The 55937-nt window shown below is 63.2% G+C and carries 54 protein-coding genes (1 of these 54 cut by a window edge); 28 read left to right on the forward strand and 26 right to left on the reverse strand.

All coding sequences use genetic code 11. From position 1 onward, the window contains the following. The first annotated feature begins 5 nt into the window (after positions 1–5). Complete coding sequence (locus ACQ4W4_RS20780) at positions 6–236, forward strand: hypothetical protein (RefSeq protein WP_436543563.1); 231 nt, start codon at positions 6–8, stop codon at positions 234–236. Here ACQ4W4_RS20780 and ACQ4W4_RS20785 read toward each other — a convergent pair. Next, entirely contained in the window at positions 190–1284 is a 1095-nt protein-coding gene (locus tag ACQ4W4_RS20785; RefSeq protein WP_436543564.1) for a DNA topoisomerase IB, read from the reverse strand. The two genes, ACQ4W4_RS20780 and ACQ4W4_RS20785, sit on opposite strands and share 47 nt — an antisense overlap. 92 nt (positions 1285–1376) lie before the next feature. Here ACQ4W4_RS20785 and ACQ4W4_RS20790 point away from each other — a divergent pair, with 92 nt between their 5' ends. Further along, complete coding sequence (locus ACQ4W4_RS20790; protein ID WP_046685558.1) at positions 1377–1760, forward strand: YkvA family protein; 384 nt, start codon at positions 1377–1379, stop codon at positions 1758–1760. Here ACQ4W4_RS20790 and ACQ4W4_RS20795 read toward each other — a convergent pair. The 4 genes from ACQ4W4_RS20795 to ACQ4W4_RS20810 all read right to left on the reverse strand — a co-directional run bounded on the left by ACQ4W4_RS20795 (position 1757) and on the right by ACQ4W4_RS20810 (position 5794). After that, complete coding sequence (locus ACQ4W4_RS20795) at positions 1757–1930, reverse strand: hypothetical protein (RefSeq protein ID WP_436543565.1); 174 nt, start codon at positions 1928–1930, stop codon at positions 1757–1759. The genes ACQ4W4_RS20790 and ACQ4W4_RS20795 overlap by 4 nt on opposite strands. A gap of 91 nt (positions 1931–2021) precedes the next feature. Beyond that, a complete protein-coding gene (locus ACQ4W4_RS20800; RefSeq protein ID WP_436543566.1) occupies positions 2022–3203 on the reverse strand; it encodes a serine hydrolase domain-containing protein in 1182 nt (393 codons plus the stop codon). Positions 3204–3323: 120 nt separating this feature from the next. Next, positions 3324–4619 (reverse strand): cation:proton antiporter, encoded by a 1296-nt coding sequence (locus tag ACQ4W4_RS20805; RefSeq protein ID WP_436543567.1) that lies wholly within the window; start codon positions 4617–4619, stop codon positions 3324–3326. A gap of 47 nt (positions 4620–4666) precedes the next feature. Then, complete coding sequence (locus ACQ4W4_RS20810; RefSeq protein ID WP_436543568.1) at positions 4667–5794, reverse strand: mechanosensitive ion channel family protein; 1128 nt, start codon at positions 5792–5794, stop codon at positions 4667–4669. A gap of 260 nt (positions 5795–6054) precedes the next feature. On the opposite strand from ACQ4W4_RS20810, the gene ACQ4W4_RS20815 reads away from it, so the two are divergent. The 3 genes from ACQ4W4_RS20815 to ACQ4W4_RS20825 are packed head-to-tail and all read left to right on the forward strand — an operon-like array spanning position 6055 to position 10931. Then, positions 6055–8322, forward strand: coding sequence for an alpha,alpha-trehalose-phosphate synthase (UDP-forming) (locus ACQ4W4_RS20815; RefSeq protein WP_436543569.1), 2268 nt, complete (start codon positions 6055–6057; stop codon positions 8320–8322). Continuing rightward, positions 8322–9086: a trehalose-phosphatase gene (otsB, locus tag ACQ4W4_RS20820; RefSeq protein ID WP_436543570.1), complete on the forward strand. Its 765-nt coding sequence runs from the start codon at positions 8322–8324 to the stop codon at positions 9084–9086. Before ACQ4W4_RS20815 ends, otsB begins: the two co-directional genes overlap by 1 nt. Positions 9087–9089: 3 nt before the next feature. Next, positions 9090–10931 (forward strand): glycoside hydrolase family 15 protein, encoded by a 1842-nt coding sequence (locus ACQ4W4_RS20825; protein ID WP_436543571.1) that lies wholly within the window; start codon positions 9090–9092, stop codon positions 10929–10931. Between the two features lie 220 nt (positions 10932–11151). Here the strand turns inward: ACQ4W4_RS20825 and ACQ4W4_RS20830 are convergent, their stop codons facing one another. From ACQ4W4_RS20830 to ACQ4W4_RS20840, 3 genes are all read right to left on the reverse strand, one after another. Further along, on the reverse strand, positions 11152–12240 hold the full coding sequence (locus tag ACQ4W4_RS20830) for an ImmA/IrrE family metallo-endopeptidase (protein WP_436543572.1): 1089 nt from the start codon (positions 12238–12240) through the stop codon (positions 11152–11154). A 16-nt stretch (positions 12241–12256) separates the two neighbouring features. Continuing rightward, positions 12257–13069, reverse strand: coding sequence for a hypothetical protein (locus ACQ4W4_RS20835; protein ID WP_436543573.1), 813 nt, complete (start codon positions 13067–13069; stop codon positions 12257–12259). Between the two features lie 145 nt (positions 13070–13214). Then, positions 13215–14132: a LysR family transcriptional regulator gene (locus ACQ4W4_RS20840; protein WP_436543574.1), complete on the reverse strand. Its 918-nt coding sequence runs from the start codon at positions 14130–14132 to the stop codon at positions 13215–13217. 119 nt (positions 14133–14251) lie between these two features. On the opposite strand from ACQ4W4_RS20840, the gene mdcA reads away from it, so the two are divergent. The 9 genes from mdcA to mdcH are packed head-to-tail and all read left to right on the forward strand — an operon-like array spanning position 14252 to position 21550. Then, positions 14252–15925 carry a malonate decarboxylase subunit alpha gene (gene mdcA, locus ACQ4W4_RS20845; RefSeq protein WP_436543575.1) on the forward strand — a complete coding sequence of 558 codons (1674 nt, stop codon included), beginning with the start codon at positions 14252–14254 and terminating at the stop codon, positions 15923–15925. Continuing rightward, on the forward strand, positions 15925–16806 hold the full coding sequence (locus ACQ4W4_RS20850) for a triphosphoribosyl-dephospho-CoA synthase (protein WP_436543576.1): 882 nt from the start codon (positions 15925–15927) through the stop codon (positions 16804–16806). Before mdcA ends, ACQ4W4_RS20850 begins: the two co-directional genes overlap by 1 nt. Beyond that, complete coding sequence (locus tag ACQ4W4_RS20855) at positions 16793–17101, forward strand: malonate decarboxylase subunit delta (RefSeq protein WP_436543577.1); 309 nt, start codon at positions 16793–16795, stop codon at positions 17099–17101. The genes ACQ4W4_RS20850 and ACQ4W4_RS20855 overlap by 14 nt, the downstream gene beginning before the upstream one ends. Then, positions 17098–17952: a biotin-independent malonate decarboxylase subunit beta gene (locus ACQ4W4_RS20860; protein WP_436543578.1), complete on the forward strand. Its 855-nt coding sequence runs from the start codon at positions 17098–17100 to the stop codon at positions 17950–17952. Before ACQ4W4_RS20855 ends, ACQ4W4_RS20860 begins: the two co-directional genes overlap by 4 nt. Continuing rightward, positions 17949–18761, forward strand: coding sequence for a biotin-independent malonate decarboxylase subunit gamma (gene mdcE, locus ACQ4W4_RS20865; protein WP_436543579.1), 813 nt, complete (start codon positions 17949–17951; stop codon positions 18759–18761). The genes ACQ4W4_RS20860 and mdcE overlap by 4 nt, the downstream gene beginning before the upstream one ends. A 54-nt stretch (positions 18762–18815) precedes the next feature. Continuing rightward, on the forward strand, positions 18816–19229 hold the full coding sequence (madL, locus tag ACQ4W4_RS20870) for a malonate transporter subunit MadL (protein ID WP_436543580.1): 414 nt from the start codon (positions 18816–18818) through the stop codon (positions 19227–19229). Then, a complete protein-coding gene (gene madM / locus ACQ4W4_RS20875) occupies positions 19222–19986 on the forward strand; it encodes a malonate transporter subunit MadM (protein ID WP_436543581.1) in 765 nt (254 codons plus the stop codon). The genes madL and madM overlap by 8 nt, the downstream gene beginning before the upstream one ends. Next, positions 19986–20615, forward strand: a complete 630-nt coding sequence (locus ACQ4W4_RS20880) for a malonate decarboxylase holo-ACP synthase (RefSeq protein WP_436543582.1) — start codon at positions 19986–19988, stop codon at positions 20613–20615. Before madM ends, ACQ4W4_RS20880 begins: the two co-directional genes overlap by 1 nt. Continuing rightward, on the forward strand, positions 20612–21550 hold the full coding sequence (mdcH, locus tag ACQ4W4_RS20885) for a malonate decarboxylase subunit epsilon (protein ID WP_436543583.1): 939 nt from the start codon (positions 20612–20614) through the stop codon (positions 21548–21550). The genes ACQ4W4_RS20880 and mdcH overlap by 4 nt, the downstream gene beginning before the upstream one ends. Here mdcH and ACQ4W4_RS20890 read toward each other — a convergent pair. Then, a complete protein-coding gene (locus ACQ4W4_RS20890; protein WP_436543584.1) occupies positions 21547–23850 on the reverse strand; it encodes a TonB-dependent receptor in 2304 nt (767 codons plus the stop codon). The genes mdcH and ACQ4W4_RS20890 overlap by 4 nt on opposite strands. Positions 23851–24176: 326 nt before the next feature. Next, the gene (locus ACQ4W4_RS20895; protein ID WP_436543585.1) at positions 24177–25436 is read right to left on the reverse strand and encodes a PepSY-associated TM helix domain-containing protein; all 1260 of its coding nucleotides are present in this window, start codon (positions 25434–25436) and stop codon (positions 24177–24179) included. A 238-nt stretch (positions 25437–25674) separates the two neighbouring features. Here ACQ4W4_RS20895 and ACQ4W4_RS20900 point away from each other — a divergent pair, with 238 nt between their 5' ends. The 5 genes from ACQ4W4_RS20900 to ACQ4W4_RS20920 all read left to right on the forward strand — a co-directional run bounded on the left by ACQ4W4_RS20900 (position 25675) and on the right by ACQ4W4_RS20920 (position 30314). Then, complete coding sequence (locus tag ACQ4W4_RS20900; protein ID WP_436543586.1) at positions 25675–26505, forward strand: alpha/beta fold hydrolase; 831 nt, start codon at positions 25675–25677, stop codon at positions 26503–26505. An 11-nt stretch (positions 26506–26516) separates the two neighbouring features. Continuing rightward, the gene (locus ACQ4W4_RS20905; protein WP_436543587.1) at positions 26517–28052 is read left to right on the forward strand and encodes a hybrid sensor histidine kinase/response regulator; all 1536 of its coding nucleotides are present in this window, start codon (positions 26517–26519) and stop codon (positions 28050–28052) included. 25 nt (positions 28053–28077) lie between these two features. Further along, positions 28078–28599 (forward strand): hypothetical protein, encoded by a 522-nt coding sequence (locus tag ACQ4W4_RS20910; protein WP_436543588.1) that lies wholly within the window; start codon positions 28078–28080, stop codon positions 28597–28599. A 3-nt stretch (positions 28600–28602) separates the two neighbouring features. Next, positions 28603–29547, forward strand: a complete 945-nt coding sequence (locus ACQ4W4_RS20915; RefSeq protein ID WP_436543589.1) for a hypothetical protein — start codon at positions 28603–28605, stop codon at positions 29545–29547. A gap of 68 nt (positions 29548–29615) precedes the next feature. Continuing rightward, entirely contained in the window at positions 29616–30314 is a 699-nt protein-coding gene (locus tag ACQ4W4_RS20920; protein ID WP_436543590.1) for an aspartate/glutamate racemase family protein, read from the forward strand. Positions 30315–30423: 109 nt separating this feature from the next. On the opposite strand, the gene ACQ4W4_RS20925 is transcribed toward ACQ4W4_RS20920, so the two are convergent. The 5 genes from ACQ4W4_RS20925 to ACQ4W4_RS20945 form a co-directional block, all read right to left on the reverse strand. Then, entirely contained in the window at positions 30424–31263 is an 840-nt protein-coding gene (locus ACQ4W4_RS20925) for a DUF3037 domain-containing protein (protein WP_436543591.1), read from the reverse strand. Continuing rightward, the gene (locus ACQ4W4_RS20930; RefSeq protein ID WP_436543592.1) at positions 31260–32000 is read right to left on the reverse strand and encodes a HipA family kinase; all 741 of its coding nucleotides are present in this window, start codon (positions 31998–32000) and stop codon (positions 31260–31262) included. The genes ACQ4W4_RS20925 and ACQ4W4_RS20930 overlap by 4 nt, the downstream gene beginning before the upstream one ends. A 168-nt stretch (positions 32001–32168) precedes the next feature. Continuing rightward, positions 32169–33386, reverse strand: a complete 1218-nt coding sequence (locus ACQ4W4_RS20935; RefSeq protein WP_436543593.1) for an MFS transporter — start codon at positions 33384–33386, stop codon at positions 32169–32171. A gap of 294 nt (positions 33387–33680) precedes the next feature. Continuing rightward, the gene (locus ACQ4W4_RS20940) at positions 33681–34097 is read right to left on the reverse strand and encodes an SRPBCC family protein (protein ID WP_436543594.1); all 417 of its coding nucleotides are present in this window, start codon (positions 34095–34097) and stop codon (positions 33681–33683) included. A gap of 18 nt (positions 34098–34115) precedes the next feature. Next, positions 34116–35132, reverse strand: coding sequence for an aldo/keto reductase (locus ACQ4W4_RS20945; RefSeq protein ID WP_436543595.1), 1017 nt, complete (start codon positions 35130–35132; stop codon positions 34116–34118). A 102-nt stretch (positions 35133–35234) separates the two neighbouring features. Here ACQ4W4_RS20945 and ACQ4W4_RS20950 point away from each other — a divergent pair, with 102 nt between their 5' ends. Then, positions 35235–36137, forward strand: a complete 903-nt coding sequence (locus ACQ4W4_RS20950) for a LysR family transcriptional regulator (RefSeq protein WP_436543596.1) — start codon at positions 35235–35237, stop codon at positions 36135–36137. On the opposite strand, the gene ACQ4W4_RS20955 is transcribed toward ACQ4W4_RS20950, so the two are convergent. The 3 genes from ACQ4W4_RS20955 to ACQ4W4_RS20965 all read right to left on the reverse strand — a co-directional run bounded on the left by ACQ4W4_RS20955 (position 36134) and on the right by ACQ4W4_RS20965 (position 37725). Then, entirely contained in the window at positions 36134–36607 is a 474-nt protein-coding gene (locus ACQ4W4_RS20955; RefSeq protein ID WP_436543597.1) for a DUF6328 family protein, read from the reverse strand. The genes ACQ4W4_RS20950 and ACQ4W4_RS20955 overlap by 4 nt on opposite strands. An 88-nt stretch (positions 36608–36695) precedes the next feature. Continuing rightward, on the reverse strand, positions 36696–37403 hold the full coding sequence (locus tag ACQ4W4_RS20960; RefSeq protein ID WP_436543598.1) for a hypothetical protein: 708 nt from the start codon (positions 37401–37403) through the stop codon (positions 36696–36698). A 109-nt stretch (positions 37404–37512) separates the two neighbouring features. Beyond that, positions 37513–37725 carry a hypothetical protein gene (locus ACQ4W4_RS20965; RefSeq protein ID WP_034751103.1) on the reverse strand — a complete coding sequence of 71 codons (213 nt, stop codon included), beginning with the start codon at positions 37723–37725 and terminating at the stop codon, positions 37513–37515. A gap of 262 nt (positions 37726–37987) precedes the next feature. Here ACQ4W4_RS20965 and ACQ4W4_RS20970 point away from each other — a divergent pair, with 262 nt between their 5' ends. Further along, entirely contained in the window at positions 37988–38407 is a 420-nt protein-coding gene (locus tag ACQ4W4_RS20970) for a YidB family protein (protein ID WP_436543599.1), read from the forward strand. A 51-nt stretch (positions 38408–38458) separates the two neighbouring features. Here the strand turns inward: ACQ4W4_RS20970 and ACQ4W4_RS20975 are convergent, their stop codons facing one another. Next, positions 38459–39484: a LacI family DNA-binding transcriptional regulator gene (locus ACQ4W4_RS20975; RefSeq protein ID WP_436543600.1), complete on the reverse strand. Its 1026-nt coding sequence runs from the start codon at positions 39482–39484 to the stop codon at positions 38459–38461. A gap of 445 nt (positions 39485–39929) precedes the next feature. Here ACQ4W4_RS20975 and ACQ4W4_RS20980 point away from each other — a divergent pair, with 445 nt between their 5' ends. From ACQ4W4_RS20980 to ACQ4W4_RS21000, 5 genes are all read left to right on the forward strand, one after another. Further along, the gene (locus ACQ4W4_RS20980) at positions 39930–41180 is read left to right on the forward strand and encodes an Hsp70 family protein (protein ID WP_436543601.1); all 1251 of its coding nucleotides are present in this window, start codon (positions 39930–39932) and stop codon (positions 41178–41180) included. Between the two features lie 119 nt (positions 41181–41299). Beyond that, positions 41300–41929: a 3'-5' exonuclease gene (locus tag ACQ4W4_RS20985; RefSeq protein ID WP_171985014.1), complete on the forward strand. Its 630-nt coding sequence runs from the start codon at positions 41300–41302 to the stop codon at positions 41927–41929. Positions 41930–42105: 176 nt separating this feature from the next. Beyond that, positions 42106–43494, forward strand: coding sequence for a tetratricopeptide repeat protein (locus ACQ4W4_RS20990; RefSeq protein ID WP_436543602.1), 1389 nt, complete (start codon positions 42106–42108; stop codon positions 43492–43494). A 94-nt stretch (positions 43495–43588) separates the two neighbouring features. Beyond that, positions 43589–44065: a DUF4262 domain-containing protein gene (locus ACQ4W4_RS20995; protein ID WP_436543603.1), complete on the forward strand. Its 477-nt coding sequence runs from the start codon at positions 43589–43591 to the stop codon at positions 44063–44065. Further along, a complete protein-coding gene (locus ACQ4W4_RS21000; protein ID WP_436543604.1) occupies positions 44062–44490 on the forward strand; it encodes a DUF6386 family protein in 429 nt (142 codons plus the stop codon). The genes ACQ4W4_RS20995 and ACQ4W4_RS21000 overlap by 4 nt, the downstream gene beginning before the upstream one ends. A gap of 18 nt (positions 44491–44508) precedes the next feature. On the opposite strand, the gene ACQ4W4_RS21005 is transcribed toward ACQ4W4_RS21000, so the two are convergent. After that, the gene (locus ACQ4W4_RS21005) at positions 44509–46296 is read right to left on the reverse strand and encodes a GGDEF domain-containing protein (RefSeq protein WP_436543644.1); all 1788 of its coding nucleotides are present in this window, start codon (positions 46294–46296) and stop codon (positions 44509–44511) included. A 475-nt stretch (positions 46297–46771) separates the two neighbouring features. Here ACQ4W4_RS21005 and ACQ4W4_RS21010 point away from each other — a divergent pair, with 475 nt between their 5' ends. Beyond that, a complete protein-coding gene (locus ACQ4W4_RS21010) occupies positions 46772–48892 on the forward strand; it encodes a prolyl oligopeptidase family serine peptidase (RefSeq protein WP_436543605.1) in 2121 nt (706 codons plus the stop codon). Positions 48893–48987: 95 nt separating this feature from the next. Here the strand turns inward: ACQ4W4_RS21010 and ACQ4W4_RS21015 are convergent, their stop codons facing one another. From ACQ4W4_RS21015 to ACQ4W4_RS21040, 6 genes are all read right to left on the reverse strand, one after another. After that, positions 48988–49875: an STM4011 family radical SAM protein gene (locus ACQ4W4_RS21015; RefSeq protein WP_436543606.1), complete on the reverse strand. Its 888-nt coding sequence runs from the start codon at positions 49873–49875 to the stop codon at positions 48988–48990. Further along, positions 49869–51248: an STM4012 family radical SAM protein gene (locus tag ACQ4W4_RS21020; RefSeq protein ID WP_436543607.1), complete on the reverse strand. Its 1380-nt coding sequence runs from the start codon at positions 51246–51248 to the stop codon at positions 49869–49871. Before ACQ4W4_RS21020 ends, ACQ4W4_RS21015 begins: the two co-directional genes overlap by 7 nt. Continuing rightward, on the reverse strand, positions 51245–52090 hold the full coding sequence (locus tag ACQ4W4_RS21025) for an STM4013/SEN3800 family hydrolase (RefSeq protein ID WP_436543608.1): 846 nt from the start codon (positions 52088–52090) through the stop codon (positions 51245–51247). Before ACQ4W4_RS21025 ends, ACQ4W4_RS21020 begins: the two co-directional genes overlap by 4 nt. Next, on the reverse strand, positions 52083–53174 hold the full coding sequence (locus tag ACQ4W4_RS21030; RefSeq protein WP_436543645.1) for an STM4014 family protein: 1092 nt from the start codon (positions 53172–53174) through the stop codon (positions 52083–52085). The genes ACQ4W4_RS21025 and ACQ4W4_RS21030 overlap by 8 nt, the downstream gene beginning before the upstream one ends. Before the next feature lie 19 nt (positions 53175–53193). Beyond that, positions 53194–54120: an STM4015 family protein gene (locus ACQ4W4_RS21035; protein WP_436543609.1), complete on the reverse strand. Its 927-nt coding sequence runs from the start codon at positions 54118–54120 to the stop codon at positions 53194–53196. Between the two features lie 91 nt (positions 54121–54211). Further along, positions 54212–54787: a helix-turn-helix domain-containing protein gene (locus tag ACQ4W4_RS21040; RefSeq protein WP_436543610.1), complete on the reverse strand. Its 576-nt coding sequence runs from the start codon at positions 54785–54787 to the stop codon at positions 54212–54214. A 222-nt stretch (positions 54788–55009) separates the two neighbouring features. Here ACQ4W4_RS21040 and kbl point away from each other — a divergent pair, with 222 nt between their 5' ends. Then, positions 55010–55937, forward strand: partial view of a glycine C-acetyltransferase gene (kbl, locus tag ACQ4W4_RS21045; RefSeq protein WP_436543611.1) — the 5' portion only. 299 nt of this gene lie beyond the right edge of the window; 928 of the gene's 1227 nt are visible here — the first part of the coding sequence; its start codon is at positions 55010–55012; its stop codon lies off the right edge, out of view.

Genomic DNA, 55937 nt, shown 5'->3' on the forward strand with positions numbered 1-55937 from the left:
ATGCGATGCAAAAGCCAGACCAGTCCATCCATGTGAACAAGCCGTTCCTGCTGATTTGCCTGTTTACATTCTCGACCCTGGCGGCCACCTGGATGAATACGGGCGAGGAGCACAACAGCGATGCCGCACCGGCCCCCGTTGCCCGCGACGCCGGCCACGGCGCCTTGCCCGTCTGCAGCAGCGATGCTCTCACACTGTCGGCCCAGTGCCGGCGCCAGCCCGCCCGCCAGGCTTGAGCGCACTCTGCAGCCGCTGCTGCAGCAAGGCCAGCACGGCTGCTTCCTCCGGCGCCAGCGCCGGCAGTTCTTCCCGTAATTGCTCCTGCGCCCGCGCGCGCATGCCTGCCAATAACCTGCCATCCAGGTACGATTCCAGCACGGCCGGGTGCACATAGCATTTTCGGCAGATCGTCGGCGTATTGCCCAGCTTTTTCGCCACCGACTCGATCGCCTGCACGATGTTTTTCTTGGCTTGCGCATCGGAATCGACCTGCTCGAACGCCTGCAGGGCCAGCGCGGCCAGCAGGGTGCCGGACCAGGTGCGGAAATCCTTGGCCGTGTAGTCTTCGCCCGTCACGGCGCGCAGGTAATCGTTGACGTCGCCCGAGTCGACGCCATGGCGCGCGCCATCGTCATCGATGTATTGAAACAGTTCCTGCCCCGGCAGTTCGCGCATGCGTCGCAGCACCGTGGCCAGGCGCCGGTCGCTCAGGCGGATATCGTGGCGCACGCCGCTCTTGCCCTTGAAGTGAAAGGCCACGGCGCTGCCGTCGACCTGCACGTGGCGCGTGCGCAGGGTCGTCAGGCCGAAGGATTTGTTCGTGCGCGCGTATTCCTCGTTGCCGATGCGCATCATCGTCAGTTCCAGCAGATGCACGATGGTGGCCAGCACTTTTTCGCGGGGCAAGCCCGGCAGCTGCATGCCGCGCGCGACGGCGGCGCGGATGGCGGGCAGGGCGCGGCCAAAGCTGAGCATGCGCTCATATTTCGCTTCATCGCGCACCTGGCGCCAGCGCGCATGGTAGCGGTATTGCTTGCGGCCCCGCGCGTCGCGTCCCGTTGCCTGCAAATGGCCATTCGCGTGCGGGCAGATCCACACATCCGTCCAGGCCGGTGGAATGGCCAGCGCCTTGATGCGCGTCAAGGCGGCGCTAGCGCGCAGGAACTCGCCGTCCCCGTCGCGGTAGCGGAACTTGCCGGGCTTGCCCAGGCGGGCGATGCCTTTCTGATGGTCGCCCGTATAGCGCAGGCCGGCGGCGTGGGCCGTGGTGGCAGATATTTCCATGATGACAGCTTACCTTGCAGGCCGCCCACCCGGCGCGCCATTATGCTAAGGTGCGCATTCGTAACGCCGTGCGCGGCAGACAGGAGCAGCAGATGTTTGGCAGAAAAAAGAATCTGGAAGAAGACCACGCCCCCCAGGCCGACAAGCAGTATGAAAAGAAATACACGGATGACAGCTTCTGGGACAAGGTCGTCAAGTTCGCCAAGACGGCAGGACGCGAAGTCATCGAAAAAGCCCTGTGGCTGTACTACGCGGCCCAGCAGCCGAACACGCCGCTGTGGGCCAAGACGGCCATCTATGGCGCGCTCGGCTATTTCATTTCGCCCATCGATGCGATTCCCGACATCACGCCCGTGGTCGGCTATGCGGATGACCTGGCCGTGCTGGCGGCGGCCGTCGCCACGGTGGCCACCTACATCACGGCCGAGGTCAAGGAACGGGCCGCCGAGAAACTGCGCGGCTGGTTCGGCGCTTAATTGCCGGGGAGCGCGCCGGGAACGGGCTGGCCCCTGACGGCGTTGCGGTACCTGGCCCTGGCCTCGGCCTTCTTCACCGCCTCGCTGGCGATGTTCTGCGCCTTGATGCGGGCTTTTTCACTCTTGCTGCGCTGCTGCGCCACGTCCTTGTTGCCGATGCGATTGGTCATGCCGGTCTCCTCGTTGAGCGTCAAATCTGACCAGCACAGCATACGTGCTTGCCCGGGAGCTACCGTGCGCCCGCTCACACAAGCGGCATGCCTATCTCGCCGGCGTGCCGCTGCCGCCATGCGCCAGCAGGCGCAGCACCACTTCTTTCTGGAATGAACGAAACTCCTTGTCGGCGCTGACGTTGGCGAAGGCCAGCACGGCCGTCTTGCTGGCGCGGTCGACGCAGACGACGGACGCGGCGCCCGGGTCGCCGCCGCTGTGCGTGGCCAGCGACCGGCCGTCGACGTCGCGCAGCAGCCATACCAGGGCTTGCTGCACGGATGAATCGGCGGGCACGACGGGGGCCGCTTGCGGGGCGAAAAACAGGCGCAGCGTCGCCTCTTGCAGGTAGCGGTGGCCATCGACCCTGCCGCCATTGCTGAAAATGGCCAGGAAGCGGGCAAAGTCCTGCGCCGAGCTGCGCAGCAGGCCGGCCGGCCAATCCGGATAGCCGACGGGCGGCAGCGCTTGCAGGCCCGGCTCCTTGTGCGCGTACGGCTGGGCGACGACGGCGCGCCGCGGCAAGCCGGCCAGGTTCCAGGCCGTGTTGTCCATGCCCAGCGGTTCGAACAGGTGTTCGCGCGTATAGGCGTCGAGGCCATCGGGGTTCAAACGGCCCACCAGATAGCCGAGCAGGGCGATGCCGACATTGCTGTAGCGCCATTCCGTGCCGGGCCGGGCGGCAAACGACACATCCGCGTCATACCAGGCGCCGCCGCGTGACAGGTAACCCTTGACGAAGTCGCGCAGCGGTAATCGCGGGTCGCCCTGGACGGCAAACGCCGTCGTCTTGTCGTACACGGCGTCGGAAATGCCCGAGGTGTGGCTGAGCAAATGGCGAAAGGTGATGGGCACGTCCGGAAACTTCGGATGCATGAGCGGAAAGTCCAGGTAGGCCGCCACCTTGTCGTCGAGCTGGAAGGCGCCCTGTTCCAGCAGCATCATGACGGCCGTGGCCGTGACGAGCTTGCTGACGGACGCGACATGGAACACCGTGTTGGCATCGGCCTTCTTGCCGGCCTGGATGTCGGCCCAGCCATAACCGCGCGCGAAAATGGTCTGTTCGCCGCGCACCACGGCCACGCTCATGCCCGGTGTTTCCGTGCGGGCCAGGCCATCGCGCATGAAGCCGTCAAATTCTGTTTCCCACGCCAGCCTGGCCGGATCGGTGGCGCAGCCCGTTTGCAGCAGGGCCAGTGAGACGCCCAGTCCCAGCACGCTTCTTCGTTTCATTGATTCTCTCTTTTGCCATTTTCAATGATCTTAACAATATTTCCGCCCGCCATAGGGGCAATTGACAAATCATTGCTCTGTAGCAATGACAATGGGCGCAGCGGGTGCTTATTTGGCCAGTTATTTGCGCCAGTAGCGTTCCAGCAGCGGCTTGACCGTCAAGCCGTGCGCAATGATGGAGAGGATGACGACGACGAGGGTGATGTCGGCCAGTTCGCGCGCCAGGCCGCGCGGCAAGCCATGCGCTATGGCATAGCTGAGGTAGTACAGCGAGCCGATGCCGCGCACGCCAAACCAGGCGGCCAGCCCCCGCAGGCGCACGCTGGTGCCGGAAGCCAGCAGGCCGAGCATCACGCTGGCCGGGCGCGCCACCAGCAGCAGGAACAGCGCCACGCTCCACGCCTGCCAGCTCCAGGCGGCGGCCGTGACGGCGCCGCCCAGCAACAGCACCAGGGTCAGTTCGGACAGGCGTTCCAGGTGTTCCTTGAAGACGAGGGCTTCGCCGCTGACGGTCAGCGTCACCTCGCTGTCGTGCGGTTTGGCGGCGGACACGGCATGGGTTTCCTCCGCCTGCAGCAAGCCTTGCCGGTCTTGCGGCGCGCCGGCCAGCCGCAGTTCCGTCTGGCGCAAGGCCACGCCGGCAAAGAACACGGCCAGGAATCCCCACGCGTGCAGCCAGGTGGACACGCCGTAGACGAGGGCGATCAGGCCCAGGGCCGCCAGGTCGTCCAGCATCGCGTGTTTCGGTTCCTTGGCGCGCACCTGCCAGCCCAGCCAGGCCAGCAGCGCGCCGCCGGCCGCGCCCAGGGCGATGGCGGCGCCGCTGGCCCAGCATAGATCGCGCCACAGCCAGGTGGCGCCATGCGGCCCCAGCTCATGCAAGCCAAGCAAGCCCAGACCCAGCATGACGAAAGGAAAGCCGCTGCCATCGTTCATGCCCGCTTCGCTGGTCAGGATGAAGCGCAATTGCTCGCTGTCGCCCGCATGGCGCAGCTGCACGTCGGTGGCCAGCACGGGGTCGGTGGGGGCGAGGATGGCGCCCAGCAGCACGCCCGCGCCCAATGGCAGGCCCAGCACCAGGCACGCAAAGGCCGCCACGAGGGCCACGGAAATGGCCATCGACAGCCAGGCCAGGCGCAGCGAAGGCAGCCAGCGCGCCAGGCTGAAGGGCACCGGCATCTTGACGCCGGCGGAAAACAGGGAGATGAGGACGGCGATTTCCGTCAGGGTTTCCAGCAGGGGCGCCTGTTGCACCAGGTCGAACGCAAACAGGCCGAGAAACATGGGGCCCAGCAGCAGGCCCACGCCCAGGTAAGCGATGGCCGAGGTCAAGGGCAGGCGCGCGATGCCGTCGGCGCCCAGGCCACGCGCCAGCATCAGGCAGCCGATCAGGATGAACCAGGCGGTGGTGCTCATGCGGCTCATTGTAGCGGCGCGCGGGCCGGGGCAGCGCGCCGCAGGTTTTACGCCATGGTCTCTGCCTTGTGCAGCGCCACGCTGTCGTTCTGCGCCTGCATGGCGCGCACTTCGATGGGGTCGTGCGTGGAGCGCAGGCGGGGCAGGCTGTGCGGGTAATTGGTGGTGATGAAGGCCAGCATCTGCTCGCGCACGATGCAGCGCAGCTCGAAGGCCGTGCCCGAATCTTTCGCGCTGATGAGGAAACGCACGCGCACGGCGCGCTCGTTCGAATCCGTCGCCTGCACCGTGCAGACCCGGCCATCCCATTGCGCGGCGCCTTCGCAGATGCGCGTCAGTTCCGCGCGCAGCGGCGCGATCGGGATGCTGAAATCGAGCCACAGAAAGACCGTACCCAGGATGTCCGAGGAGGTATGCGTCCAGTTCTCGAACGGATTTTCGATGAACCACTGCAGCGGCACGATCAGGCGCCGTTCATCCCACACGCGCACGACCACATACGTGCCCTTGATTTCCTCGACCGTGCCCCATTCGCCATTGACGATCAGCACGTCGTCGATGCGGATGGGTTGAGAGAACGCAATTTGCAGCCCGGCAATGAAATTGCCCAGTACGGGGCGGGCGGCGATACCGGCCACCAGGCCCGCCACGCCGGCCGAGGCCAGCAGGCTGGCGCCGATCTGCCGCGCGCCGGGCAAGGTCAGCAGCACGAAGGACACGCCCAGCAGGACGACGATGGCGTGTGCGCTGCGCGTCAGTACGCGGGCCTGCGTGATGCGGCGCCGCGCGCGCAGGTTGTCGGCCGCGTCGACGGGATTGATCTGGGAAATCGTGATGCTGAGCGACTCGATGCATTGCATGGCCAGCCAGGTCAGCGCGATGATCAGCGCCACGCTGGTGATATGCGACATGGCGACCAGTGCCGGCGTGTCGTCGGGTGCGCTGGCCAGCACCATGCGCAGGCCGAAGACGATCATGGACAGCTGGCTGGCGCGGAAGGCCACGCGCGCGAGGTTGCTGGTCAGCGGGTGGCCATGGGCCAGTTTTTTCAGCAAGCCGATGCCGGCCCGGTGCACGCCGATGGCGACCAGGGTGACGAGCAGGGCGGAAACGAGCACGGTCAGCGCCGAGCGCAGCGGGCCTCCCATCAGCGAGTGAAACGTGCTGAGATCCATAGGCGAAAACTCCTTATTGATAAGTGAAATGGATGTCGGAAGCGGGTATTTTACGGGCAGATGACGTCGCGGGGGCGTGCGTTGCCGTACGGATAAGACTTCGGTCAAGGTGGATACTGGAAGAAATTGCTGCGCTGCGCCATGCCACGTTGACGTTTCAATACGGAAAACAAGCGGGCGTCGCCGCATTGGAAACATAGTCATACTTGCCATGCTTTTCGTTTTTGCAAAGGAAACCGATGATAGTACGATCACTCCGAATGTCCTTGCGCTTCATCCTGCCACTTGCACTCGTGCTGGGACTGTTTGCTTATATCGTGGTACCCCTGCTGGACAACATCACCCTGCGCTGGTATGTGCGCGACCTCGACAGCCGGGCCGAATTGCTCGCTGGAACCCTCCGCCCCTCGCTCACCGAATACCTGCCCGCGCAGGATGCCACCCGCATCGGTGAACTGTTCCAGGGCGCCACGCGCGACGAACGCCTGATCGCCATCGGTTTTTGCGACAATGCGGGCCACTTGCTGTACCAGTCCGCGCAATACCCGGCCTCCATCGGCTGCTGGAGCACGCCTCCCACGGGCGGCCTGTACAAATCCCTGGCGCAATTGCCGCAAGGCCAGGTCCACCTGAGCGAAACGCCCGTCATGCAGGACGCGTCCCAGCTGGGACGCCTGGTGCTGGTGCAGGATATGAGTTTTGTCGAACGCCGCAATACCGATACCAAGCGTTTTATTTTTGCCTTCCTGGCCGTGCTGGCCGTGCTCATTTCCCTGATGACGGTGTTCGTCGCCCACCTGAGCTGGCGCGGCTGGCTGTCCGCCGTGAAGGATATCTTGCGGGGCGAGTTGCTGCCGAAAAGCAATGGCGCAGTGGCCGCCGCCACGGCGCCCGCCGCCGCGCCAGCGCCGCCGCCGGAAATGCAGCCGCTGATCGGCGACTTGCGCGAATTGCTGCAGGAATACCACCTGGAACGCCAAGGCGACAACGGCTGGTCGTCCGACTGGACGCCGGACAAGCTGCGCGCCTTGCTGGAAGCGGACTTGCAGGGAGACCAGGTGCTGGTGGTGTCGAACCGCGAGCCGTATATCCACACCAAAACAGAGGCGGGCATCACTGTGCAGCGCCCGGCCAGCGGCCTGGTGACGGCCGTGGAAGCCGTGATGCGGGCGTGCTCCGGCACGTGGATCGCGCATGGCGCCGGTTCCGCCGACCGCGAGACGGTCGACAAGCTCGACCACGTGCCCGTGCCGCCCGACAATCCCAGCTATACCTTGCGCCGCGTGTGGCTGACGGAAGAGGAAGAGCAGGGCTACTATTATGGCTTCGCCAATGAAGGCATGTGGCCGCTGTGCCATATCGCCCACGTGCGCCCCGTGTTCCGTTCGTCCGACTGGGACCAGTACGTAAAGGTCAACCGCCGCTTCGCCGACGCCGTGATCGCCGAGGCGAAGACGGACAATCCCGTCGTGCTGGTGCAGGATTATCACTTTGCCTTGCTGCCGCGCATGGTGCGCGAAGCCTTGCCGAAGGCGACGATCATCACCTTCTGGCATATCCCCTGGCCGAACTCGGAATCGTTCGGCATTTGCCCTTGGCGCGAGGAAATCCTCGACGGCTTGCTGGGCAGCACCATCCTCGGCTTCCATACGCCATTCCACCGCAAGAATTTCCTCGAAACAGTGGACCGTTACCTGGAAACCCGCATCGAGCCCGAGGCTTCCACGATTTCCTACGGCGGCGAGATGACGCAGGTCGAAGATTACCCGATCTCGATCGCCTGGCCCGAGGATGACCCGGCGCAACCCGACGTGGCCACGTGCCGCGCGCAAATCCGCGCCGAACTGGGCGTGGCGCCGGACCATTTGCTGGGCATCGGCGTGGACCGCCTCGATTACACGAAAGGCATCGTCGAGCGCTTCCAGGCCGTCGAGCGCATGCTGGAACAGCAGCCCGGCATGGTGGGACACTTTACCTTCGTGCAAATCGCCGCTCCCAGCCGCGCTTCGCTCGATGAATATCAGAGTTTTGACGCCAGGGTGCGCAAGATGGTCGAGCGCATCAACCGCCGCTTCGGCAGCGGAGACTACGTGCCCATCCTGCTGAAGGCCGAGCACCATGGCCAGGACGACTTGCAGCGCTATTTCCGCGCCTCCGAGGTGTGCATGGTGACGAGCTTGCATGACGGCATGAACCTGGTGGCCAAGGAGTTCATCGCCGCGCGCGACGACGAGCTGGGCGTGCTGGTGCTGTCGCAATTTACGGGCGCCGCGCGCGAGCTGCATGAAGCGCTGATCATCAACCCGTATCACATCGAGCAGGGCGCCGACGCCCTCTACCGCGCCCTCGTGATGCCGCCCGTTGAGCAGCGTGAGCGCATGAAGAGCATGCGGGCCCGTGTGAAACATTTCAATGTGTACCGCTGGGCCGGGCGCATGCTGCTGGACGCGGCCCGCTTGCGCCAGCGCGACAAGGTCATGACCAAGATCGACGCCCACAGCCGCATCAAGCGGCGCAAGGGGATCTGATGACGGACATGCCTGACGATAGCGCTACCCTGTTGCGGTTGCTGAGTACTGCCGGCAGCGCCGTTTTCCTCGACTTCGACGGCACCCTGGTCGACCTGGCGCCCACGCCCGACGGCGTGCGCGTGGCGCCCGGTGTCATCGAAGCGCTGGCGCTGCTGGCCGAGCGCCATGGCGGCGCGCTGGCCCTCATTTCCGGTCGTCCCATCGTCCAGATCGACGCGATGCTGGCGCCCTTGACCCTGCCGGTGGCCGGCGTGCATGGCGTGGAGCGGCGCGGCGCCGATGGCCGGTTCACCGTGGCGGCCACGCCCGAGGTGGCGCCCGTGCTGGCGCGCGCCCAGGCGCTGGCGGCGAGGTACCCCGGTTTGCTGGTGGAGCAGAAACGCGGTGCCGTGGCCCTGCATTACCGCCTGGCGCCGGAACTCGAACAATTGTGCCTGCAGGAAATGACGGCCGCCGTGCAAGCGTGCCCGGGGGTATTGCTGTTGCATGGCAAAATGGTCCTGGAAGCCAAGCCGGCCGCCACGGACAAGGGCGGCGCCATCGCCGCCTTCATGCAGGAAGCCCCGTTCGCCGGCCGCCGGCCCGTGTTCGCGGGCGACGATACCACCGACGAGGCAGGCTTTGTCTTTGTACAACAAGCAGGCGGGCAGGGCGTGAAAGTGGGCAACGGCCCCAGCGCCGCTGCCTTGCGCCTGGCCAGCCCCGGCGCCTTGCGCGCCGCCTTGCTGGCCGCTTCCGTATCCCCGACCTCGAAGGAGTAGCCCATGACGACAACCTATGACATCCCCAGCGGCGCGCACGCGGCCGCCGCCAGCACGCCACCCGCGCAGGCGTCCCTGAACTGCGGCGTGGTGGGCAATTGCGCCTTCAGCGCCCTGATCGACCAGAAAGGGCAGGTCGTCTGGTCCTGCCTGCCCCGTTTCGACGGCGATCCCGTCTTCAACACATTATTGGACGATACGCAGAACGGCAGCGTGTGGGCCATCGACATCGAAAACTTCGCGCGCAGCGAGCAAGTCTATGAGCCGAACACGGCCGTACTGCGCACGCGCCTGTACGACACGCAGGGGCGGGGCGTGGAAATCACGGATTTCGCGCCCCGTTTTCTCAGCCGCGACCGCATGTTCCGCCCGCTGATGCTGATCCGGCGCGTGCGCCCGCTGGACCACGCCGTGCGCATCCGTGTGCGCCTGCGTCCCCGCTACGACTGGGGCAGGCTGGCGCCGCAGATCACGCAGGGCAGCCACCACATCCGCTACGTGGGGCCGGAACAGACCTTGCGCCTGAACACCGATGTGTCGCTCAATTATGTGCTGAGTGAAACGTATTTCGTGCTGGGCGGCACGGCCAACTTCCTGCTGGGCCCCGATGAAACCCTGGCCGGCGGCATCGACGAGACGGCGCGCATCTTCGAGAAGGAAACCATCAACTACTGGCGCACCTACACGCGCCGCCTGGCCGTGCCGCTGGAATGGCAGGACGTGGTCATCCGCGCCGCGATCACCTTGAAGCTGTCTTTATATGAGGATACGGGCGCCATCATCGCCGCCATGACCACCAGCATCCCGGAAGCGCCGGGCAGCAGCCGCAACTGGGATTACCGCTATTGCTGGCTGCGCGACGCCTTCTTTGTCGTGCGTGCGCTCAACAGCCTGTCCGAAGTGGGCACCATGGAGGAATACCTGCGCTGGCTGACGAATATCGTCGCCCGCTCGAAAGGCGGCCACATCCAGCCCCTGTACGGCATCGGCCTGGAAGAGCAGCTGCCCGAATCGATACTCGACCACTTGCCCGGCTACCGGGGCAATGGTCCCGTGCGCGTCGGCAACCAGGCGCAGGAACACTTCCAGCACGACGTCTACGGCAATATCGTGCTGGGCGCGGCGCAGGCCTTCCTCGACCACCGCCTGTTCCACCGGGCGGGAAAAGCCGAGTTTGCCGCGCTGGAAGCCGTGGGCGACCAGGCATTCAAATTGCATGCGGAACCGGACGCGGGCATGTGGGAACTGCGCACGCGGGCGAGGGTCCACACCTCGTCCATGCTGATGAGCTGGGCCGCCTGCGACCGCCTGGCCAAGGTCGCGCACAAGCTGGGCCTGGACGACCGGGCCGACCACTGGAACAGCCGCGCCGTGCTGATCCGCGAGAGATTACTGCGCGAAGCGTGGAGCGAGGAGCGCCAGGCCTTCGCGGAAAGCCTGGGCGGACGCGACCTGGACGCCTCCGTCCTGCTGATGGCGGAAGTCAACTTCATCGACCCCATGGACCCCCGTTTCATCGCCACCGTCGACGCGCTGGAAGCATCGCTGTGCGACGGCCCCTACATGCGCCGCTACGAAGCGCCCGACGACTTCGGCAAGCCAGAGACCGCCTTCAACATCTGCACCTTCTGGCGCATCGACGCCCTGGCGCGCATCGGCAGGAAGGACGAGGCGCGCAAGATATTCGAAACGATGTTGATGGCGCGCAATCACCTGGGCTTGCTGTCGGAAGACACCCATCCGGTGACGGGGGAAATGTGGGGGAACTTCCCGCAGACGTATTCGATGGTGGGGTTGATTAACTGCGCCGTGCGGCTGTCGGCGCCTTGGGATAGCGCTATTTAACTGTGCTATTCCAGCTTAATTATTCTAATTGAGTTTGATTTAATTTTTTCCTTGAAGCCCGCTGAAAGCGGGCTTTTCTCATACAGCGTTTGATCGATATGTTTAATCCCTTTATCACGCGGATTTTGTATTGTAAGGTGTCATCTAAAATAAAATTCCACTTTGAATTCCTCATTTATATGAGAAGGTGCCTATGGAGGTAAGTCACCTTCGAGTAGGCTTAGAGTAAGACGCGACGATTATCCGGAGCAGCCATTGCGGTGTTGGGAGATACAGTGGAAAGGGTAAGCCCAAAAGTTAAATTATCAATATCTTCCTGCATGATGCACAAATCTTTCGCCAGCATGCTGCGTGTGATCTTTTCTGCCCGAAGTGCATCGAAAATTTTTCGTAAAACTTGAGAGGATTCATGACGCATCGGTCTCGGCTCCGAGGTGCGATAGCCGTTTTTTGCCATTTGAATGCAAAGATTGCGATATGACCACTCAGTAAATAGGCCTAAATGATTCATTCGATATGCGAGAGCCGCTAACGAGACCCCCCATATATGTTTTATCTGCATCAGTTTGTCTAGCGTTAAAACTCCAGAACCTCTTGCGAGTATATTCGCTCTCGGCATTAGGAATGCCGAGGCAAATGCATTCGCCTCACGTTCCATTTCCGGGTTGTGATCCTCTCCGTGCAACATGCTATGTCGGTCGCGGACTAAGTGGCCTAGCTCATGAGCAGCATCAAATCGGCTATGTTCGGCAGACTTGAACGTGTTGAGAAAGACAAAGGGATGTTCCCTGTGCCACACGCTAAAAGCATCTACCTCTTTAGCTTCAATCGCTAATGAATAGACCCGAATTCCTTTTGCTTCTAGTAGATGAATAAGGTTACCGATCGGAGTCTCTCCCAGGCCCCAAACACGACGTAAGGTTGCTGCTGCGTCTTCAGGGGATAGGTCACTTAGGTCAGGTAAGTTGGCCTGTGGAAGGCGAAATCGTTCTTCTATCCAATCGTTGAGTAAAAATGCCATTACACCAGCACCTAGAGCGGTGTTTCTTAGTGCTGCGGACATTTTTGACATTGACCGGAAACTGACTGTGTCCGGTTCAATAACGGGCAGGTCGTCTCCTGAAAAAAATTCTACTGGGAAATGGAGAAGCGCACTAATCGCTGCAAGTTTCTCCGGTTCTGGTGTGTATTCGCTTAATTCATATCCTTGTATCGAGCGCACTTGCAGACCTAATTCCTTGGCAAGGCGAGCCTTCGTAAATCCGCGTCGTGTACGAGCGAACGTTAGCCTTGATGGGTTAAAAAACATTATACCTCTAAGTTATTTATGTTCCAGTGCGTCGTTCAATGGGTACATCAATCGGTCCAGTGGGACTGTCATTTTGAATAAAAGCTTCACCATCAGGTAGAATGGAAGAGAGAATAATTCTCTCTTTCCAATTTATAATTTTTTTTCTTTCAAATTCCGAAGGCAATGAGAGTTCAGCTCTAATTTCAGCTTTCCCATTTGAGCCAGTACTGACGTGATAAAGTAAAACCCACAGTTGTGTAGCTTCTTTCGAATTGGCAAGCCTTGTAGATGCCAAATCTGCGTTAAAAAGAGTCAATTGTTTGTAGTTGTTGGCTACGGCTTGTTTAAGAACAGCCCCTTTTTCTGCTTGATTTGTGGGATATCCGCCGATGGAGCCAGTATCTGAATCACCTGTCATTACTACAATTGCAATTTTTCGATGGGGGTCGACAATAAACGGACAATTACGCGTGTTCTCAGGTTTCCATCCGCGCTCAACTAGTAAAGAGCGAATAGCGTATACGGCAGCGTGCCAATGATATGAACCAGCGGCTGTGGTCGAATGTAACTCTGTCGCTTCAATTCGCGCTCGGTAGCCATGTTCGCTGACTTCTCGTAACAACGCTTCATTCAGGCTTGCGCTCAGTTCAGAGAGGCGACTAGAGACCAATGTGGGCTCCCAGACTACCTTGCACACAAATTGATTGGGCATCGGGGGAATGCCAGGCAGTTCTTGTAACAAGGAAGCCTCCACAGGTAAATTTACTTCCGATAATCTTACCACGGAATGAGGTTGATAAACCGGAAGTTGGCGCTCGATCAGACTATAAGCATTTTTCGTCTGCATGGTGGCGTGGTAACGACGAACACTCTCCTTCGTGAGCTCGAACACGGATCGTAAGGGCTACTGGCAACTTTTATGGCTACTGATACTCTGAAAAGCGTTCATAAAGCAGAAATCTATTAAGCACTCGAGAGCCTGCTGAACAGAATCATTCGCTTCGTTCACCGCGCCCATACAACCTGCACTCCGCCGCCAGCGCCAGCAGATTCGGGTCGCGCTCGCGGCTGCTCAGCATGAGCAGGGTGATTTGCTGGTGCGAGCCGTAGCGGGCGTCGAGGGGCAGCAGTTCGATGCGCGAGCTGAAGGCGCGCACGCGGCCGGGCAGCAGGCTGTAGCCGATGCCGCCGCTCACCAGGTTGATCAGCGAGAAGATGTCGCCCACGCGCATGGCTGTGTCGGGCACGAAGCCGGCCAGTTCAAATGCGTGGTTGAAGCTTTGCGAGGTGACGAATCCCTCGTTGAGCGTGACGAATTTGTCGTCGCGCAGCGCCTGCAAGTCCACGGAAGCGGCCCCCGCATAGGGCGAGGCCAGCGGCGCGGCCAGGAAGATGTCGTCCTGGAACAGGGGCACTGCCACCAGGCCCGCATGCTGTTCGTCTTCCTGCACGCCGACGATGATGGCGTCCAAACGTCCATCGGCCAGGCTTTGCAGCAGTTCGCGGTTCGAGCCCAGGGTCAGGTCGATGTCGAGGCCCGGCCGGCGCAGCTTCAGGGCGATCACCAGTTGCGGGATGCAGTGCAGGGTCAGGGAATACAGCGAACCGATCTTCAGACGCACGGGGTTGATGCCCGACATTTCGCGTACCTTGCGCACGCCTTCCTCGCACTCGGCCAGCGCGCGCCGCGCCGATTCGGCAAAGGTGTAGGCCGCATGCAGGGGGATCAGGCTGCGTCCCTCGCGCTTGAACAGGGGACAGCGCAAGCCGTCTTCCAGCGAGTGCAGGGCGCGGTGCACGCTGACCGTGCTCTGGCCCAGCGCATCGGCCACCCGCGCCAGGTTGTTCAATTCCATGAAGCTCAGAAAAACTTCCAGCTTTTTCAAGGTGATTTCTTCATTGATGGCCATGGCTAGCCTCTTTTATGGCAGTTCATTAACTTCAAAGTAATGAATATGCTAGCAGGTTGATTGTCGCGCTGGCGCTTTCGTTCTATCGTCGGGGTTCGATAGCTCATTCCGGAGGCATGATGTCAACCGCCACAGCAGCGCCAGCGCAGCGGCAAAAACAATGGGACACGCGGCGCACCGAGAAGCGCCGCCGCCTGGAAGCCGTGCGCCAGTACGCGAGCGGCCCCGTGCTGCAACAGGGCGACATGGTCGCCGTGCTCGAAGCCTTGCTTGCGCCGGGCGACCGCGTCGTCCTCGAAGGCAATAACCAGAAGCAGGCCGATTTCCTCGCCCGCATGCTGGCCCAGGTCAATCCCGACAAGATCCATCACCTGCACCTGATCATGCCCAGCGTCAGCCTGCCCGAGCACCTGGACCTGTTCGAGCGGGGCATCGCCCGCAAGCTCGATTTTTCGTTTGCCGGCACGCAAAGCTTGCGCATCGCGCAGTTCCTGCAGGATGGCTTGCTGGAAGTGGGCGCCATCCACACCTACATCGAACTGTATGCGCGCCTGTTCGTCGACCTGACGCCCAACGTCGTCATGGTGGCCGGCTACATGGCCGACCGTCAGGGCAATCTGTACACGGGCCCCAGCACCGAGGACACGCCCACGCTGGTGGAATCGGCCGCCTTCCGCGACGGCATCGTCATCGCCCAGGTCAACCAGATCGTCGACGACGTCAGCGACTTGCCGCGCGTCGACGTGCCCGGCTCGTGGATCGATTTCGTGGTGCAGTCCGACAAGCCGTTCTTCATCGAACCCCTGTTCACCCGCGACCCGCGCGTGATCAAGCCCGTGCACGTGCTGATGGCCATGATGGCGATCCGCGGCGTGTATGAAAAACACCAGGTGCAGTCGCTCAACCACGGCATCGGTTTCAATACGGCCGCCATCGAGCTGATTTTGCCGACCTATGGCGAGCAGCTGGGCTTGAAGGGCAAGATTTGCCGCAACTGGGTGCTCAACCCCCATCCGACGCTGATACCCGCCATTGAGACGGGCTGGGTTGAGAGCGTGCACTGCTTCGGCGCGGAGCTGGGCATGGAAGGCTATGCGGCCGCGCGGCCCGACGTGTTCTTCACGGGCCGCGACGGTTCCATGCGCTCGAACCGCGCCCTGTGCCAGCTGGCGGGCCAGTACGCGGTCGACCTGTTCATCGGCGCCACCCTGCAGATGGATGGCCTGGGCAACTCGTCGACCGTCACCAACGGCCGCCTGGCGGGCTTCGGCGGCGCACCCAACATGGGCCACGACCCGCATGGCCGGCGCCACCCGACGCCGGCCTGGCTGGACCTGATCGAGACGGACGACCCGCTCGCGCGCGGCAGGAAGCTGGTGGTGCAGATGGTCGAGACGTTCCAGGACGGCGGCCAGCCGACCATCGTCGAATCGCTTGACGCCGTGGCCGTGGGCCAGGCCAGCGGCATGCCGCTGGCGCCCGTGATGATCTATGGCGATGACGTCACCCACGTGCTGACGGAGGAGGGCATCGCCTACCTGTACAAGGCCCGTTCGCTCGACGAGCGCAAGGCCATGCTGGCGGCGGTGGCCGGCGTGACGCCCATCGGCCTGCGCCACGACCCGAAGACGACGGCGACACTGCGCGCCGACGGCTTGATCGCGCTGCCCGAGGATATCGGCGTGCAGCGGGGGGAAGCGAACCGCTCGCTGCTGGCGGCGAAAAGCATCGCCGACCTGGTCGAATGGTCCGACGGTCTGTATCAACCCCCCGCCAAATTCAGGAGCTGGTAATGAGCACAATGATGATGACGACAGTGCCGCTGCGGCAGCGCTGCGCCGCGCTGGCGCGGCAAGTGCTGCAGGCGCTGTTCGATGAAGTGACGCTGACGCCGAAGCCGGGCCTGGTCGATTTGCGCAGCCGTGGCGCCCACGCGGACTTGAACTGGGCCTTGATGTGCCACTCGGCCTGCGTGCTGCAACCGGTGTTTGCCGCCATGGCGCAGGCAGGCTGGGAAAGCGGCGATGACGACGGCCTGCGCCAGCGCATCGGCGCCATCGGCCGCGATGGCGAGGCGCGGATGCTGGCGGCCACGGGCGGCGTGAACACGCACCGGGGCGCTATCTGGGCGCTGGGATTGCTGGTGACGGCGGCGGCGCAGCAGGGCGCGCGCGGCGCGTCGCTGGCGCCGCAAGCCGTGGCGGCGCGGGCCGGTGCGCTGGCCCGCTTGCACGACCGCGGCGCGCCTGGCGCCACCGGCAACAAGGGCGAGCTGGCGTGCCGCCAGTACCGGGTCGATGGCGCCCGGGGCCAGGCCCGCGCCGGTTTCCCGCTGGTGACAGGCGCCGGCTTGCCCGCCTTGCACGCCTCGCGGGCGCGCGGCGACAACGAAACGACGGCGCGCCTGAACGCCTTGCTGGCTATTCTCAGCCAGCTGGACGACACCTGCGTGCTGTCGCGCGGCGGCGAGGCGGCCTTGCTGGCGTTGCAATCGGGGGCGGCGCAAGTGCTGGCGGCCGGCGGCGCGGCCACGGCTGCCGGCACGCAGGCATTGCTGGCGCTGGAAGCGGCGGCGCTGGATCGCGGCGTGTCGCCCGGCGGCGCAGCCGACTTGCTGGCGGCCACCCTGTTCCTCGACCGATTGACAGAAGGAGAAGCGCATGGAAACGCGTGACTACACATTCCCGGCCGGACAGCCGGCATCGGGGCGCGTGCTGGCCGGCGTCGTCGGTTCGGGCGACCTGGAAGTGCTGCTGCAGCCGGGCGACGACGGCGTGACCCGTATCGTCGTGAACACCTCCGTCGATGGCAAGGGCGCCGTGTGGGACGCGCTGTTGCAGCGCGTGTTCGGCGGCGAGCCGCTGCCGGCGGCGACCATCGTCATCAACGACTGCGGCGCCACGCCGGGCGTGGTGCGCATGCGCATCGAGCAGGCATACGAAGAATTGCAAGCGGGGAGGACGGCATGAGCACATTACAACAACTGCTGGAGCGCGACAGCTTCATCGAACGGGGCGCGCGCAGCAGGGCCAAGGCCTTGCTGGACGCGGGCAGCATGCGCGAACTGCTCGATCCGTTCTGCGGCATCGCTTCGCCCTGGCTGCCGCGGCAGGGCGTGACGGCGCAGGCGGACGATGGCGTGGTGGTGGCCAAGGGCTTGTTCGACGGCCAGCCGGCCGTGGTGCTGGCCATCGAAGGCGCCTACCAGGGCGGCAGCATGGGCGAGGTGGGCGGCGCGAAGATCGCCGGCGCGCTGGAACTGGCGGCGCGCGACAACCGCCAGGGCGTGCCGACGCGCGCCGTGATCCTGTTCGAGACGGGCGGCGTGCGGCTGCAGGAAGCCAACCTGGGTCTGGCAGCGATTGCCGACATCCATGCCGCCATCGTCGACCTGCGCCGCTACCAGCCCGTGATCGGCATCACGGCGGGCACCGTCGGCTGCTACGGCGGCATGTCGATCGCGGCGGGCCTGTGCAGCTATCTGGTCGTCACGCGCGAGGCGCGCCTGGGCCTCAATGGCCCGGCCGTGATCGAGCAGGAGGCGGGCGTGGACGAATTCGACTCGCGCAACAAGCCCTTCATCTGGAGCCTGACGGGCGGCGAGCAGCGTTTTAAGAGCGGCCTGGCCGACGCCTACGTGGACGACGACACGCCGCAGATGCGCGCCACCGTGGCCGATCTGTTCGCCCGCGGCGTGCCGCCGCGGCACCGCAGCGATCAGGCGGAAGGCTACCTGGCCCGTCTGGCGGAAGTCGACGCGTCCGTGCAAGCCACACCAGGCGCCGTGCGCGCCATCTACAGCCAAGGAGTCGCAGCATGAACGCCATCACCGAGACGAGCCGCGGCGCCGTCTGGCTCGCGGCCCTGACGCGGCATGCCGCGCCGCTGCCTGATTATCCACTTTCCGTGCGCGTGGTGGACGCGCCGCTGGCGGGCGAGCCGGCGCGCTACCTCGCCGTGCTGCCCGACCCCGGCAACCGTTTTACGCGCGCCCGCACCGGTGAAATCGGCCTGGTCGAGGCGTGGCAACTGGCGCGCGCCGTGCGGCAGGTGCTTGCCGAGGACCGCGACCTGGCGGTGAAACGGCCCATCGTCGCCGTCATCGACGTGGCCAGCCAGGCGTATGGCCGGCGCGAAGAAGCGTATGGCATCCACCAGGCGCTGGCCGGCGCGGCGGGGGCTTACGCCGAGGCGCGCCTGGCCGGCCATCCCGTCATCGGCCTGATCGTCGGCAAGGCCATGTCGGGCGCCTTTCTGGCGCACGGCTACCAAGCCAACCGCCTGATCGCGCTCGACGATCCGCAAGTGATGGTGCACGCCATGGGCAAGGCGTCGGCCGCGCGCATCACCCTGCGCACGGTGGAAGCGCTCGAAGCGCTGGCCGCGACGATTCCACCGATGGCTTATGACGTCAAGAACTACGCGACCCTGGGCCTGCTGTGGCAAACCTTGCAGGTGGCGCAGCCGGACGCGCCGTCGGAGCTTGATCTGGCGCAGATGCAGGGCAGCGTGCAGGCGGCGCTGGCCGACATCCGCGCCGATCCGGAAAGGGATCTTTCCAGCCGCCTGGGCGCGCCGCACCGCCAGGCGTCGGCAAAAGTCAGGGAGGTGCTGGGGCAGCAGTGGTAAGTGAAACAACAGAGAAGACACCAAGTCATTCCTATTCCAATAACGGAGACAATCATGATCATTTACGGAACCGCATTGCTGGCCCTGTGCCATTTGCTCGGCATCTTCCTGGGCGACCTGCTCGGGCAGCTGATGGGCGTCAAGACCAACGTGGGCGGGGTGGGCATCGCCATGCTGCTGCTGATCTGCGCCCGGCTCTACATGCAGCGCCGATCCTGGCTGCCGCAGATGACGGAGCGGGGCGTCGAATACTGGGGCGCCATGTATATTCCCGTGGTGGTGGCCATGGCGGCGCAGCAGGACGTGGTCGCGGCGCTGCGCGGCGGGCCGGTGGCCGTGCTGGCCGCCATCGGTTCCGTGCTCGTTTGCGGCGCAGTCATTTCGCTGATCAACCGGATGGAAAGCCCGGCCGCCATCGCCGCCGCCGAAGCCGACCCGATGTTGATGAAGGAGCACCGTCATGCTTGACATCTTTGAAAAAGCCGCCATCCACAACGGCCTGGTGACGGCCTTCGCCTTCGTCGGCCTGATCATGCTGGTCTCGGTGGCGCTGTCGAAGTATCTGACCCTGGGCAGGGTGCACGGCTCGGCCATCGCCATCGTGATCGGCCTGGGCCTCGCCTACTGGGGCGGCGTGCATAGCGGCGGCCATAAGGGCCTGGCCGATTTGTCGCTGTTCGGCGGCATCGGCCTGATGGGCGGCGCCATGCTGCGCGACTTCGCCATCGTCGCCACGGCCTTCGAAGTGCAGGCGACCGAGGCGCGCAAGGCTGGCCTGATCGGCGTCGTGGCGCTGCTGCTGGGCGTGGTGCTGCCCTTCCTCGTCGGCGCCGGCGTGGCCTGCGCGTTTGGCTATTCGGACGCCGTCAGCATGACCACCATCGGCGCCGGCGCCGTCACGTACATCGTCGGCCCCGTCACGGGCGCGGCCATCGGCGCCAGCTCGGACGTCATGGCCCTGAGCATCGCGGCGGGCCTGATCAAGGCCATCCTGGTGATGGTGGGTACGCCCGCTGCGGCGCGCTTCCTGCGTCTCAAAACGCCGCGCTCGGCCATGGTCTTCGGCGGCCTGGCCGGCACCGTCAGCGGCGTGTCGGCGGGCCTGGCCGCCACCGACCGCAAGCTGGTGCCGTATGGCGCGCTGGTGGCCACGTTCCACACGGGCCTGGGCTGTCTGCTGGGTCCATCCTTGCTGTTCTTTGCCGTCAAGGCGGTGGTGGCTTGATGCAGCGTCCTCGCGCGCATGACTTGCTGTGGGTGTCCGGCTTGCCGGACGGTGCATCCTTGCCCGCCTGGGCCGACGCTGCCTGGCTGCGGGCGGCGCCGCTGGTGGTGCGGCGCGCCAGCGCCACGCTGGGGTGCATCCCCGTGGGCTTGCGCGGCCGGCTGCGCAGCGAGCGGCATGCGTGCGAAGTGGAGTCTTCCGCCGTGCTGCGCCGCGTGACGCCGGAAATGCTGGCGCGGCTGGCGCACACCCCGCCGTCCGGTTTTGACTGTACTGCGCTCGCTGCGCTGCGGCTGGTGGCGCCGCTGCTCGACGCCACGGGCTGGGCCTGGGGCCCGACGGGCGGCGTGGGCTTCGCCCTGGCCAGCGGCTTGCCCGTGCTGCGTGCCGACAGCGACCTCGATCTCGTGCTGCGCATCGCCGCGCCGCCGGACGCCGCGCAGGCCGAGGCCCTGCGCGCCATCGCGGCGACTGTCACGTCGAGTATCACGGCGTGCCGTCTGGATCTGCAGATCGACACGGGCCATGGCGGCTTTGCGTATGCAGAATGGGCGGCGGGCCGGGGCAGGGTCTTGCTGAAAACGGACCACGGACCCGTGCTGACGGCCACGCCCTGGGAGCAGGCATGAGCGTATTGTTTACCTTTCCCGGCCAGGGCGCCCAATACTCCGGCATGCTGCACGCGCTGCCGGACGATGCGGCCGTGGCGGCGGCCCTGGCCGAAGCGGCTGAAGTGCTGGGCTGCGATCCCCTGGCGCTGGACACGGCCGAAGCGCTGGCCTCGACGCGGGCCGTGCAACTGTGTCTGCTGATCGCCGGCGTGGCGATGGCGCGCTCCTTGGAGGCGCGCGGCGCGACACCGGACATGGTGGCCGGCTTTTCCATCGGCGAGTATGCGGCGGCTGTGGTGGCCGGCGCGCTCGATTATGCGGACGCCGTGCGCCTGGTGGCGCGGCGCGGCGAGCTGATGGAGCAGGCGTATCCGGCCGGCTACGGCATGGCGGCCATCATCGGGCTTGATCTGGCGCAGCTCGAGCCGCTGTTGGCCAGCGTGCATGGCGCGGCCACGCCCGTGTATATCGCCAACCTGAATGCGCCGCGCCAGATCGCCATTGCCGGCAGCGAGCCCGCCTTGCACGCCGTGATGGCGCTGGCCCTGGCGCAGGGCGCCAGCAAGGCCAAGCGCCTGGCCGTCAGCGTGCCCTCGCATTGTCCGCTGCTGGAAGGCGCGGCGATCGCCATGGCCGCCGCTTTTGAGGGCGTGGCCGTGCGCCGCCCCTCGCTCGTCTACCTGAGCAGCAGCGCGGCGCGCGCGCTGTTCGACCCGGCACGCCTCCGCGACAGCCTGGCCGTCAATATGGCGCGGCGCGTGCAATGGGCCGCCACCGCACGCCTGGCGTGGGAGCGGGGCGCCCGGCTGGCGCTGGAAATGCCGCCGGGCAGCGTGCTGACGCGGCTGACGGCGCCCGATTTTACCGATGGCGTAGCCGTCTGCTGCGACGGCAACCGGGGCGACAGCCTGCTGGCGCTGGTGCGGCGGGAGCGCAACGGCGCCGTGCCTTAAAGCCTGGCACTCAAGCCAACTTGAAAGCCTCGGCCCGGCAAGGGTGCGATGTATTTCAGCGGGGAATTGTGCGGCCGGGCATCCGCATCGAGCAGGTTGCTGCCGCTGATGAACACCTCGATGCCTGCAAACGGCGAATTGGGCACCTGCAGGGCGCGGCTGACCTGGAAGTTCACCATGGTGTAGCCGTCGAGCGGCACTTCCTCGCTGACGCTCTTGCCCAGGTATTTCTGCTTGTCATAGCGGGTGCCGGACAACCTGGCCTTCCAGCCCCTGTTTTCCCACTGCACATTGGCGCCATAGCGGTTGGTGGGCATGTTGGGCAGATAGGCGCCGTCGTTGTGCGCGCGCAGCTTGTCGGGATTGTCGGCCTTGTTCTTGACCAGGTCGGCGAATGCCGAGATATCCAGCCTGCCGTAGCCGCCGAGCTGCACGACCTGGGAGGCGTCGACCTCGAATCCCCTGACCGTCGTATCCGTCTGCTTCCAGTATTTCAAGGGCAGGCGATTGGCCATCTGGGCGCCCGAGTGGCCAAGATAAAGATAGTTCTCGTACTTCATGACGTAGCCCGCTGCGGACAGCTTGAAGCCGCGATTGGCGAACAGGCCGGTGAGTTCCGTATTCTTCGCGCGCTCGGCCTTCAGCTTCTGGTTTCCCTCTTCCTGAGTCATGATCGAATAGTGGCGGTTGCTCGCATACAATTCATTGACGTCGGGCGCTCTTTCCGACGATGCATAGCGCAGCTTCGCGCCGAACAGCTGGCCCAGCTTGGCCGAGGCGCCCAGGCTATAGCTGTTCAGGCTGAACGATTTGTCCTCGAGTGTGGAATTGCTGGCATTTCGCGAGGTTTTGAAGCCGCTCTTGCGGATCTCGTGGCCCACTGTTTCACGGCGAAAGCCCGCGTCGAAGGTGGCCCAGTCGACGTCGAGGCTTTCCTTGACGAACAGCGCGCGGCTGACCGTGTTCGTATCGGGAAGGTAGCGCTGCGGCCCGCTGCCGGCGATATCCCGGGATTTATGGCTCAGGCCAAGCACGCCGCTCAATGGCCCGGCGCGCCGGTGCGCCAGCAGGAGCTCGGCCTGATTGGTGTCGAACTGGTAGTCGTTTGCCTTGGCGGAACCCAGGCGCTCTCCCGACGCATTGTTCAGGCGGGACACGCGCAGTTGGGCGCTTTCAAGATAGGGAACGGGGTCAAGCAGATGGGCTTCCAGCGCATATTTATCCTGCTTGATCACGACGCCGACGGGCAACCCTTCGTCATAATTCGCGCCGAACGACTTGTTTTCCATGGAAAAGCCGGGCACGCCATACTCGCTTTCCTTGGAATCGAGACTGACGGCCACGTAGCCCTGATCGAAAAAGTAGGTGGTGCCGACGGCAAAGTGGGCATTGCTGGCATGGCTGTTGCCCAGGGTGCCGTGGTAGTCGGGCGTCACGTCCTTGTTGATCTTGTTCTGTGTCATCGCTGGCGTGCCAGGCACGTAGGCGGGATTGGCGGGATTGACGTAGGTCTTGCGCTGCCAGACGGAGGTGGGGTTATTGGTATAGAAGGAAAAAACGCCGTCCGCCCAGTCCGGATTTTCCTTCATGAACTGGTCGATAAACGGTTGCGAAGCCTTGTTGTAGATCTGCTGGATGCGCGCTTCCTTCTGGCAACTGTCGGCGAGGAAGGTGTTGACTCCACCGTTTGCAGGGAACAGCTGGCTGTTGCACACGCCGGCCTTGCTGTTGCCGGGAATGTCGTAATGCCCGATCTTCTGGAACGACAGTTGCAGATTCGTCGAGAAGCGCTTGCCATCGTTGAAGTTCATGCGCAAGCCTTGCGCGTCGGCATCGTTGAAACCCTTGCGCAGGACCAGTTCCACGTCCTTTTCCTTGCTTTCCATCTTCCTGGAAACGATGCCGGAATCGACATCGACGCTGCCGCCGATCGCATTGCCGCCGAAACGCACGCTATCGGACGATTTGTTCACGCTCACGCTGCGCACGAAAAGCGGATCGAAGGGGATGTTGATGTCGCCGCTGAGCGCATTCATGCCGAGGATGGACTGGCCATCTTCGAGGATCTGCACGCGGCTGCCGCTCAGGCTGCGTATCACCGGCGCGCCCGCATTCGGCCCGAAGGCGCTGCTTTGCACGCCCGAGACATGTTCGAGCATGCCGCCCAGGGTCCGGTTCTGGGCTTGCGTATTGTCGACGAGCACGACGCTGTCGATGCCGGAAGGCCGGTCTGCCCGGACCTTGATGGTTTGCAGGGTGACGTCGTCCGCCGCGTAAGCGAGCGGGGCAGTGGACAGCATGGCAGCTGCGAATACGTGATGGCGCATAAGACTTTCTTAAAAGATGGAAGGTGGTGCTGGCGGTGGATGCAGGCGCAGCGCGATGGCGTAGATGCAATCGAGTTGCAATAATAGCCGGCGAGGAATTCTAATGCAAGTAAACTGCATTTGATGGGATTGACGGGTGGCGCACGGAAAGCGCGCAGCGTAGACAGCCGGCATGTGCCGCTTACAGGGTTGGAAAGTGGGAAGTGTGCTGCTCTTGCGCGTTGCGCGCGATCAGGCCGCTGGCAAGGTGTGCGGCGCAGGCTGCATTGGTTCGCCTGCACCGTGATGGAAATGCTGCTTCAGGTGAAGTTCGCTGGCCTTTTCGCCTGCAACCGGCGCGCGCGCCGCTTTCGCTCCCAGATGACGATGCCCGTCACCGACAGCATGGCGACCATGATGCCCATGCAGGACATCAGTATGCGCCCCGGCAAGCCGAGGATGCGGCCCGAGTGCAGGGGAAATTGCAGTTGCACGAAGACGTCGGCGGCCGTGCCTTCCCATGGCTTGTGCTGGCCGATGATGGTGCCGTCCATGCCGTCGACGTACAGGTTCGACAGGCCCATGCCGGCCGCGCCGAATTCGTCGGCCGGGTCGAAGAACGAGACGTTGTAGAACGAGTAATTGCCGCCATAATAAATGCCGCCGACTGGCGCCGTGATGCCGCGCTGCACGGCCTGTTTTTTCGCAATGTCCACCGCCCGCTCGAAGCCGATGACGGGCGCGATGTAGCTGCCGTACGGCGCCGGCGTCTGCGTTTCATACGGTCCCGGCGTGGTGGTGGAGAGGAGCGACATGACGGGATAGAACACTTCGCGGTACAGGTTCAGCGAGAACGAGGTGAACGCGACGACAAGGATGACGGGCCACACCCACAGGCCGCCCGCGCGGTGCAGATCGAAATTGAGCTTGTAGCCGCCCGCCGCCCAGCGCACGGCCCACGACGGTTTCCAGCGCTGCCACCAGCTGGCGGCGTCGCGGTGGCGCGGCGCCTCGTCCGGCGCGCGCGGGCGCAAACGGCGCGGCGTGGTCAGATACAACGCCACCATGCTGTCGAGCAGCCACACCAGGGCCACCGTCCCCATCAGCCAGTAACCCCAGCGGTCCGTACCCCAGAAGGCGGGCACGTGCAGGCTGTAGTGCAGGTGGCGCAGGAAGGGCATCAGGCTGCGGCGCGACAGGGAAATGGCCGTCGAATCGCGCGTGCCCGTGATCTGCGCCGTGACGGGGTCGATATACACGGTGTTGTAGTCGAGCACGAACGGTTTACCCGTGGCCGGGTCCGTCAATGGGCGCACCATGAAGGCGGCCGCATGGCCTGCTTCCAGGCCCAGGGTCAGGTAATTGACTTCCACGCGCGGGTCGGCGGCGGCCACCTTGCGCGCCAGCGCAAACGGCGGCTGCAGGGGGCCGCGGCCCGGCGTGTCCATGATGTCGGCGTTGAGCCATTCATCGAGTTCGTGGTCCCACGACGTGACGGCGCCCGTGAGGCCCGCGACGATGAGGAAGAGGGCGATGGTGAGACCGGCCCAGCGGTGTATGACAGTCCAGAAAGCGCGCATGCGGGACAAACCTTCAACATGAAACCGGCTTGTTGCCGCCAGCAGGCGCCATGGCGGCGCACAGGGAAAAGCCAGGCATACGCCCGGTAGTTTGATAATGGGAATCGTTCTCATTATCCGTCGTGGCGTGGTGTTTGTCCAGCGCCAATGGTGTTGTCCAAGGTCAAATCGCGCATGCTAAGATGCTAGCAAGAAGTTAATTTACATTCCACATGGAAATATCCAAGGCTGAAGCGGCATGCGTATAGAAGATCGGAACAATATCCGCGTGAGCGAATCCAGCGGTGCACCGCAGGCGGGCGCGGCAGACACCATGGTATTCATGCACGGCTTCGGCTGCGACCAGACCATGTGGCGCTACCTGGAGCCGCTGTTTCGTCCCCGCTACCGCACGGTGCTGTTCGACCTGGTCGGCAGCGGCGCGTCGGACCTGGCCGCCTATGATTTCGATCGCTATGCGCGGCTCGACGCGCACGGCGCCGACTTGCGCCGGGTCATCCATGCCGTCGGCGGAGGCCCCGTGATCTGCGTCGGCCATTCCGTCAGCGCCATGAGCGCCTTGCTGGCCACCATCGCCGAGCCGGATCTGTTCGCTGCGCAAGTGATGCTGGCGCCGTCGCCGTGCTATGTCGACGATGCGGCTGCCGGCTACCGGGGCGGCTTCAGCCGTGCCGATATCGACGACTTGCTCGATGCCATGGACAGCAATTACCTGGGCTGGTCCGCCAGCATGGCGCCGGCCATCGTGGGCGCGCCGGGACAACCGGCGCTGGGCGACGACCTTGCAAGCAGCTTTTGCCGCACGGACCCCGCCATTGCCCGGCATTTCGCGCAGGCCACGTTTTTGTCCGACCATCGCGCCATCTTGCCGCACAACAGCACGCCCGCCCTGATCGTGCAATGCAGCGACGATTTCATCGCGCCGCCGCCCGTGGGCGAATATTTGCGCGAAATGCTGCCGCGCAGCAGCCTGCACGTGGTCGAGAACATAGGCCATTGTCCGCACATGAGCGTGCCCGATGCCAGCTACCGCGCCATCCGCCACTTTCTCGACGGCCTGCACCTGTAATGCGCGATACGATGCCTTCCTTGCCTGATGTCAGTACCTTGTTCCAGCACGCGGCCTGCGGCTTGCTGCTGTGCACGGCCGACGGCACCATCGTGCAGGCGAACGCCACCTTTTGCGGCTGGCTCGGTTATGGCGCCGGGGAATTGCTCGGGAAAAAGAAGCTGCAGGACTTGCTGACCATCGGCGGACGCGTGTTCCACCAGACGCACTGGCTGCCGCTGATGCAGGTGCAGGGCAGCGTGTCGGAAATCCTGCTCGACATGCGCCAGCGCCACGGGCAATCCATCCCCATGCTGTTCAATGCCGTGCGGCGCGTGCACGAGGGCGTGCGCTATGACGAGATCGCCGTCTTTGTCGCCAGCGACCGGCGCAAATACGAGCAGCAGCTGCAGCTGGCGCGCAAGGAAGCTGGCGAGCTCAACGAACAGCTGGCGGCCGCCGACCGGCGCAAGGACGAGTTCCTGGCGACCCTGGCGCACGAACTGCGCAATCCGCTGGCGCCCATGCGCAACGTGCTGGAAGTGCTGCGCCTGGCGCAGCTGGACGATCCGCAGCTGCGCTGGGCCCGCGACGTGCTGGGACGGCAAGTGGGGCACATGACGCATCTGGTCGACGATTTGATGGAAGTGTCGCGCATCACGCGGGGGCGCCTGGAATTGCGCCGCGCCAGCGTGGAGCTGGCGCCCGTGGTGGAAGCGGCCCTGCACAGCGTGGCGGAACTGGCCGCGCAGGCCGGCCACAAGGTGCACGTGGAGCAATGGCCGCAAGCGATCTGGCTCGACGCCGACGCCACGCGCCTGGGCCAGATGATCGCCAACCTGCTGACCAACGCCGTCAAGTACACGCCGGCCAACGGCGCCATCGGGCTGGAAGTGGCCTGCACGCAAGGCGAAGTGGTGATCAGCGTGAGCGATTCGGGCATCGGCATCGCACCCGAGCACCTCGATACCGTCTTTGACATGTTTTCCCAGCTGGAACCGGCCCTGTCGCGGGCCCAGGGCGGCCTCGGCATCGGCCTGTCGCTGGTGCGCGGCCTGGCCGAATTGCATGGCGGCAGCGTCAGTGCGCGCAGCGACGGCGTGGGGCAGGGCAGCACCTTCGAGCTGCGTTTGCCGCTGCCCGCCGTGCCCCTGCAAGCGCCACCCGAGCCCAACCGCCGCCTGCTGGCCGGTACGCGCGAGGGCAAGGTGCTGGTCATCGACGACAGCGCCGACGCGGCAGAAAGCCTGGCGCTGGCGCTCGACATTCTTGGCTATGACGTGCGCACGGCTTACGACGGCCCGGCCGGCATGACGGCAGCGCAAGTTTTCCTGCCGCAAGTCATCCTGCTCGACATCGGCTTGCCGGACATGAACGGCTACGACGTGGCGCGGCTGTTGCGCAGCCAGCCCTGCGGTCAGCACGCCATCCTCGTGGCCGTCACGGGCTGGGGCCAGGACAAGGACCGCCAGATGGCGTCCGATGCGGGCTTTGACTTACATCTGACCAAGCCCGTGGATTTTTATGAGCTCGATGCGGTGCTGCAAAAGATGCTGCAGGCGCAGTGAAAATAGTATGTGCGAACTGAAAGTAATGGAACAACTGACAGAATTGGAAATCGCTGTTTTCCAGCTGCGCATGGGATTTGGCCATGCCGACCGCTGCGTGGACTGGGCCGTGGAACGCCTGCGCCTGGACCAGGAAGGCGACGACCTGGAAGTCGTGCTGCTGGCCAGCGCCCGGGGCTGCGATGAGGTCCTGCCGCTGGCCGACGTGATCATCGAACGTTACCGGGCCGCGCAGCGGCTGCCTGAGCAATTTCTGGCGGGAAAATATATCGTCGAATTGCGCGCCGCCTATCTGGCGGGCCGGGAAAGCGTGGCGTCGCTCGACGCCATCCTGACCCGCCTGTATCCGGCGCTTCGCTATCCCGACTGGCTGGTCATGCTGAGCCGCAATTGCGAGTATGCGACGGACGTGCCCGAATTTGAGCAGCCGTTCGAGGATGAATTCCACTATATCGCCAGCCTGTGGGCGCAGGCGGAGAGCCTGGCCGCGTTCGAGAGCACCTACAGCCGCGCGACGTCGGACCGGCATGATGTCATGCTGGGCTAGGGAATGGCTACGCTGGCCTTGCCAACACTTTTAAGAACAGAATCGATAAAACTGATGAAAATTAGCCACGTATCCGATGCCGCCGGCGCAAAGAGTAATGAGGATCTGGTGGCGGTTTATCTGCACAATGCGGGCATCGTGGATATCCTGATTTTTGATGGCGCAAGCTCAGTGTCCGAAAAGAATTATTTCGATGCGCTCGCAGGCGACGCCGCCTGGTTCGTGTCCGCTTTTGCAGCCCGGCTGAAAGAGGTGGTCGCGCCCGGATTAAGCCAGCATGACAGCATCAAGCTGGCATTGGCACATTTTCAGCGCGATGTGCAGGCGCGTTTTGATCTGGCGCACATTCCTGCGTATGCCTATCCTATTGCCGCCGTGACGTGGGCACGTATTGTCGAAGGTGACGCCAGCGCCGCAGTCCAGGTATATGCCCTCGGCGATTGCAAGGTGTTTGTCTCCAGCGCAGCCGGGGACGTGCACGATATAGATCCCTATGAGAATGCGCAGGAGGACGTGCTGAAGGCGGCCATTGCGCAGTTGAAAGCGCAAGGGATCGAGGACAAGGCGCAGGTATTCGCTGCCTTGCTGCCGATGCTGCGGGAGCGGCGCGCATTTCAGAACTTGCACGCGGCGCCGGGCATACTGTGTATGTATCCGCAAGGGGAATTCCAGGCCAGGCAGTACGCGTTCGACATGGACAGGCAATCGTACCTGCTGGCAATGACGGATGGTTTTTACCGGCTGGTCGATACCTATGGCCTGTATTCCAAGGAAGGGCTGGTGCGGCGTTGCCGTGAAACGGAGCTGGACGCGCTGCTGCAGCAATTGCGCCAGTTTGAAAGGGATAATCTGGCGTCCGGAGCACAGTCTGTCAAGAAGTCCGACGATGCCTCCGCCGTGCGTTATGGCCCGCGCGCGCTCCAGGGCGAGAGTCTTGATGTTGCATAAGCCTGCACCCGCATCTGCTTGACTTGCCTCAACCTATATTTAGGCCATGCATTTTGATTGGAATTGACGTGCAACATAAAACGATAGGTTTACTTGGCGGCATCGGCTGGGCTTCCACCCTGGAATACTACCGCTTGCTCAATGAAATGCTGGTGGCGCGCATCGGCCCCGCGCATAGCGCGCGCATCCTGCTGGTCAGCATGGACCAGGCCGATTTCGTCGCCCATGCGGCGCAGCCCGATTCCCGTGCCATCGAGCAATTCCTCGTCACGCAAGGGAAGCGCCTGCAAGGCATGGGCGCGGATTTCTTCCTGCTGTGCGCGAATGGCGCCCACCGTTTCGCGCCTGCTATCGTGCCACGCATCGGCTTGCCTTTTATCAGCATCGTCGAGGAAACGGCGAAGCGGGTGCGGGAGTCGGGCGTGCGCAAGGTCGGCTTGCTGGGCGTCAAGCAAACGATGGCGGGCCGCTTTTATCACGATGCGCTCGAGCAGCAGGGCATCGCGACGGTGACGCCCGATGCGGCCGACCAGGACATCCTGCACGACATTATCTACACGGAACTGGTGCAGAATATCTTTACGGAAGCCAGCCGGAACATCTTCCTGAACATTATCGGGAAACTGCGGCTGCAAGGCGTGCAGGGCGTGATTTTGGGATGTACGGAGATACCGCTGCTGATCCAGCAGGGCCATGTGGCCTTGCCGCTGTTTAATACCACGGCCATACACTGCGCGGCGGCGGTGGCGTTTGCCATTGCTGAGTAGGACACCTGTCAATATTGTCCCTGCACTATGATTAGCGATCCTGGACACGCACGGACATTTTGAACGGTACGACTACCTTCAAGATCGCTGCTGTCATCAGTCGTTATGATCAGCTCCTATCAGTAGCGAACTTGAGAATTTGACGTTCATCGTCTGCGGCCACTACCTGTACATTTTCAGCCAGCAAGTCTTGCCTAATTTCTTGAAATGCATGGTAAGGCTTGGTGTTGGCTACCGGTTGAGTGACCGGGAACAAGACTCTTGGTGGTAATGCATTGCGTTTGCGGAGGCGTCGGATTTTGTCGACCCATTGACCGCCATGCGTGAGGATCTTGGTGCTATCGCCTTGGGCAAGATAAAGCGGCTTGATCACTCGCTCAGCTTTGCCTTCAACCATGTCGACAAAGGGGAAGTTTACGGCGAAATCTTCCGTTCCAACCTTTTCACGTTGATAGCGCGCTCCAACTTGCGCGTTGAACAGGAGTTTGCGAACGTTGTTTTCCAATAAACGCTCTTGATATTCTTTGGTTACAAAGTTGCGTTCGACATAATGATCAAATAGCTGCAGAAGTTTGGCCTTGGGATCTTCGGCCAGGACGACGCGCTGATCGGCAAACTGCAACATTGCTTCTCGTGGGCGAACCACTTCAGCAAACAGATTTCTTGCGAGCACTATATCGGGTTGCGTTTTTCGGCCATCCAATGCCAGTCGACGAAGCTCAAGAGCGAAGCGATCCATCTCTTCTTTAAAGAGTTGGCGGCCATCTAGGTAGATTTGACGGTCAAGCTGATGAAAGAACTGCGTGATACGGCCATACCGCTTCAGTATGCGGAAACCAAAGAAGCGCGCTTCGGGGGCGATCAGCGCAATACCGACGTTGGCGAACTCTCCGGTTTCGACAAACGGGCGAAATCGCAAAAGAGCATATTGGCAGGCGAACTTTTTCATGGAGTATTCCAAAAATCTTCTTGGCGGCAACGCTGCAGGCAGGTCTCGATTTCATCCCACATCACATCTGCTGGTACGCCATCATCAACATACCACCAAGAGTCGGGTATGTTAGCACGGATGTCCGCCAATCTTGGCAAAATTGCCTTTAACTTGCTTGCGTAGTGCTCGCGTTGAAGATGGTCGCTAAAAATGTCGTTCCACCTGCTCGCAAACACATGCGTTTTCAGGAAGTTGCTCGGATTGAAGTGCCGATCAAAGGCTTGGTTATGGTCGATCACGACCAATTCTGAGTTCTGCATGTCCCAAAGCAAGTTAGGATTGCCCCCACGTTCGGTCAAATGACGATCTTCGTTATGCAACCACCAATCGAAAATCAATACATCGCTTGCCAGTTGATCCGGCACAAGGTCTCGTGTGATCGCTGTCAGCTCTTGTGGATGTGGAAGTTCTCTCGATGCAAAGACTATCCCGCTACCGAGTTGGCTGATATTGGGAAATGCATTTGCCTCAATGAGTTCCTCAGCCACTTCTGCCAATGCATATTCCGCGATCGGAAGGCCAAATTCCGTCGCCAACTGCGCCGAGACCCACTCGCAAATCTGGCTGCGTCGACCAGCTCCCTTGCCTTTGATAAAGTAAATCGCTCCGTCGTCGCTTCGGCAAATAAATGGTTCGGTTATGCCTTGCTGCGCCCGACCGAGAACCTCGTCAATGAAGATGGTCGCTGTATTCACAGCTGCCAGCTTTCAGATTTGTACCTGGCGATGACTGCTTCGTTCATGGCTTTCACGCTTCATCATGTAAAGAAATCGGATGCGCAGGGAATTGCGAAATCCGATCTATATTCATGATATCGGAAATGATAACTATACAGAGAAAATTATCCTACCTATGCACAAGCATCAAGCCGGCTGCGCGCCGCTCACATTGCGGCTGCGGTTTTCCACCAGTACGGAAATGCCGAGCACGACGATGCCGCCGCAGGCCAGCATGGCGCCCACCCAGCCCGTCGAGCGCAAACCCATGCCCATGGCGATGGCGATGCCGCCGGCCCAGGCGCCCAGGGCGTTGGCGATGTTGAAGGCGGAGTGGTTGAGGGCGGCGGCCACGGTTTGCGCGTCGCCGGCCACGTCCATCAGGCGCGTCTGTACTGCCGGGGCCACGGCGATGCCGGCGCCGATGGCGAACAGGTTGATCGCCGTCAGCCAGACATTGCTGCTGGTATAGGTAAAGGCGGCCAGGGCGGCCACGTTCCACAGCAGCACGCCAAAGATGGTCCACAGGCGCGAGCGGTCGGCCAGCCAGCCGCCGATCAGATTACCCACCGTCATGCCCACGCCGATGATGGCCAGCAGGATCGAGATGACGAGGGGCGAGACTTTCGTGATTTCCAGCAGGGTGGGCGTAATAAACGTGTAGACGGCGAACATGCCGCCGAAGCCGATGGCCACCATCAGCAGGGTCAGCCACACTTGCAGGCGGCGGAACACGCCCAGTTCGCGGCGCGGGCTGGAATCGCCGGCGGCGACCATGGGCACGAAGATGCGCACCATCAGCATGGTCAGCAGGCCCAGCGCGGCGACCAGCAGGAAGGCCGAGCGCCAGCCGAGGGTCTGGCCGATGTAGGTTGCCAGCGGCACGCCGAAGATATTCGCCACGGTCAAGCCCATCAGGACGCGGGCGACAGCCTGGCCGCGCCGGTCCGGTTCGGCCAGCGCGGCCGCCACCAGCGCCGCTACGCCGAAGTAGGCGCCGTGCGGGATGCCCGCCACGAAGCGGGCGACGACCAGCAAGCCGTAGTTGGGGGCAATGGCGCTGAGCAGGTTGCCGCCAGCGAACATGAGCATCAGGCAGATCAGCATCAGACGGCGCGGCATGCGCGCCAGGAAGATCGTGATCAGGGGCGCGCCGATGACCACGCCCAGCGCGTAGGCGCTGATCATGTGGCTCATCTGCGGCAAGGTCGTGCCCAGGTCGTCGGCCACCACAGGCAGGATGCTCATGGAGGCGAATTCGCCCGTGCCGATGGCGAGGCCGCCGATGGCCAGGGCCAGGTCGGCATAACCAGCGCCAAAAGGCGCGGTGACGCGCGGAATCAATGGGTCTACGGAGGCGTGCATGTTCTTGTTGGTTGGGTAAAAAATGACAGGGTGGAGAGGCGCGCGGTGGCCCGGCCGGAGGTGGCGATGCGCCACCAGAGTCGACGGCTGGCCGGTATTTTCGGGCTATAAGTACTGCCCAAAGACAACATTGTAAAAGATTCGGGCAAGCTTTGCTGGGCGACGGCTAAAATCTGCTGCAGTGCACACAACAGCGATGGCTCTTGTTGTTAACGATAACACGGAATGCCTGCGATTCCGCCACAGGGCAGGCGTAGAAAACCCGGCTGTGGCGGAAATGGTCTTCCTGGCTTGTTACTTCGCTAACGTTTGCTGCAGCGCTTCCAGGCCCGCCACATAAATGCCGTGGAACAGGTCCGTCACTTCCTGCTCGCTCACGCCCACGGGCGTGAAGCGGCCCGACCAGGTGACCCGCGCGCCGGCGCCGCCCGCCAGAGGTTTGACTTGCAGGGTCGACAGGTAGTCGCTGGCGGGAAACGGCGCCTGCAAAATCGAATAGCTGTAGCTGCGCGCCACATTGTCGTACGCTTCCAGCTGCTCGACGATGACGTCGCCTGCCGGGGTGGCCAGGTGGCGGATGCGGCCGCCGGCGCTCAAGGTACTGCTGGGAATATAGGGCAGCCAGTCGGGCAGCGAGTTGAAGCCGCCGATCAGCTGCCACACTTGCGCCGGCGTGGCGGCGATGTCGATCGAGGTGGTGGTGTGTGCCATGGTGATATCCCTTTTATATTAGTTGGAACCGCCTGGCAGCGGAGCGTCGGTCGCCACCAGCTGTTCGGCGCGCATGTCGTGCCAGAAGGCGGCGGGAATGACGCTGTTCAAGGCCGCCAGGTCTTCGGCCAGGCGCTCCGGACGGCTGGCGCCGGGGATCACGGCCGCCACGGCAGGATTGGCCAAGGAAAATTGCAGGGCGGCGGCCTTCACGCTGACGCCATGGCGCGCGGCGATGGCCTTGATGCGCTCCACCTTGGCAATGATCTCGGGCGAGGCCTTCTGGTATTCGAAGTGCGCGCCGCCGGCCAGGATGCCCGAGCTGTAGGGGCCGCCCACGACGATATCGACGTTCTGGCTTGCCGCGGCCGGCATCAGCCGTTGCAGCGCCCGTTCATGGTCGAGCAGGGTGTAGCGGCCGGCCAGCAGGAAGGCGTCCGGCTGGGCTTCGGCCAGGTCCAGGGTCAATTCCAGCGGCTCTACCTTGTTCACGCCCACGCCCCAGGCCTTGATGACGCCTTCTTCGCGCAAGCGGGTCAGCACGCGGAAGGCGCCTGTGCGGGCAATCTCGAATTGCGCCAGCCAGTTGTCGCCATGGAAATCCTGGGCGATGTCGTGCACCCAGACAATGTCGAGGCGGTCCGTATCCAGGCGTTTGAGGCTGTCTTCGATCGAGCGCAGGGTGGCGTCCGCCGAATAGTCATCGACGATCTTGTTCTTGCGGCCAAATTCGAACAAGCCGCCTTTTTCGCCCAGTGCGCGGGCGGCGGGGTCTTCCAGTTCATCGAGGATGAGGCGACCCACCTTGGTGCTGAGCACGTAATCGTCGCGGCGGCGCTGCTTCAGGGCCGCGCCCAGGCGCAGCTCGGCCAGGCCGGCGCCGTAGAACGGGGCCGTGTCGAAGTAGCGGATGCCCGATTCCCAGGCCGCGTCGACGGTCGCCAGCGCTTCTTCTTCGGGAATGTTGCGGAACATATTGCCCAGCGGCGCCGTGCCGAAACCCAGTTTGCCAGTCAGTAAGTGTTTGATTGTCATGGTGTTTTCCTTCATTGAGTGAGTCAGTGCAGACAGAATAGCTGGACAAGTTAAGCCTGTCCAAGACATAATTAGCGGAACTTAAGTCTCGTAAGGTCTGATGTGCTCGATATTCGCCAGTTGCAATACTTCATCGCCGTCGCCGAGGAAGAACACGTGGGACGGGCCGCCGAGCGCCTGCATATTTCCCAGTCGCCGCTGAGCCGGCAAATCGCCCAGCTCGAGGATAAGCTGGGCCTGGCCCTGTTCGAGCGCAGCGCCCAGCGCATCCGTTTGACGCGCGACGGCCACACCTTCCTGGCCGAAGCGCGCGCCTTCATTACTCACGGGAACCGCCTGGAAGCGCTGGCCAAGCGCCTGGGACGCGGCGACGAGGGCGGCTTGTGCATAGGCTACATCGAAAACGCCATGCATGCGGGCGTCTTGCCGGACGGCTTGCGCGCCTTGCGGGCCACGCGGCCGCAAGTCCACGTCGCCCTGTACAACCTGCATTCGGCCGAGCAGATCGAGGGCTTGCGCCAGCGCAGCCTCGATATCGCGCTGCTGTGCGAACCGCCGCTGCCGAACGACCCCGACCTCGACTGCGCGCAAGTGCTGAGCGACCCCATGCTGCTGGCCATGCCGCAGACGCACCCGCTGGCAGCCAAGGCCGAGCTGACCCCGGACGATCTAGCGGGCCAGGAGTGGATCGCCGTGCTGCACAAGGAAAGCGTGCTGAAACACGACAACTTCATCGCCGCCTGCGCGCGCGCCGGTTTTACGCCCGATATCCGCATGGAAGCGACGGAACCGCTGACGGCGCTGGGCCTGGTGGCGGCCGGGCTGGGCATGGCCATGATCCAGCACAGCCTGCGCCAGCACGCGCCGGCCGGCGTCGTCGTGCGCGAGCTGCCGTGGTTCAGCTACCGCACGCCATTGTGGCTGGCCTGGCACAAGGTGAATTTGCGCCCGCTGGTGGGGATATTCCGTGCAACCTTGCTGCAGCAGGCGGGCGTCGTCGCCTAGATTTTCCTGGCGTGCTTCAAGTGCAGTGGCAGCCAGCACCACATGCAGATGATGAGCGAACCCATCAGCGCGCAGGCGACGATGCCGGCGACGTGGCCGAACACTTCCGACATCACCAGGTTCGTGCCGAGGATAAACGCCAGCGCCAGCGACAGCGCTCCCGCCATCATGATGCGGTCGGCCACGCGCTTGAAACGCTCGCGGTCTTGCAGGGGGCGCATCACGCGGTGCTGGATGGCTGGCGCGCTGAGCAGCACCAAACTCGTCATGGAGAGGAAAAACGTCAGCAGGAAGACGATTTTTTCCGCCTGCACGATCTTCGCGAAGCCGCCATTGAAGGGCAGGATGATGAGGAAGGCCGTCAGCATCTGTGCGCCCGGCAAGAGGATGCGTAATTCGCTGAGCAGGTCGGACAAGTCGCCTTCCTCGCTTGCTTGATTATTGACGTCATGTGGCGGGGTGTGCGGCATGGCGCTATTCCTGTTGGTGACGATGGGGCCAGTCTACGCACAAGCGGCCAGGCCGACTGTGGGCGGGCGCACCTTCGGACGCATTGCGTCAGAACCAGTGCAGGTGGCGTTGGCGCAAGCGCCACAGGGGCGTCGAAACGATGGGCGCGGCGCTGTGCGAGGCGTCGTGGCCGCAGTGGCCGCAGCTGTGGCGCCGGTGCGGCGCGAGCGCGAAGCTGCCCAGGTCCAGGTGCGGATGGCCGCAGCGGGCGCAGTCGCTGCAGTCAAGCGGCGCGCTGGCCTGCAAGGCGGCGGCGAATGCCTGCGCGGCGGCTGGCGTGATGTTCAGTTGCACGACGTTGGGCGGGAACAGGCCGGGCAAGGCGCGGCAGTCGATGGCCAGGGCCGGCAGATCGCGGCTGAACAGGGCGCCGCCGTCGTCGGCCCGGGCGCGCAGTTGCAGCAGGCCATCCGGGCCCAGACGCAAGGTGGCGGCGTGGAACTGCATGGGGTCGAACAGTTCCGGATACAGCACATAGCCCATGGGGCTGGCGTGCTGGCGGCAACGCATCGGCTGTCCTGCCTGCTGGGCGGCCAGGTCCGCCCGCGTGCCCCAGTAGCACTGGTGGGTGCGGCACCAGTGGCGCGCCGCGCCGTTGCGAAACTTTCCGGCCGGCAGCAGATCGCACACGATGACGGCGTCTTCGCCCGCGCCGGCGCGAAAGTGGCCCGTGATGAGGGGCGTAGTGACGGCAAGGTGGCCCGTGCTCGCGTGCAGGGGCCAGCAGATGCCGGGCAAGGTCAGCGGCGTGGACAATGGCGCCTCCGCGCGGCTCGCGCCTTGCCAGCCGATAGCGGGCCGGCATGAAAAAACCCGCCGGTTGGGGCGGGCTGTGCTGACGGGAATGCCTGCGGCATGACCCGGTCTATTCTTCCGTATCGGCCAGGGTGACGATGGCGCGCGCCCACTTTGAGTATTTCAGGTTCGCCAGATCGCGTACGGTCTTGATATTGAACGCCTGCTTGAGCAATTCCGCATCCTTCTCGCTCACGCCTTGCAGCGCATCGACGGGGGCATCGGCGATTTCCTTGAACGTCTTTTTTTCGTAGGCTTTGTCTACCGCTTTATTGATGTTCATGTGTTGATACTCCTCAGTAAGTAGGAAAATTAATTCTACACGTTTTTACAAACTGTCAATTTACGCTTGCAAGTCGTGCCGAACTAAATATGATGGAGATGGGTCGGGCTGCTGCCGAGCTTGTTTTTGTTGCATCCGTTGAATTGCAAATATAGCATTTGAATTATATATAGTATAATTGTTATGCGTGTCGGCGACTATGCGCCGGCCTTACCGGACGCCGCTGTAAGCGGCACTAATTGACAGCGTTCAGGAGAATACGATGAGTTTGCTAGATCAACTTGCAGGACAGGCGATGAGCGCTTTGGGCAACAAGGGTGCGGACGGCGAAGCCTCGTCAGGACTGATGGCCAGCGTCATGGACCTGGTCAACCAGCATGGCGGCTTGCCCGGCCTGCTGCAGAAATTCCAGGAAAGCGGCTTGGGCGACCAGGTAGCCAGCTGGATCGGCACCGGCGCCAATGCGCCCGTCTCCGGCGATCAGATCCAGGATGCGCTGGGCGCCGACACGATCACCGAGATCGCTGCAAAAGCGGGCGTCGCCCCGGACGCGGCTTCGGGCGGCCTGGCCGCCTTGCTGCCCCAGTTGATCGACAAGCTGACGCCGAACGGTCAATTACCTGAAGGCAATGACCTCGTCAGCCAGGGCTTGAATATGCTCAAGGGCAAGATCTTCGGTTGATAAGCCGATGCCGCAACAAAAAACCTCGCAGCGATGCGAGGTTTTTTATTTTCAGGCGGCAGCCATCATGCCGAAGTGGGGAGGGGCGCCGGTCAGCCTGGCCGTACTTCCCTCCACCAGATACGAGCAATACCTTCTCCGCTCGGCGATGCCGCCGCGCCGTTCCATCAGCTCGCCCAGCATGGCGACGGCATCGGCGGCCATCTTTTGCACGGGCTGGCGCAGGGTGGTGATGTCGTAGCTGAGCCAGCCTGATGCTTCCAGCGCGTCGAAGCCGGCCACGGACATTTGCAGCGGCACCTGGATGCCCATCTGGTGGCGTGCCGTGTCCAGGCAGCCGATGGCCATGATGTCGTTGCCGCAAATGACGGCGTCCGGCACGCGGCCCAGGCGGTCGATGACCTTGCGCAAGCCGCGTCCGCCGCTGGCGTAATCGTAGTTGCCGCTGACGACGATGGGCGCGGGCAAGCCCAGCGTGAAGAGCCGGTCCAGCACGCCTGCCTTGCGTTCCTGCGCCACGGCCGAGTCGCCGGGACCGTCGATGACGGCGAACTGGCGGTGCCCCGCCTCGGCCAGGCGCGACACGAGCAGGCGCGCCGCTTCCGCCTGGTCGCACAGCACCGCATGCACGGCGTGTTCGCGCGGGCTGCGGTTAAACAGCACCAGCGGCACGTCGCGCCGGCCGAATTCGGCCATCTGCTCGTCCGACAGGCAGGCTGCCACGACGGCGCCGTCGACCTGGTATTGCCACACATCGCTGAGGACCTTGCCGAGGTCCGCTTCGCGCTCCAGGGTAAACAGCAATAAACGCTTGCCCTGGCGCGCGATGTGCTGACTCAGGTCGGACAATACTTGCGGATAGTACAGATTGGCCAGGTTGGAAATGATGACGGCCACCAGGTTCGAGCGGCGCGTGATCAGGCTGCGCGCGGCCGCGTTGGGGATGTAGTCGAGGCTGATGGCCGCCTGCAAGACCTTGGCGTGGGTGGCGGGCGAGACGCTGGCGCCCGGCTTGAAGCAGCGCGACACGGCCGATTGCGACACGCCGGCCAACAGGGCCACGTCATACGAGGTCACGCGTCGTCCGGCGCTGGATACGGGGCGGGTGGTGGTGCCGGGGTTCCGGGCTACAGTATTCTTTTTTCGCATATTGGTCTGGCAAGCAGCCTGTCTCAAAATATTCCTGCAGGCCCGGCCGCTTGTGGCGGCCTGGGCGGGAAAAATGAGCATAGCGAAAATATTTCCATGTGGCAAGACTGTTTTCTTATTCATGTTGCAAAGAATTTGATTGAATGGCAAGTGGTATGCATGCCCTGCCATGGCCACTGTCGCAGGGGCCGCTGCCATCCTGGCTGAGGCGTTCCGTAGGGTCCTGGCATCAATTTCCCAGCAGTCGCTTTTGCGCGCGGCCGGTGCTGAATGCAGGGCAAGCTCGGGATGTTCAGCGGGCTGAACGGGTTTTTCTGGTGCAATGGCCTGCCTTCTGATAACATAACGCCCCTTTATTCAGGGAAGGGTCGACATGGCCAATGCTTGCGGCGTCGATTTCGGCACGTCAAATTCCACGGTAGGCTGGGCACGTCCCGGGCAGAGCACCATGCTTGGCCTGGAAGATGGCAAGACGACCTTACCGTCCGTTGTCTTTTTCAATGCGGAAGACGAGGAAGTCAGTTTTGGCCGCGCGGCGCTGGCCGGCTACCTGGCCGGTTACGAGGGGCGTTTGATGCGCTCGCTGAAAAGCTTGCTGGGCACGAGCCTCATCGATGGCCAGACGGAAGTGGGCGGCCGCGCCTTGCCGTTCCGCATGTTGCTGGCGCAATTCATCGGCGAAGTGAAACGCCGTGCCGAGCAGTCCGCCGGCCGCGAATTCTCGTCCGCCGTGTTCGGGCGTCCCGTCTTCTTTATCGACGACAATGCGCAGGCCGACCAGCTGGCGCAGGATACCCTGGCCGAAGTGGCCCGCTCTGTCGGCTTCAAGGAGGTCGCCTTCCAGTTCGAACCGATCGCCGCCGCCTTCGACTACGAGTCGCAGATCGACAAGGAAGAGCTGGTGCTGATCGCCGACATCGGCGGCGGTACCTCCGACTTTTCGCTGGTGCGCCTGTCGCCGGAACGGGCGAAGAAAACCGAGCGGCGCGACGATATTCTCGCCACCGGCGGCGTGCACATCGGCGGCACCGACTTCGATAAATACCTGAGCCTGTCCTCCGTCATGCCCTTGCTCGGCTATGGCAGCCGCCTGCACAATAATAGCGAAGTGCCGTCCAGCTATTATTTCAACCTGGCTACCTGGCACACGATCAACCTGGCCTACACGAAGAAGATCTGGGTACAGCTGGCCGACGTGTGCCGCGATGCGCGCGAGCAAGACAAAGTGAAGCGGTTGCAAACGCTGATCGACGAGCGCGCCGGCCACTGGCTGGCCATGAAAGTGGAAGAGGGCAAGATCGCCCTGTCCGACGCGGCCGAAGTGCAGCTGGAACTGGAGCGTTTGTCGCCCGCGCACAGCCTGTTGTTGAAACGTACGCAATTCGACGAGGCCATCGGCCACCTGTGCGGCTCCGTGGAAGAAACCGTGCTGCGCCTGCTGCGCGACGCGGGCGTGGCGCCGGAAGCCGTCGACACCGTGTTCTTCACGGGCGGCTCGAGCGGCGTGCGCTTGCTGCGCGAAAAGATCGCCGCCCTGGTGCCGGCCGCGCGCAAGGTCGAGGGCGATCTGTTCGGCAGCATCGGTGCCGGCCTGGCGCTGGACGCCGTGCGCAAGTTCGGCTGATAAAATGTGCATGGCGGCGTTGCCGCGTCTTGCCGTACTAGTGTACTGTCTTCGACGCGGCGCCTTGCCCTGCGCATTTTATCGATACACCCACTGTTGCACCCACGAAAGAGCGCCCCATGAATGTGTTTGACAAACCGATCGTCATGATCGACTTCGAGACGACTGGCTTGTCGCCTGACATGGGCGACCGCATCACGGAAGTGGCGGCGCTGCGCATCGAGGGCGGGCAGATCACGGACCGCTACGTGACCCTGATCAATTGCAATGCGCGCATTCCCTCGTTCATCACGGGCTTGACGGGCATCACGCAGGCCATGGTGGACAAGGCGCCGCCCGTGGCCGAGGTGGTGCCGCAATTGCTGGATTTTATCGGCAGCGATGCCTTGTCGGCGCACAATGCCAGCTTCGATGAAAAATTCCTGCGCGCCGAAAGCGCCAGGCTGAACCTGACGCCCGCGCACCAGTCGCTCGTGTGTTCCTTGAAACTGTCGCGCCGCGTGTTTCCCGGCATGGCCAGCTACAAGCTGGGCTTGCTGTCGAGCCAGCTGGGTATCGCCTTCAAGAGCGCCGCCCACAGGGCCGAGTCCGATGCGGAAGTGGCGGCGCAAGTGCTGATCCATATCGGCCGCCACTTGCGCAGCAGCTACGGCATCGCCGATGTCGACGCCGACTTGCTGGTGTCGCTGAACAAGCTGGCCGCCGCCAAGGTGCCGCAATTCCTGCAAAAGCATCCATCGCGCCGCTGAGCGCCTTAGCCTATTCGAGCAGGCTCATCAAAACGATATAATTTTGTTATTTCCTTTGAGCCTGCTCAAGTCCTTCCCCCGCATCGAATTTAAAATTTAAGCAACACACGATTTCGCTACCCTGGGCCGCCGTTTTGCGCGTGCCGCCGGCAAGCGCGATGTGGATGGGGGCGCACATGGACAAGCACCATACTGCCAGAGATAGTCACGAAGCATATATCTGGTTCCGCACGGCTGCCGAGCAGGGCAATGCGTACGCCCAGTTCAACCTGGGATTGATGTACAAGAAGGGCGAAGGCGTGGCGCAGGACGATGCGCGCGCCTTTGTCTGGCTACGCCTGGCCGCGCTGCAAGGGCTGGCGTTCGCGCAGAACCACCTGGGCGCCCTGTATTACCACGGCCGCGGCGTGGCGCAGAGCGATGCCGACGCCGTGCTGTGGTTTCGCCGCGCGGCTGCCCAGGGCGATGCCTCGGCCCAGCAAAACCTGGGGCAGATGTACCGCAAGGGGCGCGGCGTGCTGCAGAGCGACGAGCTGGCGCTGGCGTGGCTGTACCGCGCTTCCGAGCAGGGCGTGGCCAGTGCGCAATCTTTGCTGGGCGAAGCGTATGCGCAAGGCCTGGGAGCGAAAAAAAACGATGCGCTGGCCCTGGCCTGGTTCCGCAAGGCGGCCTTGCAGGGGGATGCCCAGGCGCAGCTGAACCTGGGGCTCGTCTACAAACGCGGGCAAGGCGTGGTGCAAAGCGATACACAGGCGCTGGCCTGGTTCCGTCAGGCCGCGGCCCAAGGCCTGGCGGTGGCGCAGCGGCAACTCGGCGTGGCGTATGCGGAAGGCCTGGGCGTGGCGCCCGACCAGCTGCGTGCCTACGCCTGGCTGCAGCGGGCGGCCGAGCAGGATGACGCCGACGCCCAGTTCAACCTGGGCCTGATGCTGGCGCGCGGCCAGGGCGTGGACAAGGACGAGGCGCGCGCCGTCGTCTGGTACCGGCGTGCCGCCCTGCAAGGGCATTGCATGGCGCAATACAATCTGGGCGGCATGTTTGCGGGCGGGCGCGGCGTCGTCCGCGATTTGCGCCAGGCACTGGACTGGTATGCCAGGGCGGCGGCTCAGGGCGCGTCGAATGCGCAATTCAATCTGGGCGTGATGTATGCCAACGGCCAGGGCGTGGAGCGCGATGAGGTGTGCGCCGTGCGCTGGTACCGCACGGCTGCCGAGCAGGGCGATGCCAGTGCGCAAAATAACCTGGGTGTCATGTATGCGAATGGTCATGGCGTGCCGCAAGACGATGGCCTGGCCGTGCATTGGTATGTGCGCGCGGCGGACCAGGGCCATGCGTTGGCGCAGTACAACCTGGGCGGCATGTACAACAGCGGGCGCGGCGTGGAGAAAGATCCCGTTTTCGGCTACATGTGGCTGGCGCTGGCGGCCGAGGGTGGCGATAGCGGGGCGGCCAGGGCCCGCGAAGCGGCTGCCGCCAGGCTGGAGCCGGCACAGCTGCAAGAGGCGCAGCAGCGCATGCGGCAATGGCATCAGGGGCGCTCCCCGCCGCAGCCGCCGCGCGACTGACGTACCGTCACCGTGCGCGCACGTCGCATGCGATAATTGCCGCAGGGCATGTCGCGAAGGCGGCGCGGGTTTTGGGCACAGTGAAAGGTGGAACATGGTAAGGCAGGCAGGCGAGGACGCATCCGAGCAAAAAGTTATCGACGATATCGCCACGCATGGCTGGCATGGCGTGCATATCGGCGCCGATGAAGAGGGGCCCGGCTATGCGTTCACGATAGGCGCCGGCCACAGCTTCGGCCAGCCTGAATTCCTCATCATGGGCTTGCCGCGTTCCATGGCCCACCAGATACTCGACGTGGCGCTCGATGCCGTGCGCAGCGGCGCCATCACGGATTTTACGGTCACCACGGACGCCTTGCTCGAGGGCCATCCGTGTGCCTTCGTGCGCGTGCCCGTCGAGCAATACCGCAACTATGTCGGCTACGCGCGCTGGTATTACCAGGGCGATGATTTTACCGTGTACCAGATCGTCTGGCCGTCGCGTGATGGCCATTTTCCTTGGCAGGCGCAAGCGAGTGCGCAGTACGTGGAGAGCCAGCCCCTGCTGGGGCCGGCGCCGGCGGCGGCATGACCAGAATCGTGACCGGCACGGCCACCCTGTGCGTGTTCGACCCGGCCCTCATGCGCCACAAGCTGGACGACGACTGCGACTGGTGGAGTATTCCCAGCGCGGAACTGGCGGCCGTGAATGCGGGTCAGGCGGCGTTTTTCAACGTGGGTGGCGATGGCGCGTACGACATCGCCTTACACGCCGAACTTGCCGAACCTCACGAGAGCGTGCATCTGGCGATCGTCTCGGGCCGCGTCTTCATCGGCGCCGGTGAAGATGTCACGGGCGGCGGCCTGGAACCGGACACGGCGTACGGAGGCCTGTTCGTGGACGTGCCCGTGGGCGGCTGCCGCGTGCAGGCGCGCCGCGATGGCCACTTGATCCGCCTGGCATTCGTGCCCGATGCGCGCAGCAGCAATGCGTTTGCCGACCTCGTGCGTATTTGATGCGCCGTTGAACCCTGGCTAAGCGTCCGTGCGCGCCACGCCCGCGCCTTGCCGGCGGTCCAGGAACAGGCTGTTGCCGTGGATTTTTTTTGCCTGTTTCTTCGCTTCCGCCGCCTGCGTGGCGATCTGATGGTGCGTGTAGTACTGGTGCGCCTCGACCTTGATCGCGCCCAGCGACAGGCTGATCAAGGAATAAAACACCTTCTTGCCTTGCCGGTCTTCGCTGATGTAGCCGCCCCGTTCGCAGTCGCTGGTGCTGTAGTAGGCGGGGATGGCGGCGGCGAAGTCGTCCAGCATGGCCTGGCAGCGCGTTTCCCAGTCTTCGCTCTGGAACAGGATCATGAAATCGTCGCCGCCGATGTGGCCGATGAAGTCGCGGTTCGGGTCGCAATGGCCACTGAGGATTTCTCCCGTCAACTGAATCACATCATCGCCCTTGCGGTAGCCGTACACATCGTTGAAGGGCTTGAAGTGGTCGAGGTCGCAATAGCAGACCCAGAAGCGGGCGGCGCTGTGCAACAGGCGGTCGATATGCTCGTTGATGGGCACGTTGCCGGGCAGTTGCGTGAGCGGGTTGGCGTAACGGGCCGCGTTGATCTGCATCTGCGTGATTTCGCGCATCAGGTCGTGGCCCGTGCCCATGCCCAGGTAGCGGCCGTGTTCGGTAATGATGAAGCCGTTGAACAGATGATGGGCATCGGACTGCACCATGGTGTAGCTGAGTTCCTGCAAGCTCGTCTCGTGGTCGGCGATCAAGGGCGTGGCGTCCATGAACAGGCTGCACGATTTCTTGCCATACAGTTCGCGCTGGTAGGGGCGGGCGAAGTGGTCGATCATTTCGAAGCGGCTGATCAGGCCCAGCGGCATGCCGTCGTCGACGACGGGGATGATCATCAGCTTTGGTTCCTTCAGGAAGATGTCGTACACCTCGTTATTATTGAGCTGCGGCGAGACGGCCGCCACCTTGTTCAGCAGCTTGCGGATGCTGGCGCCGTTCTTTTCCAGGCTGCTGCGCTGCGGATACACGGCCACGCCATTGCGCCCCAGCGCCTGCACCACTTCGGCCGGCAGCGCGCGCGCCGGTACCGCGTTGGGCCGGCCCAGGTGATAGCCTTGTCCGAACGCCACACCCAGGTCGCGCAAGACCAGCAATTCCGTCTGTGCCTCGATACCTTCGGCAATCACCAAAGTACCCGATTTTTCCGCGATTTCCTGGATCGAGCGCACGAACTGCAGTTTCACGGGGTCGTTGTTGATACCCTGGATGAAATGCATGTCGATTTTCACGTATTCCGGACGCAGTTCCGACCACAGGCGCAGGCTGGAAAAGCCTTCTCCCAGGTCGTCAATGGCGATCTGGAAACCCATGTTGCGGTAGTGCAGCACCGCTTCGCGCATCAGCTCGTAATCGTAGGTGGGCTGGTTTTCCGTCAGTTCGATGATGACACGGTCCGGGTTAATGCCGATGTGCTCGATATATTCGAGGGTTTCGCCATGGCGCGCATTGCGCAGCAGCAGGCATTCGGGACTGACATTGAGAAACAGTTTTCCTGGCAACTCCAGTTCGGCGAAGCGTTCAAGCACCACTTGCCGGCACAGGTGTTCCACTTCCAGGGTCAGGTCATGCGCGCGCGCCACCTTGAACAGATTCATCGGCGCGTGCAGGGGGCTGTCGGACGGTCCCCGTATCAAGCCTTCGTAGCCGATGATGTCGCCGCTGTGCATGTGGATGATGGGTTGGAACAGGGCGCTGAGCTTGCGGCTCGCCAGGATCTCGTGCAAGGCATCCGTGCCTTCGATGGTCATGCTGGCCGATGGGGGCTTCAGGTAAGCCACGTTCGATGGTGTCGCGGGGGCCGGCGCGGCGGTGGCGGAAGGGAAGGCGAGAGTGTGCATAGGCGGACGTGGCGGCACGGCCTCTGGACGGGCCATGAACATGTTGCCGATAGTAAAGAAGATTTATGACAACTTGATGAAACGACTTTGCTTTTGATAATGTTTCTTGTGCGAACGTCAGTTTGCCGATTTCGCGGAAAGCGAGATTTATCATGGTAATTCCTATAAATTTCCCAAACAAAAGACGGCAAATTCAGTGGATAACTGTGCTTTAAAAGTGGCAATCCGCGCTATGATTTATCTTGGCGAAAGTCAACATGGGCAGCCGCGGCATGTGTTTGAGCGGCCTGCTTTCCTCGACATCCAACAATGAGACAAACAACCCATGCAATTACGTAGTGCAACCCTCATATTCAGCTTGATGACCGCTTTCGGTGGCAATGCCATGGCACAATCCTGTCCGGCCGGCGACGGCGCCCCCGTGACATATCCGGTCAGCAAAAAAGTCGACCAGCAAGACAGCTATTTCGGCACCACCATCGCCGATCCGTACCGCTGGCTGGAAGACGCCAACAGCGCGGAAACGGGCGAATGGGTGGCGGCGCAAAACAAGCTGACGCAGTCGTACCTGGGCACCATTCCCGAGCGTGCGGCGATCAAACAGCGACTGACCAAGCTGTGGAATTATGAGCGTTTCTCTACGCCAACGAAGCAGGGCGGCCGCTACTTCTACAGCCGCAACGACGGCTTGCAGAACCAGGCCGTGCTGTACACGGTGAAAAAACTGTCCGACGAACCACGCCTGCTGCTGGACCCGAACACCCTGTCCACCGATGGCACGGTGGCGCTGGCCGGCACCTCGATCAGCCCGAACGGCAAGTACCTGGCCTACGCCACGTCCGCTTCCGGTTCCGACTGGAACGAGTGGAAAGTGCGCGACATCGAATCGGGCAAGGATTTGACGGACCACATCCAGTGGGCCAAGTTCTCGGGCGCCTCGTGGACCAAGGATAACTCCGGTTTCTTCTACAGCCGCTATGACGCGCCGAACGAAGCGACCAAGCTGGCCGACATCAATTATTTCCAGAAATTGTATTTCCACAAGATCGGCACGCCGCAAAGCGACGACGTGCTCGTCTTCGACCGTCCCGACCAGAAGGAATGGGCGTTCGGCGGCAGCACCGTCAGCGACGACGGCAATTATTTGATCATCACGGCCACGCAAGGCACGGAACGCAAGAACCGCATCTTCTACAAGGACTTGCGCCAGAAGAATGCCAAGGTCGTCGGCTTGCTGGAAGCGTTCGATGCGTCGTATTCCTTCATCGACAATGACGGCCCCGTGTTCTTCTTCAAGACGGATAACAAGGCGCCGAAATCGCGCGTGATCGCCATCGACACGCGCAAACCGCTGCCCGCCGACTGGAAAGAAATCGTGCCGCAAAGCGCGGAAACCCTCGTTGCCGTCAACCTGATCAACAACCAGCTGGTGCTCGATTACTTGAAAGATGCGCAAACGCAAATCAAGATCGTCGACCTGAACGGCAAGCTCGTGCGTGAAGTGGCCTTGCCGGGCATCGGTTCGGCCGGCGGCTTCGCGGGCAAGCGTGGCGATACGGAAACGTTCTACTCGTTTACCAGCTTCACGACGCCAGCGACCATCTACCGCTACGACATGAAATCGGGCAAGAGCACGGTGTACCGCCAGCCGAAGGTTGACTTCGACCCGAACGCCTTTGAAACGCGCCAGCAATTCTTCACCAGCCGCGACGGCACCAAGGTGCCGATGTTCATCGTCTCGAAAAAAGGCATGAAGCTCGACGGTTCCAATCCGACCTATCTGTACGGCTATGGCGGCTTCAATATTTCGCTCACGCCAAGCTTCTCCGTGGCAAATCTTGCCTGGGTGGAAATGGGCGGCGTCTACGTGATGGCCAACCTGCGCGGCGGCGGTGAGTACGGCGAAGCCTGGCACCAGGCTGGCACCAAGCTGAACAAGCAAAACGTGTTCGACGATTTCATCGGCGCAGCGCAATGGCTGGTGGACAACAAAGTCACCTCGCCATCGAAGCTGGCGATCGGCGGCGGCAGCAATGGCGGCCTGCTGGTGGGCGCGGCCATGACGCAGCGTCCCGACTTGTTCGCCGCGGCCATCCCGCAAGTGGGCGTGCTCGACATGTTGCGCTTCCACAAGTTCACCGTGGGCTGGGGCTGGGTGCCTGACTATGGTTCGTCTGACGACGCCGAACAGTTCAAGGCGCTGGTGAAATACTCGCCGCTGCACAACCTGAAGGCGGGCGGTTGCTATCCGGCCACCATGATCACGACGGCCGACCATGACGACCGCGTCGTGCCTGCCCACAGCTTCAAGTTCGCCGCCGCCGCCCAGGCAGCGCAAGGCGGTGCGGCGCCCGTGCTGATCCGCATCGACAGCAAGGCCGGCCATGGCGCCGGCAAGCCGACGACCAAGCAGATCGAAGAAGTGGCAGATCGCTGGGGCTTCCTCAGCCGTTCGCTGAAGATGACGCCGGTAGTGGCGGAGCCGGCCAAGGTGGCGGCGCAGTAATCAGCTAGGTGGTAGGTCGGATTAGCGCGGCAGCGCCGCGCGTAATCCGACACCGCCAGCGCCAACAATGTGTCGGATTACGCGGCGTGCCGCCGCTAATCCGACCTACTCCGGCCTGCCTCTGTAATCCTCGCCAGCACTCCCTCCCCAAACACGGCCTGAAACGGCAAATCCTTGCGCTGCGCATAGCCGATATAGCAGTCGCACTTGAAGCGCGGGCAGGACTTTTCCTGCAGCATGTCCGCCAGCTCATCCACATACAGATTCCCCAGCCGCTCGGGCACGAAATGGCAGCGCGCCAGTTCGCCGTCGCCATCGACGGACAGCGATGCTTCGCCCGCCAGGCACGGTTTGCCGCGCGAAGGGGAAGGTCTGCGGTTCTGCGCGAACCACGGGTCGACGGCATCCAGCCAGGCCAGGTCTTGCTCGCCGTAGTAGCCTGGACCGCGGCGGTCGTAGGCGTTCAGCCACAGGTAGACGTGCGCGGGCAGGGCCGCGCGCAGGGCGCGGATGGCGTCCAGGTGCTCGTGCATCGCCACGACGCCGACGGAATAGCGCACGCCCATGGCGTCCAGGCGCGCGCAGCGTGCGAGAAAGCGGGCCAGCGTCGTCTGGTCCGGGTGGTAGGTGCACCACAGGCCGACCTTTTCCAGCCCTTCGATATCGCTCAACCAGCCCAATGGGCCGGACAGATTCGTCTGCAGCGCCACTTGCCGCACGTGCGGCAGGCTTGCCAGGGTTTGCATGGCCGTGCGGTAGTGGCGCCGCACCAGCGCCTCGCCCCATGGCGTAAACAGCACGCCGATGGCCCGATCTTGCGCCGCCACCCAGTTGGTAAAACGCGCCACTTCGCGCGCATCGCGGGCCAGGGTGGCGCGGCTGTCGCGCTTCTTGGCGAACGGGCAGTAGCCGCAGGCGTAGTTGCAGCTGGCCAGCGTGCCCCGGTACAGCAGGGACAACATGCCGGGCTGTGTTGTCAGCACGTCTGGCCCTCTTGCGCCATCAGCGCGCGCACCGTCTCGGACGCCAGCCACGGGCCGATGGTGTCGGCGTAGCTGTAGCCCTTGTCATTGAGGCGCAGCAGCGGACCATCCTCTTGCACCAATTCCAGCGCGTGCAGCTCTGCCAGCTGCGGCAAGTCCGCTTCGCAGCGGGAGCCGAAGCGCGCCGTGTAGGCGTCGCGGTCCAGGCCAGGTTCGGTCAGCAGCGACTGGATCACGTAGCGCCGGCGCTGTTCTTCGTCATCAAGCTGGTAACCGTGTTCGGCCTGCGCAAAGCGCGCCTCGTCCAGCGCCAGGTAGTTGTCGATGATGCCGATGGTCTCTGTTCTCGCCACCGCGTACTCGCTCGAATAGTGCAGGCTGGCCGTGTACGAGCGGGCGCCCGCGCCCAGGCCCACCATGCCATCGTTCTGGCAGCAGTACGAAGGACCATTCTGTTCCGGCGCATGCGGGGCGCGGAACATGCGCATCGAGACCTGCTCATAGCCTTGCGCGCGCAAATGGTCGCGCGCGGCCGCGTACAGGGCCAGCCGGCTGTCGCCATCGCGGGCCAGCATGATGGGGTTGAGCGACTCCGCGCCCTGGCGGCGCGCGACCTTGCCGAGACCCGTCTGTTCGCGCACGTACAGCGGATACAGATAGATTTCCTCGGGCGCAAACGTCAGCGCGCTGTCGATGGACGCGAGCAGGCTGGCGACGGTCTGTCCCGCGATACCGTAGATCAGGTCCAGGTTCAGGGTGGGAAAGCCGGCCGCGCGTATCAGGCCGATGGCGTGATGGACGGTGGCGTTTTGCTGGGGGCGGGCCAGGGCGCGCATCTCGCCGGCGGCAAAGCTCTGGATGCCCAGGCTGACCCTGTCGATGCCGTGCGCGCGGCACACGGCCAGGCGTTCCGCCGTGATGGTTTCGGGCGACGCCTCGATGCCGGCCGGCGTGGCTTGCAGGTCGATGCCGAGGATGTCGCGCGCGCCGCACAGCAGGGTGTCGAGCTGCGCGGGCGACAGATAGGTGGGCGTGCCGCCACCGAGCGCGAAGCGGGCGAAGCGCCGCTCGCCCAGCGCGCCGTTGAGTGCGCGCATCTGCACCAGCACTTGCTGCACGTAGCGCTCGACCATGTCGGCACTGGGGCGGGCCATGGCGAACAGATTGCAAAAGCCGCAGCGCATCTCGCAGAACGGAATATGGATATACGCGAACAGGGCGGAGCGGTCCTGTTGCGCCCACAGGGGCGCCAGCGGCGTGGCCTGCGCCAGCGTACGGTAGGCTGCCTTGTGCGGATAGGAATAGGAATACGCCTGGTAGGGCGTGTGGCGCATGCGCTGCGCCAGGGTGCCCGGCTGTTCGGATGGATTCACGTTGTGGTTCCCTTGGAATACTGGTGTGAAGATTCAATGAAAAAATGCGCGTACGGCACGTTCCACACGCTGTCGTGGGCGACCCTGTGGCCCCGGTAGCCATCTTCGCCATACGCGCTGCCGTGGTCCGAGCAGACGATGGCGAACGTGGGCGCGCGCGCGGCGCAGGCGGCGAACAGCGGCGCCAGCGCCCCGTCCACGTAGCGCAGGGCCGCCGCATGGCTTTCCAGGCAGTCGGCGCGGCAGCCGGGCAGGTAGGCGCGGTTCGGCGTATGCAGCGCGCTGACATTCATAAACAAGAAGGTGCGCTGTGCGCTATCGGCCAGCAGGCGGGTGGCCAGCGCCACCTGTTTTTCGGTCGAATGGCGGCCGGCCACGCCCATGCCCGCGCTCCAGTGGCTTTCCTGGAACAGCGAGGGCAGCACGGAACCCAGCGCCGTCTGCTTGTTGAAAAAGCCCACGCCGCCGATGCAGAGGGTGCGGTAGCCGCGCGCGGCCAGCGCGGCGGGAAGGTCCGCTTCTTCGAAGGCAAACGTATGCGGCGAGGTGGTTTCGCTGCCCGCGAAGGCGGAAGCGAACAGGCGCGGATGGCGGCCCGGCGCGGCCGGCGTGGGCAGAAAGCCCGCGAAGAAGGCATGGTGCGCCGCATAGGTGAACGTGGCGGGCGAGTGGCGCCGTTCCCAGCCGCCCGGCGGAAGAAAACGCCCCAGCACGGGCAGCTCACCGGCCTCATGCAGGGCTTGCGCCACGTCGTAGCGCAGGGTGTCGAGCGTGATGAAGACGATGTCGTGGCTGCCCACGACGGCGTGCATGTCGGGGATGGCTGGGGTGTCTTTAAGCATGTGTCAGTTGCGTCAGTTGCGCCGCGTAGGTGTCCGCGCCTTGCCACAGCAGGCCTGGCAGCAGGTCGCCGAAGGCGTTCGCTTCGAGCACGTGGGCCTGGCCATGGCGCGCCACGAGGTCATAGCCCGTCACGTGGCTGGCCGGGAAGGCGCGCGCGGCCAGGGCGGCGGTGTTTTCCAGCGCGGCCAGGTCGGCTGCGTTCAAGAGGCCGGCCGCGTCGCCGCGCCGGTTATCGAGGTGCAGATTGGTCATCATATGCTGTCCGATGCGCGCCACCCTGTGCGCGGGCTGGCCGGCCAGAGTCACGACGCGCAGGTCGTAATGGCTGTCGCCGCAGCGCGGCTTGTTCAGCCATGCTTCCGCGTACAGCTCCTGGGCAGCCAGCGCATCGACGAGAGCCGCGATGTCGGCGGTCGTCTCGTAGCGCGCCATACGCTTGACATTGAACAGGCGCGCCGCGCCATCCCCATGCTGCAGGGTGGCCGAGGTGGTGGCTTGCTGGCGCCCGGCCTTGTTCCTGCGGTAGGCGACGACGCCCGACGCGGACGAGCCGTAGCGCGGTTTTAAATAGACTCGGTCAAGGTCATGCTCGTGCAGCAGTGACTGCAAATGGTCGTAGCCATGCACGGGACCGAGCAAGGCGGGAATGGGTGCGCCATGCGCGGCCAATTGGCGCTGGCAGGCCAGCTTGTCCGTCATGCGGAGAATCTCGGCCGGGGCATTGAAGACGCGTATTGCCGGCAAAGCCGCCAGTTGCACCGCCAGGTCTTGCATGGCGCTGGCAAAGCCCGCAAACCACGCATCCATGGCCAGCAGTTCGCCATGTTCGGGCGCGCGCACGGGGGCGCGGCCCCGCAGCCGGCAGCCTGCCTGCAGCAACAGCCGGTGGGCGGCCGGGTCGTCGCCCGGCGGTTCGATTTTCAGCAGACCAGGCTGGCGCAAGGCGTGCTCCAGCAGCGCCGGCTGCGCCAGCCAGTCGCGCCACTCCAGCACCTGCGCGGGCGGCAGGCGCAGGTGCGCGCGCGCCGCCTGCATCAGGCGCACGCGCTTGCTGCCCTGTGTCGCCAGCAGGGTGAGGTGCATATGCAAACGGTGAATCCGCTTATTCTCCGACTGCCACGTAACGGTAGCTTTCGCCGTCGTCTTCATCGGCTTCCTGCGGGTCGTCCAGCACCACCTCGAAAGGCAGCGCCTTCAGTTTCGCCTGGTTTTCCTCGGAAATGTAATGGTGCGACAGGTCCAGGCGCTTCAACTTGCCCAGCTGCGTGTGATTGAGCACGGCCACGGCGCCCAGGTCGCCGATGGTGCCCAGCGACAGGTCGAGGGTGTCGAGCTGCGCCACCAGCGGTTCTTCCGCCAGCCAGACGGCCAGGTCGTCGGCGATTTCCGCATCGCGCAAGCCCAGGTATTTCAGGGTCGGCACGGTCAGCTGGGCCAGCACCTTGCGGTACAGGGCCACATCGCCGGAAAAACCGTAGTCGTCCGTGCCCAGCCACAGTTCCAGGTGTTCCAGTTGCGGCATGCTCGATGCGGCCAGGGCCTCGGCGATTTTTTGATCGAGGCCACCGGATTCGATGGTGAGCTTACGCAGGTTCTGGTGTGCAAACGGCTCAAGCACCAATTCATTACCGCCACGGATGCGCAGTTCTTCCAGCTGTGGGTAGGCGTCCAGCAGTGGCTTGTAGCTGCCTTGCACGATCCACGAAATTTCGCATTCCTCATACGTCATGTCGCCGATGAACAGGGCGCGCAAATTGGGCAGTTCGGCAGCGTGGGCGACCAGGGCGGCGATCACTTCGTCGGCGCCCGATTCGTACGGGTCACCCCACATGCCGATGATCAGCGCTTCGAGCGCATTCTTGTCCGTCTTTTCCAGAAAGCCGGCAAGCAGGTCCGGCATCTTGCGCTTGTCGTCGTAGTCGAGCGACAGGCGATAGACGACATCCTGTCCGGATTGCAGCGCAATATCAGGATCGTACTGGACGACTTTTTTTGTGTGGAAGAGGGTGGTGCTTTCGGAAATCGTCATCGGTAAGGCTCCATGAAAGGCAGTGGAAATCTTGTCTAATCCAAAATCTTAGCATGGGCCAAACAGCTTATTGCACACTGCTGGAAAGCAACTAGCGATGAATGACAACGAGTAAAGCCTTGCCCTCGGTCTTGCCCAGATTGCGTATCGTGTGCGGCTGGTCCGCCGGATAGCGGGCCGTGCCGCCATTCTTGACCTTTTTCTTCGCCGCGCCCACTTCCAGCTCCAGGTTGCCGTGGATCACCGTCAAATGCTCGGTCGTGCCCGGGTCGTGCGGCTGCGACGCCAGTTCGCCGCTCGGCGCCAGGGTCACTTCATACCATTCGTATTTGCCGGCCAGTTCCATCGGGCCCAGGATGCGCAGCACGTAGCCCGCATGGTCGCCGGGAAGGGTGGGGGTTTCATGGGCGTCCGTGATGCGGATGGTTTCCACGGCTTTTTCCGCGCTCGACAGCAATTCGCCGATCTGCACGCCCAGGGCGTTGGCCAGGCGCCACGTGATGGCGATGGTGGGATTGGCTTTTTCGCGCTCGATTTGCGACAGCATGGACTTCGATACGCCCGCGATGCGCGACAAATCCTCGAGTGTCAGGCCGCGCGCCAGGCGCAGCCGTTGCAGGGTGGCGCCCACTTCGGGCGGAGAATTGGTCGAAACGCTGGTTTTCATCGGCAGGTGGCTTGCAAAGTTCAAAAGGCTTGGGTAATATCCACTATATTGAATTTCAGTTCGAAATAGTGGATTTTGAGGAAAAACACGGAAACGTGTAGACTTCAAACAGCGCTTCACGGTACAGCATTGTGCGCGCACCGGTCAAGCGGCGGCTTTTCCCCTATGGCGGCTGAAACCACACGCACACCACACGCATCCATCAGGGACACAAGGAATATCATGAGCGAGCAAGCGAAGAACACCTTTTTCAGCGGTCTGCAACAGAATCTCGATCAACTGCGCCAGCAGGGCTTGTACAAGCCCGAGCGCGTGATCGCCTCGCGCCAGGGCGCCGAAGTGGTGTGCGACGATGGCCGTACCCTGATCAATATGTGTGCGAACAACTACCTTGGCCTGTCCGGCGACCTGCAGACGCAGGAAGCGTCGATTGCCGCCACGCAAAAATACGGCTACGGCCTGTCGTCCGTGCGCTTCATCTGCGGCACGCAAACCGTGCATAAAGAACTGGAACAGGCCATTTCCAGCTTCCTGGGCACCGAAGACACGATTCTGTACGCGGCCGCATTCGACGCCAACGGCGGCGTGTTCGAACCGCTGTTCGATGAAAACGACGCCATCATCTCGGACGCGCTGAACCACGCTTCCATCATCGACGGCATCCGCCTGTGCAAGGCTGGCCGCTACCGCTATGCGCACAACGACATGGTCGACCTGGAAGTGCAGCTGCAAGCGGCGATTGCCGCTGGCAAGCGCCACAAAGTCATCGTCACGGACGGCGTGTTCTCGATGGATGGCACGATCGCGCAACTCGACAAGATCTGCGACCTGGCCGACAAGTATGGCGCGCTGGTGATGATCGACGAATGCCACGCTTCCGGCTTCATGGGCGCGACGGGCCGCGGCACGCACGAACACCATAATGTGATGGGTCGCATCGACATCATCACGGGCACCCTGGGCAAGGCCCTGGGCGGCGCCATGGGCGGTTTTACCTCCGCGCGCAAGGAAGTCATCGACACCCTGCGCCAGAAATCGCGCCCCTACCTGTTCTCGAACACCCTGGCGCCATCGATCGCCGGCGCTTCGCTGTCGGTGCTGGCCCGCCTGGCCAAGTCGACGGAACTGCGCGACCGCCTGCATGACAACA

The organism is Janthinobacterium glycogeni (assembly GCF_051380725.1).
Lineage (GTDB): Bacteria > Pseudomonadota > Gammaproteobacteria > Burkholderiales > Burkholderiaceae_D > Janthinobacterium.

Bases quoted from the DNA above. Each gene is read 5' to 3' on its own strand.
- ACQ4W4_RS20970 (WP_436543599.1), top strand. From the start codon at position 37,988: ATGAGTTTGCTAGATCAACTTGCAGGACAGGCGATGAGCGCTTTGGGC.
- otsB (WP_436543570.1), top strand. From the start codon at position 8,322: ATGACGGACATGCCTGACGATAGCGCTACCCTGTTGCGGTTGCTGAGT.
- ACQ4W4_RS21030 (WP_436543645.1), bottom strand. From the start codon at position 53,174: ATGCACCTCACCCTGCTGGCGACACAGGGCAGCAAGCGCGTGCGCCTG.
- ACQ4W4_RS21010 (WP_436543605.1), top strand. From the start codon at position 46,772: ATGGCACAATCCTGTCCGGCCGGCGACGGCGCCCCCGTGACATATCCG.
- ACQ4W4_RS20850 (WP_436543576.1), top strand. From the start codon at position 15,925: ATGAGCACAATGATGATGACGACAGTGCCGCTGCGGCAGCGCTGCGCC.
- ACQ4W4_RS20905 (WP_436543587.1), top strand. From the start codon at position 26,517: ATGCCTTCCTTGCCTGATGTCAGTACCTTGTTCCAGCACGCGGCCTGC.
- ACQ4W4_RS20945 (WP_436543595.1), bottom strand. From the start codon at position 35,132: ATGACAATCAAACACTTACTGACTGGCAAACTGGGTTTCGGCACGGCG.
- ACQ4W4_RS20840 (WP_436543574.1), bottom strand. From the start codon at position 14,132: ATGGCCATCAATGAAGAAATCACCTTGAAAAAGCTGGAAGTTTTTCTG.
- madL (WP_436543580.1), top strand. From the start codon at position 18,816: ATGATCATTTACGGAACCGCATTGCTGGCCCTGTGCCATTTGCTCGGC.
- ACQ4W4_RS20815 (WP_436543569.1), top strand. From the start codon at position 6,055: ATGTCCTTGCGCTTCATCCTGCCACTTGCACTCGTGCTGGGACTGTTT.
- mdcE (WP_436543579.1), top strand. From the start codon at position 17,949: ATGAACGCCATCACCGAGACGAGCCGCGGCGCCGTCTGGCTCGCGGCC.
- ACQ4W4_RS20800 (WP_436543566.1), bottom strand. From the start codon at position 3,203: ATGAAACGAAGAAGCGTGCTGGGACTGGGCGTCTCACTGGCCCTGCTG.
- ACQ4W4_RS20860 (WP_436543578.1), top strand. From the start codon at position 17,098: ATGAGCACATTACAACAACTGCTGGAGCGCGACAGCTTCATCGAACGG.
- ACQ4W4_RS20830 (WP_436543572.1), bottom strand. From the start codon at position 12,240: ATGTTTTTTAACCCATCAAGGCTAACGTTCGCTCGTACACGACGCGGA.
- madM (WP_436543581.1), top strand. From the start codon at position 19,222: ATGCTTGACATCTTTGAAAAAGCCGCCATCCACAACGGCCTGGTGACG.
- ACQ4W4_RS20880 (WP_436543582.1), top strand. From the start codon at position 19,986: ATGCAGCGTCCTCGCGCGCATGACTTGCTGTGGGTGTCCGGCTTGCCG.
- ACQ4W4_RS20965 (WP_034751103.1), bottom strand. From the start codon at position 37,725: ATGAACATCAATAAAGCGGTAGACAAAGCCTACGAAAAAAAGACGTTC.
- ACQ4W4_RS20940 (WP_436543594.1), bottom strand. From the start codon at position 34,097: ATGGCACACACCACCACCTCGATCGACATCGCCGCCACGCCGGCGCAA.
- ACQ4W4_RS20980 (WP_436543601.1), top strand. From the start codon at position 39,930: ATGGCCAATGCTTGCGGCGTCGATTTCGGCACGTCAAATTCCACGGTA.
- mdcH (WP_436543583.1), top strand. From the start codon at position 20,612: ATGAGCGTATTGTTTACCTTTCCCGGCCAGGGCGCCCAATACTCCGGC.
- ACQ4W4_RS20790 (WP_046685558.1), top strand. From the start codon at position 1,377: ATGTTTGGCAGAAAAAAGAATCTGGAAGAAGACCACGCCCCCCAGGCC.
- ACQ4W4_RS20955 (WP_436543597.1), bottom strand. From the start codon at position 36,607: ATGCCGCACACCCCGCCACATGACGTCAATAATCAAGCAAGCGAGGAA.
- ACQ4W4_RS21040 (WP_436543610.1), bottom strand. From the start codon at position 54,787: ATGAAAACCAGCGTTTCGACCAATTCTCCGCCCGAAGTGGGCGCCACC.
- ACQ4W4_RS20890 (WP_436543584.1), bottom strand. From the start codon at position 23,850: ATGCTGTCCACTGCCCCGCTCGCTTACGCGGCGGACGACGTCACCCTG.
- ACQ4W4_RS20985 (WP_171985014.1), top strand. From the start codon at position 41,300: ATGAATGTGTTTGACAAACCGATCGTCATGATCGACTTCGAGACGACT.
- ACQ4W4_RS20835 (WP_436543573.1), bottom strand. From the start codon at position 13,069: ATGCAGACGAAAAATGCTTATAGTCTGATCGAGCGCCAACTTCCGGTT.
- ACQ4W4_RS20895 (WP_436543585.1), bottom strand. From the start codon at position 25,436: ATGCGCGCTTTCTGGACTGTCATACACCGCTGGGCCGGTCTCACCATC.
- ACQ4W4_RS20915 (WP_436543589.1), top strand. From the start codon at position 28,603: ATGGCTACGCTGGCCTTGCCAACACTTTTAAGAACAGAATCGATAAAA.
- mdcA (WP_436543575.1), top strand. From the start codon at position 14,252: ATGTCAACCGCCACAGCAGCGCCAGCGCAGCGGCAAAAACAATGGGAC.
- ACQ4W4_RS20785 (WP_436543564.1), bottom strand. From the start codon at position 1,284: ATGGAAATATCTGCCACCACGGCCCACGCCGCCGGCCTGCGCTATACG.
- ACQ4W4_RS20910 (WP_436543588.1), top strand. From the start codon at position 28,078: ATGGAACAACTGACAGAATTGGAAATCGCTGTTTTCCAGCTGCGCATG.
- ACQ4W4_RS20805 (WP_436543567.1), bottom strand. From the start codon at position 4,619: ATGAGCACCACCGCCTGGTTCATCCTGATCGGCTGCCTGATGCTGGCG.
- ACQ4W4_RS21025 (WP_436543608.1), bottom strand. From the start codon at position 52,090: ATGCTTAAAGACACCCCAGCCATCCCCGACATGCACGCCGTCGTGGGC.
- ACQ4W4_RS20925 (WP_436543591.1), bottom strand. From the start codon at position 31,263: ATGAAAAAGTTCGCCTGCCAATATGCTCTTTTGCGATTTCGCCCGTTT.
- ACQ4W4_RS21000 (WP_436543604.1), top strand. From the start codon at position 44,062: ATGACCAGAATCGTGACCGGCACGGCCACCCTGTGCGTGTTCGACCCG.
- ACQ4W4_RS21005 (WP_436543644.1), bottom strand. From the start codon at position 46,296: ATGACCATCGAAGGCACGGATGCCTTGCACGAGATCCTGGCGAGCCGC.
- ACQ4W4_RS20935 (WP_436543593.1), bottom strand. From the start codon at position 33,386: ATGCACGCCTCCGTAGACCCATTGATTCCGCGCGTCACCGCGCCTTTT.
- ACQ4W4_RS21035 (WP_436543609.1), bottom strand. From the start codon at position 54,120: ATGACGATTTCCGAAAGCACCACCCTCTTCCACACAAAAAAAGTCGTC.
- ACQ4W4_RS20795 (WP_436543565.1), bottom strand. From the start codon at position 1,930: ATGACCAATCGCATCGGCAACAAGGACGTGGCGCAGCAGCGCAGCAAG.
- ACQ4W4_RS20855 (WP_436543577.1), top strand. From the start codon at position 16,793: ATGGAAACGCGTGACTACACATTCCCGGCCGGACAGCCGGCATCGGGG.
- ACQ4W4_RS20900 (WP_436543586.1), top strand. From the start codon at position 25,675: ATGCGTATAGAAGATCGGAACAATATCCGCGTGAGCGAATCCAGCGGT.
- ACQ4W4_RS20995 (WP_436543603.1), top strand. From the start codon at position 43,589: ATGGTAAGGCAGGCAGGCGAGGACGCATCCGAGCAAAAAGTTATCGAC.
- ACQ4W4_RS20825 (WP_436543571.1), top strand. From the start codon at position 9,090: ATGACGACAACCTATGACATCCCCAGCGGCGCGCACGCGGCCGCCGCC.
- ACQ4W4_RS20780 (WP_436543563.1), top strand. From the start codon at position 6: ATGCAAAAGCCAGACCAGTCCATCCATGTGAACAAGCCGTTCCTGCTG.
- ACQ4W4_RS20810 (WP_436543568.1), bottom strand. From the start codon at position 5,794: ATGGATCTCAGCACGTTTCACTCGCTGATGGGAGGCCCGCTGCGCTCG.
- ACQ4W4_RS20990 (WP_436543602.1), top strand. From the start codon at position 42,106: ATGGACAAGCACCATACTGCCAGAGATAGTCACGAAGCATATATCTGG.